The organism is Streptomyces sp. NPDC029836 (genome assembly GCF_055574495.1).
This window is the reverse complement of record NZ_JBVHZI010000006.1, coordinates 281,021-337,671: the sequence shown is the minus strand read 5'-3', so window position 1 is coordinate 337,671 and position 56,651 is coordinate 281,021. Positions and strand designations below refer to the sequence as shown.

The 56,651-nt window shown below is 71.9% G+C and carries 50 protein-coding genes, 1 pseudogene and 2 riboswitches (1 of these 53 cut by a window edge); of the genes and pseudogenes, 27 read left to right on the top strand and 24 right to left on the bottom strand.

The window, feature by feature from the left end; all coding sequences use genetic code 11:
* Positions 1-227: 227 nt before the first annotated feature.
* On the top strand, positions 228-446 hold the full coding sequence (locus ACZ4XJ_RS20225; protein ID WP_362876890.1) for a DUF6458 family protein: 219 nt from the start codon (positions 228-230) through the stop codon (positions 444-446).
* A 120-nt stretch (positions 447-566) separates the two neighbouring features.
* Here the strand turns inward: ACZ4XJ_RS20225 and ACZ4XJ_RS20220 are convergent, their stop codons facing one another.
* Positions 567-1,685 (bottom strand): glycosyltransferase, encoded by a 1,119-nt coding sequence (locus tag ACZ4XJ_RS20220; RefSeq protein ID WP_468496922.1) that lies wholly within the window; start codon positions 1,683-1,685, stop codon positions 567-569.
* Positions 1,682-2,221: a WcaF family extracellular polysaccharide biosynthesis acetyltransferase gene (locus ACZ4XJ_RS20215; RefSeq protein WP_362876888.1), complete on the bottom strand. Its 540-nt coding sequence runs from the start codon at positions 2,219-2,221 to the stop codon at positions 1,682-1,684. The genes ACZ4XJ_RS20220 and ACZ4XJ_RS20215 overlap by 4 nt, the downstream gene beginning before the upstream one ends.
* 107 nt (positions 2,222-2,328) lie before the next feature.
* On the opposite strand from ACZ4XJ_RS20215, the gene ACZ4XJ_RS20210 reads away from it, so the two are divergent.
* From ACZ4XJ_RS20210 to ACZ4XJ_RS20195, 4 genes are all read left to right on the top strand, one after another.
* A complete protein-coding gene (locus ACZ4XJ_RS20210) occupies positions 2,329-3,828 on the top strand; it encodes a hypothetical protein (RefSeq protein ID WP_468496921.1) in 1,500 nt (499 codons plus the stop codon).
* Between the two features lie 384 nt (positions 3,829-4,212).
* The gene (locus ACZ4XJ_RS20205) at positions 4,213-5,508 is read left to right on the top strand and encodes a transglycosylase family protein (protein WP_468496920.1); all 1,296 of its coding nucleotides are present in this window, start codon (positions 4,213-4,215) and stop codon (positions 5,506-5,508) included.
* Positions 5,509-5,559: 51 nt separating this feature from the next.
* Positions 5,560-7,008 carry a peptidoglycan DD-metalloendopeptidase family protein gene (locus ACZ4XJ_RS20200; RefSeq protein WP_468496919.1) on the top strand — a complete coding sequence of 483 codons (1,449 nt, stop codon included), beginning with the start codon at positions 5,560-5,562 and terminating at the stop codon, positions 7,006-7,008.
* A gap of 58 nt (positions 7,009-7,066) precedes the next feature.
* Entirely contained in the window at positions 7,067-8,533 is a 1,467-nt protein-coding gene (locus ACZ4XJ_RS20195) for a CHAP domain-containing protein (RefSeq protein ID WP_468496918.1), read from the top strand.
* A 74-nt stretch (positions 8,534-8,607) separates the two neighbouring features.
* Here the strand turns inward: ACZ4XJ_RS20195 and ACZ4XJ_RS20190 are convergent, their stop codons facing one another.
* The 3 genes from ACZ4XJ_RS20190 to ACZ4XJ_RS20180 are packed head-to-tail and all read right to left on the bottom strand — an operon-like array spanning position 8,608 to position 12,787.
* On the bottom strand, positions 8,608-9,849 hold the full coding sequence (locus ACZ4XJ_RS20190; protein ID WP_468496917.1) for an MATE family efflux transporter: 1,242 nt from the start codon (positions 9,847-9,849) through the stop codon (positions 8,608-8,610).
* Entirely contained in the window at positions 9,846-11,585 is a 1,740-nt protein-coding gene (locus ACZ4XJ_RS20185) for a lipopolysaccharide biosynthesis protein (RefSeq protein ID WP_362880221.1), read from the bottom strand. The genes ACZ4XJ_RS20190 and ACZ4XJ_RS20185 overlap by 4 nt, the downstream gene beginning before the upstream one ends.
* Positions 11,582-12,787 carry a glycosyltransferase gene (locus tag ACZ4XJ_RS20180; protein ID WP_468496977.1) on the bottom strand — a complete coding sequence of 402 codons (1,206 nt, stop codon included), beginning with the start codon at positions 12,785-12,787 and terminating at the stop codon, positions 11,582-11,584. The genes ACZ4XJ_RS20185 and ACZ4XJ_RS20180 overlap by 4 nt, the downstream gene beginning before the upstream one ends.
* A gap of 172 nt (positions 12,788-12,959) precedes the next feature.
* Between ACZ4XJ_RS20180 and ACZ4XJ_RS20175 the strand changes: the two genes are divergently transcribed.
* On the top strand, positions 12,960-13,448 hold the full coding sequence (locus tag ACZ4XJ_RS20175) for an FAD synthase family protein (RefSeq protein ID WP_362880222.1): 489 nt from the start codon (positions 12,960-12,962) through the stop codon (positions 13,446-13,448).
* Here ACZ4XJ_RS20175 and ACZ4XJ_RS20170 read toward each other — a convergent pair.
* Positions 13,429-14,151 carry a CDP-alcohol phosphatidyltransferase family protein gene (locus ACZ4XJ_RS20170; protein WP_362880224.1) on the bottom strand — a complete coding sequence of 241 codons (723 nt, stop codon included), beginning with the start codon at positions 14,149-14,151 and terminating at the stop codon, positions 13,429-13,431. The genes ACZ4XJ_RS20175 and ACZ4XJ_RS20170 overlap by 20 nt on opposite strands.
* A 64-nt stretch (positions 14,152-14,215) precedes the next feature.
* On the bottom strand, positions 14,216-15,415 hold the full coding sequence (locus ACZ4XJ_RS20165) for an MFS transporter (protein ID WP_468496916.1): 1,200 nt from the start codon (positions 15,413-15,415) through the stop codon (positions 14,216-14,218).
* 97 nt (positions 15,416-15,512) lie between these two features.
* Here ACZ4XJ_RS20165 and ACZ4XJ_RS20160 point away from each other — a divergent pair, with 97 nt between their 5' ends.
* Positions 15,513-16,094, top strand: a complete 582-nt coding sequence (locus ACZ4XJ_RS20160; protein ID WP_362880227.1) for a MarR family winged helix-turn-helix transcriptional regulator — start codon at positions 15,513-15,515, stop codon at positions 16,092-16,094.
* Positions 16,095-16,130: 36 nt separating this feature from the next.
* Here the strand turns inward: ACZ4XJ_RS20160 and glgX are convergent, their stop codons facing one another.
* Positions 16,131-18,389: a glycogen debranching protein GlgX gene (glgX, locus tag ACZ4XJ_RS20155; protein ID WP_468496915.1), complete on the bottom strand. Its 2,259-nt coding sequence runs from the start codon at positions 18,387-18,389 to the stop codon at positions 16,131-16,133.
* A 215-nt stretch (positions 18,390-18,604) separates the two neighbouring features.
* Here glgX and ACZ4XJ_RS20150 point away from each other — a divergent pair, with 215 nt between their 5' ends.
* The 6 genes from ACZ4XJ_RS20150 (at position 18,605) to ACZ4XJ_RS20125 (ending at position 26,434) form a co-directional block, all read left to right on the top strand.
* On the top strand, positions 18,605-19,807 hold the full coding sequence (locus tag ACZ4XJ_RS20150; protein WP_468496914.1) for a L,D-transpeptidase: 1,203 nt from the start codon (positions 18,605-18,607) through the stop codon (positions 19,805-19,807).
* Positions 19,808-20,048: 241 nt separating this feature from the next.
* Positions 20,049-22,523 (top strand): SpaA isopeptide-forming pilin-related protein, encoded by a 2,475-nt coding sequence (locus tag ACZ4XJ_RS20145; RefSeq protein WP_468496913.1) that lies wholly within the window; start codon positions 20,049-20,051, stop codon positions 22,521-22,523.
* A 138-nt stretch (positions 22,524-22,661) separates the two neighbouring features.
* Positions 22,662-23,369: a L,D-transpeptidase family protein gene (locus tag ACZ4XJ_RS20140; protein ID WP_468496912.1), complete on the top strand. Its 708-nt coding sequence runs from the start codon at positions 22,662-22,664 to the stop codon at positions 23,367-23,369.
* Positions 23,370-23,490: 121 nt separating this feature from the next.
* Positions 23,491-24,732 (top strand): L,D-transpeptidase, encoded by a 1,242-nt coding sequence (locus tag ACZ4XJ_RS20135; RefSeq protein ID WP_362880233.1) that lies wholly within the window; start codon positions 23,491-23,493, stop codon positions 24,730-24,732.
* Positions 24,733-24,874: 142 nt separating this feature from the next.
* Positions 24,875-25,642: an enoyl-CoA hydratase/isomerase family protein gene (locus tag ACZ4XJ_RS20130; protein WP_383986955.1), complete on the top strand. Its 768-nt coding sequence runs from the start codon at positions 24,875-24,877 to the stop codon at positions 25,640-25,642.
* 180 nt (positions 25,643-25,822) lie between these two features.
* Complete coding sequence (locus tag ACZ4XJ_RS20125; RefSeq protein ID WP_362880237.1) at positions 25,823-26,434, top strand: ATP-binding protein; 612 nt, start codon at positions 25,823-25,825, stop codon at positions 26,432-26,434.
* A gap of 23 nt (positions 26,435-26,457) precedes the next feature.
* Here the strand turns inward: ACZ4XJ_RS20125 and ACZ4XJ_RS20120 are convergent.
* Positions 26,458-26,918: pseudogene (locus ACZ4XJ_RS20120) on the bottom strand (ABC transporter substrate-binding protein); the annotation flags it as partial.
* Positions 26,919-27,356: 438 nt separating this feature from the next.
* Here ACZ4XJ_RS20120 and ACZ4XJ_RS20115 point away from each other — a divergent pair.
* Both ACZ4XJ_RS20115 and ACZ4XJ_RS20110 read left to right on the top strand, forming a co-directional pair.
* Positions 27,357-28,151, top strand: coding sequence for a polysaccharide deacetylase family protein (locus tag ACZ4XJ_RS20115; protein WP_362880320.1), 795 nt, complete (start codon positions 27,357-27,359; stop codon positions 28,149-28,151).
* Positions 28,148-29,338 carry a YncE family protein gene (locus ACZ4XJ_RS20110; RefSeq protein WP_468496911.1) on the top strand — a complete coding sequence of 397 codons (1,191 nt, stop codon included), beginning with the start codon at positions 28,148-28,150 and terminating at the stop codon, positions 29,336-29,338. The genes ACZ4XJ_RS20115 and ACZ4XJ_RS20110 overlap by 4 nt, the downstream gene beginning before the upstream one ends.
* A gap of 129 nt (positions 29,339-29,467) precedes the next feature.
* Here ACZ4XJ_RS20110 and ACZ4XJ_RS20105 read toward each other — a convergent pair whose 3' ends face one another.
* Together ACZ4XJ_RS20105 and ACZ4XJ_RS20100 are read right to left on the bottom strand one after the other, a co-directional pair.
* Positions 29,468-30,709, bottom strand: coding sequence for a cytochrome P450 (locus ACZ4XJ_RS20105; RefSeq protein WP_468496910.1), 1,242 nt, complete (start codon positions 30,707-30,709; stop codon positions 29,468-29,470).
* A complete protein-coding gene (locus ACZ4XJ_RS20100) occupies positions 30,690-31,511 on the bottom strand; it encodes a tRNA-dependent cyclodipeptide synthase (protein WP_468496909.1) in 822 nt (273 codons plus the stop codon). The genes ACZ4XJ_RS20105 and ACZ4XJ_RS20100 overlap by 20 nt, the downstream gene beginning before the upstream one ends.
* Positions 31,512-31,765: 254 nt before the next feature.
* Here ACZ4XJ_RS20100 and ACZ4XJ_RS20095 point away from each other — a divergent pair, with 254 nt between their 5' ends.
* Positions 31,766-31,978, top strand: a complete 213-nt coding sequence (locus ACZ4XJ_RS20095; RefSeq protein WP_468496976.1) for an EF-hand domain-containing protein — start codon at positions 31,766-31,768, stop codon at positions 31,976-31,978.
* Between the two features lie 80 nt (positions 31,979-32,058).
* Here the strand turns inward: ACZ4XJ_RS20095 and ACZ4XJ_RS20090 are convergent, their stop codons facing one another.
* The 12 genes from ACZ4XJ_RS20090 to gcvT form a co-directional block, all read right to left on the bottom strand.
* Complete coding sequence (locus ACZ4XJ_RS20090; protein ID WP_362880246.1) at positions 32,059-32,631, bottom strand: PadR family transcriptional regulator; 573 nt, start codon at positions 32,629-32,631, stop codon at positions 32,059-32,061.
* A gap of 29 nt (positions 32,632-32,660) precedes the next feature.
* Complete coding sequence (locus ACZ4XJ_RS20085; protein WP_362880248.1) at positions 32,661-33,488, bottom strand: energy-coupling factor ABC transporter ATP-binding protein; 828 nt, start codon at positions 33,486-33,488, stop codon at positions 32,661-32,663.
* A complete protein-coding gene (gene cbiQ, locus ACZ4XJ_RS20080; RefSeq protein ID WP_468496908.1) occupies positions 33,479-34,228 on the bottom strand; it encodes a cobalt ECF transporter T component CbiQ in 750 nt (249 codons plus the stop codon). The genes ACZ4XJ_RS20085 and cbiQ overlap by 10 nt, the downstream gene beginning before the upstream one ends.
* A 4-nt stretch (positions 34,229-34,232) precedes the next feature.
* Complete coding sequence (locus ACZ4XJ_RS20075) at positions 34,233-34,619, bottom strand: energy-coupling factor ABC transporter substrate-binding protein (protein ID WP_362880251.1); 387 nt, start codon at positions 34,617-34,619, stop codon at positions 34,233-34,235.
* Positions 34,616-35,314, bottom strand: a complete 699-nt coding sequence (locus ACZ4XJ_RS20070) for an energy-coupling factor ABC transporter permease (RefSeq protein WP_362880253.1) — start codon at positions 35,312-35,314, stop codon at positions 34,616-34,618. The genes ACZ4XJ_RS20075 and ACZ4XJ_RS20070 overlap by 4 nt, the downstream gene beginning before the upstream one ends.
* 29 nt (positions 35,315-35,343) lie before the next feature.
* Positions 35,344-35,539, bottom strand: a riboswitch (cobalamin riboswitch).
* A gap of 176 nt (positions 35,540-35,715) precedes the next feature.
* Positions 35,716-36,243: an AMIN-like domain-containing (lipo)protein gene (locus ACZ4XJ_RS20065; protein ID WP_468496907.1), complete on the bottom strand. Its 528-nt coding sequence runs from the start codon at positions 36,241-36,243 to the stop codon at positions 35,716-35,718.
* Positions 36,244-36,386: 143 nt separating this feature from the next.
* Positions 36,387-36,800, bottom strand: a complete 414-nt coding sequence (locus ACZ4XJ_RS20060; protein ID WP_362880256.1) for an SsgA family sporulation/cell division regulator — start codon at positions 36,798-36,800, stop codon at positions 36,387-36,389.
* A gap of 523 nt (positions 36,801-37,323) precedes the next feature.
* Positions 37,324-38,706, bottom strand: a complete 1,383-nt coding sequence (locus tag ACZ4XJ_RS20055) for an L-serine ammonia-lyase (RefSeq protein ID WP_362880258.1) — start codon at positions 38,704-38,706, stop codon at positions 37,324-37,326.
* A 158-nt stretch (positions 38,707-38,864) separates the two neighbouring features.
* Entirely contained in the window at positions 38,865-40,511 is a 1,647-nt protein-coding gene (locus ACZ4XJ_RS20050; protein WP_468496906.1) for an APC family permease, read from the bottom strand.
* Positions 40,512-40,688: 177 nt separating this feature from the next.
* Positions 40,689-41,945, bottom strand: a complete 1,257-nt coding sequence (gene glyA, locus ACZ4XJ_RS20045; protein WP_468496905.1) for a serine hydroxymethyltransferase — start codon at positions 41,943-41,945, stop codon at positions 40,689-40,691.
* Positions 41,946-41,960: 15 nt separating this feature from the next.
* Positions 41,961-42,344: a glycine cleavage system protein GcvH gene (gene gcvH / locus ACZ4XJ_RS20040; RefSeq protein ID WP_362880262.1), complete on the bottom strand. Its 384-nt coding sequence runs from the start codon at positions 42,342-42,344 to the stop codon at positions 41,961-41,963.
* A gap of 122 nt (positions 42,345-42,466) precedes the next feature.
* On the bottom strand, positions 42,467-43,582 hold the full coding sequence (gcvT, locus tag ACZ4XJ_RS20035; RefSeq protein WP_362880264.1) for a glycine cleavage system aminomethyltransferase GcvT: 1,116 nt from the start codon (positions 43,580-43,582) through the stop codon (positions 42,467-42,469).
* 185 nt (positions 43,583-43,767) lie between these two features.
* Positions 43,768-43,872, bottom strand: a riboswitch (glycine riboswitch).
* Positions 43,873-44,060: 188 nt separating this feature from the next.
* Between gcvT and ACZ4XJ_RS20030 the strand changes: the two genes are divergently transcribed.
* The 11 genes from ACZ4XJ_RS20030 to ACZ4XJ_RS19980 all read left to right on the top strand — a co-directional run bounded on the left by ACZ4XJ_RS20030 (position 44,061) and on the right by ACZ4XJ_RS19980 (position 56,034).
* Positions 44,061-44,735, top strand: coding sequence for an AAA family ATPase (locus tag ACZ4XJ_RS20030; protein WP_362880265.1), 675 nt, complete (start codon positions 44,061-44,063; stop codon positions 44,733-44,735).
* A gap of 68 nt (positions 44,736-44,803) precedes the next feature.
* A complete protein-coding gene (locus ACZ4XJ_RS20025; RefSeq protein ID WP_362880267.1) occupies positions 44,804-45,538 on the top strand; it encodes an enhanced serine sensitivity protein SseB in 735 nt (244 codons plus the stop codon).
* A gap of 56 nt (positions 45,539-45,594) precedes the next feature.
* Entirely contained in the window at positions 45,595-46,335 is a 741-nt protein-coding gene (locus tag ACZ4XJ_RS20020; RefSeq protein ID WP_362880269.1) for an enhanced serine sensitivity protein SseB C-terminal domain-containing protein, read from the top strand.
* 566 nt (positions 46,336-46,901) lie between these two features.
* The gene (locus ACZ4XJ_RS20015; protein ID WP_362880271.1) at positions 46,902-47,894 is read left to right on the top strand and encodes an ABC transporter permease; all 993 of its coding nucleotides are present in this window, start codon (positions 46,902-46,904) and stop codon (positions 47,892-47,894) included.
* A 40-nt stretch (positions 47,895-47,934) separates the two neighbouring features.
* The gene (locus tag ACZ4XJ_RS20010) at positions 47,935-49,698 is read left to right on the top strand and encodes an ABC transporter substrate-binding protein (protein WP_468496904.1); all 1,764 of its coding nucleotides are present in this window, start codon (positions 47,935-47,937) and stop codon (positions 49,696-49,698) included.
* Positions 49,699-49,843: 145 nt separating this feature from the next.
* Complete coding sequence (locus tag ACZ4XJ_RS20005; RefSeq protein ID WP_362880273.1) at positions 49,844-50,845, top strand: ABC transporter permease; 1,002 nt, start codon at positions 49,844-49,846, stop codon at positions 50,843-50,845.
* Between the two features lie 98 nt (positions 50,846-50,943).
* Positions 50,944-51,951 (top strand): ABC transporter ATP-binding protein, encoded by a 1,008-nt coding sequence (locus ACZ4XJ_RS20000; protein WP_468496975.1) that lies wholly within the window; start codon positions 50,944-50,946, stop codon positions 51,949-51,951.
* Positions 51,952-51,959: 8 nt separating this feature from the next.
* Positions 51,960-53,072 (top strand): ABC transporter ATP-binding protein, encoded by a 1,113-nt coding sequence (locus ACZ4XJ_RS19995; RefSeq protein WP_468496974.1) that lies wholly within the window; start codon positions 51,960-51,962, stop codon positions 53,070-53,072.
* A gap of 85 nt (positions 53,073-53,157) precedes the next feature.
* Positions 53,158-53,814 carry a trimeric intracellular cation channel family protein gene (locus ACZ4XJ_RS19990; RefSeq protein WP_362880275.1) on the top strand — a complete coding sequence of 219 codons (657 nt, stop codon included), beginning with the start codon at positions 53,158-53,160 and terminating at the stop codon, positions 53,812-53,814.
* A gap of 112 nt (positions 53,815-53,926) precedes the next feature.
* The gene (locus ACZ4XJ_RS19985) at positions 53,927-54,778 is read left to right on the top strand and encodes a thioesterase family protein (RefSeq protein ID WP_281208048.1); all 852 of its coding nucleotides are present in this window, start codon (positions 53,927-53,929) and stop codon (positions 54,776-54,778) included.
* Between the two features lie 92 nt (positions 54,779-54,870).
* Complete coding sequence (locus ACZ4XJ_RS19980) at positions 54,871-56,034, top strand: cysteine desulfurase family protein (protein WP_468496903.1); 1,164 nt, start codon at positions 54,871-54,873, stop codon at positions 56,032-56,034.
* Between the two features lie 59 nt (positions 56,035-56,093).
* Here ACZ4XJ_RS19980 and ACZ4XJ_RS19975 read toward each other — a convergent pair whose 3' ends face one another.
* On the bottom strand, positions 56,094-56,651 hold the 3' portion of the coding sequence (locus ACZ4XJ_RS19975) for an N-acetylmuramoyl-L-alanine amidase (protein ID WP_468496902.1). 114 nt of this gene lie beyond the right edge of the window; the window shows 558 of its 672 coding nt (coding positions 115-672); the start codon falls outside the window, past its right edge — the gene reads right to left on this strand; its stop codon occupies positions 56,094-56,096.

Genomic DNA, 56,651 nt, shown 5'->3' with positions numbered 1-56,651 from the left:
CCACGGAAGTACGTCCAGTACGAGCCGCGGCCCGCCGCCTTGCGACGCACCGCACCGAACACCGCGACCCGGCAAACCTTTCCGGCCACAGCACCAGTCCGTACGGTCCTGGCCTCCCGCACCACCACGAAACGCCGTCGCAGCCACAACACCCGGGCAGCGACGGCGTTTTCGTGCCCGCGTTCGGGGTACCCGCGCGGTCACACGACACAGCGGAGGCGAATCCTATGCGGGGCATCGGCGGTTGCATCGCCCTGATCGTGGTGGGGGCCATCCTCACCTTCGCGAGCGACTGGGAGCTGGAGAGCGTCAACCTCGACCTCGTCGGCCTCATCATGATGGCGGCCGGCTGCGTCGGCCTCGCCGTCTACGCGAGCGTCCTCAAGCGCCGCCGCGCCATGGCGGCCTTCCCGGTGGTCGACAACCACCACCGGGACCCCCTCTAGACCGCCCCCCGGCGCCCCCACGGCGCCCACCGACCCACGCCCCCGACCGGCCGCGATGCGGCCGTCCCGGGGGCCCCTTCGAGCCGCGCGGCCCCCACCGTACCGAGGGGGCCCCGGGGCTCAGGGGTGGAGTGCGCCCTCGTACACCGGCAGGAGGGTGTTCAGGACCGCGTCCATCGAGAAGGAGGCGGCGGCGAGTTCGCGGGACGCGAGGGAGGCCTTGCGGTTGGTCTCCGGGTCCAGGAGGTTCAGGACCGCGCGGGCCACGCCCTCCGGCCCCGGGTCCACGGCGCGGCCCGCGTCGGCCGCCGCGACGTCGCGGGCCAGACCGTTGGAGTGGGTCACCACCGGGGGCACGCCCACCGCGAGGGCCTCCAGCACCGACATCGGGAACGGCTCGTCCACCGACGGCAGGACGTACACGTGCGCCCGGCGCAGCTCGGCGAGCACCTCGGCGCTCGACAGCGCCCCCGGCACGGTGAACCGCTCGCCCAGGCCGAGCGCCTCGATCCGGGCGCGGACGGCCGCGAGTTCGCCCTCGTCGGGGCCCGCCACCACGAACCGCGCGTCCGGGTGGACGGCCAGCACCGCCGGGGCGGCGTCCACGAAGTCCACCGGCCGCTTGCGGGCCTGGAGCCGTGCCGAGTACAGGATCCGCGGCGGGCCCTGCGGGGCGGGCCGCTCCGCCTGCGCCGGGGTGCCGTTGACCAGCCGTACGGCCCGCTCCAGCGGCGATCCGACCACCGCGTCCAGGCCCTCCCGTTCGTGCGGGGTCAGGTACAGCACCGCGTCGGCGCCGCGCAGCAGGCGGCGTACCGCCACCGCGTCCAGCACCTTCGCCAGCGCCTTACCGCTCGGGTCGACCATGCCGTGGGTCTGGAGCACCAGCGGCTTGCCGGCGCGCAGTGCGGCCAGCGCGACCGGCAGGGTCACCAGGTCCCGCGCCAGGTGCACGTGCACCACGTCGGCCTCCCGGACCAGCCGGCCCGCCGACGCCAGCAGGGCCGGCGAGGTCATCCCGCTGAAGCCGAGGGGGAGGATCCGTCGGGCCGGGAACAGTTTGGCCGGAACGCCCTCCACGTCGGTGGGCCACGGCTCGGGGAAACCCTCGCCGAGCGCGAGCAGCCGGGCCTCGTGGCCCCGGGCCCGCAGCCCCTTGGCGAGGTTCAGCGCGACCCGGACCGGCCCGCCGAAGGCGTGCGAGGGAGAGTGCAGGGTGACGGCGTGCAGAACTCTCACTTCGGCTCCTCGACCGGACGGCGCCGGCCGTCCTGGGTCTGCAGGGTCAGTTCCGGCAGGTCCTCGTGCACGACGGCGCCCGCGCCCGCGACCGCGCAGCGGCCCACGGTCACCCCGGCCAGCACGGTCGCCCGTACGGCCACCCACGCGCCGTCCTCGACGGTGATCGGGGCGTTGCGGTAGCGGAAGTCGGCGGCCCGGTGGTCGTGCGAGCCGGTGCACAGCATCGACTCCTGCGACAGGCACACGTTCGCCCCGATGGTCACCGGCTCCAGGTTCAGCAACCAGGCGCCCTCACCGATCCAGGTGTGGTCCCCGACGGTCAGCTTCCACGGCCACAGCACCCGCACCTTGTGCCGGATCAGAACGCCCTCGCCGATCTTCGCCCCGAAGGCCCGCAGCAGGGCCACGCGCCACCGCGCCGGACAGCACCAGGCCATGAACACCGTGTTCATCACGGCGAACCAGAGCGCCTGCGTCAGCAGCCCGCGCCCCTTGTCGTACCCGGCCAGCGTGAAGGCAGGAAGATCACGCAACAGTCGCCCCTCATCGTCCACCCCGACGCGCCTCCCCGGGCGCAGCCCGCTCAGACTAGACTGCGCGCGGATCACGCACAGGGGTGGGGGCAAGAGTGGCTACGGACATGCGCAAGCCCACCGTCACACCCGCACGGCCCCCCGTCGAGGACGAGGCGAAGTGGGGCAGGGTCACCACCCCGCGCACGCTGCTGTCCCGCGCGCTGTCCGTCCCGCTCGCCCTCGGCTTCACCGTCTTCCTGCCGTTCTTCGTCGCCGTCCAGTCCGGCGCCGGCGCCCGCGACGCGGCCTTCTGGCTCCAACTGTTGCTCACCATGTACGCCGGCGCCCGACTCTCGGCGATGGTCCTCACCAGTCGTCGCAAGCTCCTCCAGGGCTCCTTCTGGCTCTTCGTCTACATGGCCATGGGCGTGGCCCCCCTCGCCCAGGCCGTACTCGGCCAGGTACCGACCCCGGTCGTCGGACCGCGCTCGGACCTCACCGTCGCCGTCGGCCTCGTCCTGCTCGGCTGCACCGCCTTCGACGTCGGCGTGCTGCTGGCCCGCCACCGGCCCACCGGCCGCGCGGGCGGCTCCCAGAAGGAACCGCGGCCGGTCATGGCGCACCGCCGCCGGCTCCAGCTGCTGACCGTCCTCGCCTTCCTGTGCAGCGCCGCCTTCATCATGAAGCTGGGCGGCCCGAGCGTGTTCTTCTCCAGCCGGCAGGAGATCATCGCCGGCATCGAGGAGGCGGGCGTATCCAACGGCGACGGCCAGGCCGGCCAGGCCCTGCTGCGCGGCTTCGGCACCGTGCCGGCGCTGCTCGCGCTGCTGCTGTACACGCGCTGGCTCATCACCTCGAAGTTCGCCCGCCGCAAGGTGTCGGTCATCGTGACCTGGGCCGCGCTCGCCGGGCTGAACCTGATCGTCAACAACCCGATCTCCAACCCGCGGTACTGGTTCCTCACCGTCATGTTCGCGTTGCTGTTCACCGTCTTCCCGGTGAGCGCCGCGATGTACCGGGTGGCCCTGTCGATGGCCGTGGTGATCGCCCTCCTGGTGTTCCCGTTCGCGGACCGCTTCCGCTACGACGAGAAGAACTACAAGCCGGTCGAGACGACGTCGTTCCTGGAGCCGATGGCGCTCAAGGACTACGACCAGATCGGCATGTTCGCCAACACCATCACCTACTCCAACTCCGGGCCCGGCCACTTCTACGGCCGCCAGCTCGCCGGATCGATCTTCTTCGCCGTGCCGCGCTCGATGTGGCCGGGCAAGCCGCGCGACACGGGCGTGATGGTCGGTACCTGGATGGGCACCGTCAACACCAACCTCTCCTCCCCGATCTGGGCGGAGCTGTGGATCGACTTCGGCCCGCTCGGCATGGGCGCCGGACTGCTCGGCATGGGGTACGCAGCCGCCCGCGTGGACCGCCGCTACGCCAAGCGCGCCACCCGCCGCTCACCCCCGGGCAGCCTGATCTCCGTCGTCGTCCCGCTCGTCGCCGGTTACTCCTTCATCCTGCTGCGCGGCCCGCTGCTCCAGGCCTCGGGCCGGGTCGCCATCGCCGCGCTGTGCCTCGCGCTGGTGGCGACGTACCGTCAGGACGGGGCCACCACCCTGCGCTGACGCGCGCGGGGTTGCCGCCGGGGCATCCCTCCGCAGGGCCCGCCTGCCGGCTCCGCACGGCCGGCTCCGCTCGCCTTGGACGTCCCCTCCGCTCACCCCGCTCCGCTCGCCCGTCGCCCGCGAGCGGAGCTTCGGCATGTCCGGGAGCCGACGTCGGTGACGCCTCCCCGATGGCTGGTTCCAGCCCCGGCGGACGCTTCAGGCCGGGGCCGCTTTCGGCCGGCCGGAACCCCTGGATCGGCCTCCGACCAGCGGACATGATCGTGTCAACGGCCCGCAGGGGCCGGGGAAACACCGGGTGGTGCGGCCGAAAACGCGCACCCCCGGGCACCGCTCCACTGCGCGTCCGCAGCACATCCACGTCATCATCCCGGGGGATCCGCCATGCCTGCTCGCCGTCGAACCACCGCGCTCGCCTCGCTCACCGCCACCGTCGCCATCGGCGCGTCCGTCGCACTCCCGCTGGGCACCACCTCGGCCTCGGCGGCCAGCGTGGCGACCTGGGACAAGGTCGCCCAGTGCGAGAGCTCGGGCAACTGGAGCATCAACAACGGCAACGGGTACTACGGCGGCCTCCAGTTCTCCGCGTCGACCTGGCGGGCCTTCGGCGGCACGGCGTACGCCGCGTACGCACACCAGGCCACCAAGAAGCAGCAGATCCTGATAGCCGAGAAGGTCCTGGCCGTTCAGGGGCCGGGCGCCTGGCCGAGCTGCGGCCGCAGCAGGGGACTCGGCACCGACCACGCGAACCCGTACCCCGACGCCCCCACCCCGCCGGCCCCCGCGCAGTCCTGGAAGGCGCAGGTGCTGGTCGACTCCGGCAACGGCCTGCACCACGCGACGCGCTTCGCCGACGGCACCTGGACCCGCTTCGGCAACGTCGAGGGCGAGGCGGCCGCGGTACCCGGCGGCGTCCGCGCCGTCGCGGAAGCCGGCATCAACGGCGACACGCACGTCCTGGCCGTCAGCAACGAGGGCAGGCTCCACCACACCGTCCGCAACGCGAACGGTTCGTGGGGCACCTTCGGTGATGTCCACGCGGCGGCCGGTGAGTTGGCGAACGTGACGCAGGTGGCGGCGGCTTCGGTGGGTGGGGAGCTTCAGGTGGCGGTGGTGGCGGACGGGAGGGTGTACCACACGGTGCGCCGGGCGGACGGCAACTGGACTCCGCTGGCGGCGGTGGGTAACCCGGCGGGTGACAAGCCGGTGACGAAGGTGGCGATGGCCCGTACGGGCTCGGACGTGCAGCTCGTGGCGGTGGCCGACGGGGTCCTGCACCACACGGCGCGGTTGGCGAACGGAACGTGGCTGGGTTGGGGTGACGTGTCCGCGGAGGGTGCTCCGGCCGCCATCGCGGACGTCGCGATCGCCGGTACGGGCAATGACCTCCAGGTGGTTCTGACGGTCGAGAACGGTGCGAAGCAGTACCACGGTGTTCGCTTCTTCAGTGGTGAGTGGGTGTTCAACTCGCTGTCCCCGGTGGTGTCCGGTGTGACCGTGACGGACGTGTCCGCGGCCGCCGTCAACGACGAGCTCCAGGTGGCGTTCGTGGCCGCGGACGGGCGGGTCCTGCACACGGTCCGTCAGGTCAGCGGCAACTGGACCGGCGTCGGCTCCGTCGACCTGACCGGTGTTCCCGCCGCCCGCGACGGCGTCGCCCTCACCGGCACCTTCAACTGACCCGCGCCGACCCGCGCCGCGCCCCCCACCCCGAACTTTCGAGGAATCCTCATGTCTCTCGCCTTCTCCCGCCGCGTCCTGACCTCCGCCACCGGCCTGGCCCTGGCCGCCTCCGGTCTGGTCGCCTTCGCGGCCACGCCCTCGCACGCGGCGGGCCCCGCCTACCAGATGCCCTTCAGCTGCCAGCAGTCCTGGCTGGGCAAGACGTACGGCGGCCACAGCCCCTCCACCCTCTCCATCGACTGGACGCGGGGCTCCTCGACGGAGAACCAGCCGGTCCTCGCCAGCGCCGACGGCACCGTCAGCGTCGTGAAGTCCCTCACCACCAGCTACGGCAAGTACGTGGTCATCGACCACGGCGGCGGCTCCAAGACGCTGTACGCCCACCTGAACGACCACGACGTCACCGTCGGACAGCGCGTCACCCGAGGCCAGAAGATCGGCATCGTCGGCAACACCGGCAACTCCACCGGGGCCCACCTGCACTACGAGCAGCAGTACCAGGGGACGGTCAAGCAATCCGTCTTCAACGGCGTCCCGTTCAGCATGGGTTCGACGCTCAGCAGCAAGAACTGCGGCGAAGTGGAGACGCCACCCGCGCCGACCCGCCAGTGGCGGGCCCAGTTCGCGGTGGAGGCGGGCGGGGGGCTGTTCCACGGCGTCCGCAACCCGAACGGGACCTGGTCGAAATTCGGGAACGTCCAGAACGAGGGCGGCGACGTCCCCTCGGGCGTGCGGACCACCGCCGAGGCCGGCATCGACGGGGACACCCATCTGGTCGCCGTCAGCAACGAGGGCAAGCTCTACCACACCGTCCGCTTCGCCGACGGTTCGTGGGGAGGCTTCGGTGACGTGAACGCGGCGGCCGGTCAGTTGGCGAACGTGACGCAGGTGGCGGCCGCTTCGGTGGGTGCGGAGCTGCAGGTGGCGGTGGTGGCGGACGGGAAGGTGCACCACACGGTGCGCCGGGCGGACGGCAACTGGACTCCGCTGGCGGCGGTGGGTAACCCGGCGGGTGACAAGCCGGTGACGAAGGTGGCGATGGCCCGTACGGGCTCGGACGTGCAGCTCGTGGCGGTGGCCGACGGGGTCCTGCACCACACGGCGCGGTTGGCGAACGGAACGTGGCTGGGTTGGGGTGACGTGTCCGCGGAGGGTGCTCCGGCCGCCATCGCGGACGTCGCGATCGCCGGTACGGGCAATGACCTCCAGCTCATTCTGACGGCCGAGAACGGTGCGAAGCAGTACCACGGTGCTCGCTTCTTCAGCGGTGAGTGGGTGTTCAACTCCCTCTCCTCGGTGGTGTCCGGAGTGACGGTCACCGATGTCGCGGCGGCCGCCGTCAACGACGAGCTCCAGGTGGCGTTCGTGGCCGCGGACGGGCGGGTCCTGCACACGGTCCGTCAGGTCAGCGGCAACTGGACCGGCGTCGGCTCCGTCGACCTGACCGGCGTCACGGGCACCCGTACCGGCGTCTCGATCACCGGCACCTACAACTGACCCGGCACGGGCCGCTCCTCCCCCTCACCCGACTTCTTCCGCAAAGGACCTCTCCCTCATGTTCAAGGCCAAGCAGTCCGCCCGTAGCCGCTCCCTCCTCCTCGCCGCCGTCGTGCTCGCCCCGATGCTGGGGATGGCCTCGGCCCAGTCGGCGGCGGCCAACGCCCCCAGCGTCGCGGACATCGCACGCAACCAGGTCGGCAACAACTGCACGCCGTACTACGGATGTGTGTACCCGTCCGCCTGGTGCGCCGAGTTCTCCCGCTGGGTCTGGAAGCAGGCCGGCGCGAACACCAGCGGCCTCAACGCGGCCGCCGCGTCCTTCCACAGCTACGGCCAGAAGAACGGAACCCTGCACACCAGCGGACCGCGGATAGGCGACGCGGTCCTGTGGGACGACGACGGTTCGGTCTCCGGCGAGGCGAACCACGTCAGCCTGGTCGTCGGAGTCTCCTCCGACGGCTCGCAGATCCAGACCGTCGGCGGCAACGAGAGCGGCAAGGTCTCGTACAAGAACTGGTTCAACTGGCGGACCTACAACAACCCGGGCGCGGGCAAGGCCCTCGCCTTCGTCTCACCGGTGGGCGTACCCGGAACCCCGCCGCCGGTGGTGACGCCGCCCGCGCCGTCCGGACAGTGGCGGGCCCAGGTCGCCGTGGAGGCGGGCGGGTCGCTCCACCACGGCGTCCGCAACCCGAACGGAACCTGGTCGAGCTTCGGCAACGTCGACAACGAGGCGGGCGAGATCCCCTCGGGCGTCCGGACCACGGCCGAGGCCGGCATCAACGGCGACACGCACGTCCTCGCCGTCAGCAACGAGGGCAAGCTCCACCACACCGTCCGCTTCGCGAACGGCCAGTGGGCCGGGTTCGGCGATGTCCACGCGGCGGCCGGTCAGTTGGCGAACGTGACGCAGGTGGCGGCGGCTTCGGTGGGTGCGGAGCTTCAGGTGGCGGTGGTGGCGGACGGGAGGGTGTACCACACGGTGCGCCGGGCGGACGGCAACTGGACTCCGCTGGCGGTGGTGGGTAACCCGGCGGGTGACAAGCCGGTGACGAAGGTGGCGATGGCCCGTACGGGCTCGGACGTGCAGCTCGTGGCGGTGGCCGACGGGGTCCTGCACCACACGGCGCGGTTGGCGAACGGTACGTGGCTGGGTTGGGGTGACGTGTCCGCGGAGGGTGCTCCGGCCGCCATCGCGGACGTCGCGATCGCCGGTACGGGCAATGACCTCCAGGTGGTTCTGACGGTCGAGAACGGTGCGAAGCAGTACCACGGTGCTCGCTTCTTCAGTGGTGAGTGGGTGTTCAACTCCCTGTCCTCGGTGGTGTCCGGAGTGACGGTCACCGATGTCGCGGCGGCTGCCGTCAACGACGAGCTCCAGGTGGCGTTCGTGGCCGCGGACGGGCGGGTCCTGCACACGGTCCGTCAGGTCAGCGGCAACTGGACCGGTGTCGGCTCCGTCGACCTGACCGGCGTCACGGGCACCCGTACCGGCGTCTCGATCACCGGCACCTACAACTGATCGCAAGCAGCACACGGCCGCGGGCCCGGGACGGTCATCGTCCCGGGCCCGCGGCCGTGTCCCTGCGCCACCGCTCAGGCGGTGGTCCGTCCCGCGGTGTCCGGGGCGGCGGGCGCCGGGTCGGCGGCCGGAACCTCCAGACGGACGACGCGCAGCCAGCCGGCCGCCGCCTTCGCGGCGGAGCCCAGGGCCAGGCCCCAGGCGGCCCCCGCGACGCCCCACAGGGCGTACCCGCCGAGCAGCAGGGCCACCGACAGCAGGGAGAAGACCACTTGCAGGGACAAGGTGGCCTTCGGGTTGAGGACGCGCAGGGTCAGCAGCGCGCAGGTGCCGAGCCCCATGACGGCGTACTGCGCTCCCGTCGCCGGCAGCAGCGCGGACGCGGTGGCCCAGGTGTCGCCGAGCAGGTGACGGCCCAGTCGGTCGGGCAGCGCGTACAGGAGGGCCGCCCAGCCGGCGCCGAGCACCGCGAGGGCGGCGCCCATCAGGGCCGTCAGGCGGACGACGCCCCGTTTGCCGCGGGCGCGGCCGACGACGGGCGGGCCGAAGGCGCTCGCCGAGTTGAACAGCACGTTCAGCGGCCCGAAGAGGGTGGTGGCACCGCGCAACGCGCCCACGGCCAGCGGGGTCGCGAAGACGCCGAGCCCGAGGACGGCCAGCTGGCTGGAGCCGTTGCCCACGGCGAACTCCACCACGAACCGCTGCCCCAAATGCCCGCGCCGCAGGTAGGGGCGCAGTTCGGCGCGCACGCCACGGACGAAGGGCCGCAGCAGCCACAGGCCGAGCGCCAGCGCGGGGAGCGCGGAGAGCCCCCACACGAACACCAGCCGTCCGGCGGAGGCGCCCGACGGCTGCACGGCCAGCGCGGCGACGACGCAGACCAGCCGCAGCGTGTCGGCGGCCAGCGCCCGCTGGGGCACCCGCAGCGCGGAGAAGCAGTAGCGCAGTCCGTCCTGGACGAGGACCAGGGGCAGTACGGCGCCCAGCGCGAGGAAGGCCGTCCCGACCTCGCCGGGCAGGGCCAGGCCCACGGCGGCGAGCAGCAGGCCGGCCGCCACCGAGGCGGCGGCCGTGAACAGGACGGAGGAACGGCAGACGGCGCCGAGGCGCTCGCCCTTCTCCAGGACGACGGTCTGTCCGACGTAGGCCATGTTCAGCCCGAGGAGCACGCTGAAGGCCACGTACACCATCGAGAAGTCCGCGAAGCCGGACGCCGAGGACAGTCGGGCGGCCAGCACCAGCACCAGGATGTTCGTGGCGCTGGACGCTGCCTGGTCCAGGACCGAGGAGACCGCGGCGAGGCCCCGCCGGCTCACCGCCGGCCCGTGCGCACCGTGCGCAGGGCGACGGTGTCGGTGCCGTCACCCGGGATGTGCTGCTCGGGTTCGGCAGGCTCACGGGTGAGGGGCTGCGGCGCGGACTTCGCCGGCGCGGGCGGCGCGACGGCCGGGGCGGGCGCGGCCTTGCCCTTGCCGCGTCCGCGCTTCTCGGTCGGCAGCGGGGTGTGCAGGACGGCGCCCAGCACCGTTCCGCCGGCGCCGCTGATGAGCTCGCGGATCCGGGACAGGTCGGTGCGGTGCACGGCGCGCGGGTCGCAGACCACCAGCACGCCGTCGACGCGGTCGACGAGCGCGAGGGCGTCGGCGTACGAGAGCACGGGCGGGGCGAGCACCACGACGGTGGAGTTGGGGGAGTCGGCCTCGGAGATCAATCGGGTGGCGCGCGGGGAGGTCAGCGCGCGGGGCACGTTGCGCACCCGCTCGCCCGGGATCAGGTCGAAGGCGCCCGATTCCCCGGCGTCCACGACGAGCTGACGTCCGTCGGGCCAGTCGGAGTCGCCGTGCCCGCCCGCGGCGGGGCCGCCCGGCATCTGGCTCCAGCGGGGCCGCCCGCCGGCGTCGGTGGGCAACTGGCTGGCCAGCACCGGGGTGCGCAGGTCGGCCTCGATGAGCAGGACGTCCTTGCCGGTCTCGGCGAAGGAGGCGGCCAGGTTCACGGCCACCGCCGCGGCGGTCTCGCTGCTGCCGCGCGGAGCGACGACGAGGAGCCGGCGCCGGTCGGCGAAACGGGAGTCGTAGGCGAGCCGGAAGGCCACCGAGCGGTACTCCTCGGCGAGCCGGGGGTCGGCCTCGCCGGCCGCGAGGAGCGGCCCGCCGCCGGACTTGTCCCGGGGGAGGGAGCCCAGTACGGGCGCACGCAGGGCCCGCGAGACGTCACCCTCGGAACGCGGCGCCGGGTCGAAGACGAGCCGGACCCAGGCGGCGAGCAGGCCGAGCGCCAGGCCCACGGCCGCGCCCAACGCCAGCGACATGAGGATGCCGGGACCGTCGGGGGAGGTGGGCACCGTCGCGGCACTGGTGACCCGACCCGGGGTCATGTCCAGGGCTTCCAGCTTGGTGATCTTGCCGTTGTAGCCGCCGACCTCGCTCTGCAGGTCGGTCTTGGAGGAGGTCGCGGCGTCGCGCGTGGTGCCCGCGGGCATCCGGGCGATCTCCTTGGAGAGCTCGTCGAGCTGCTTGGCGACCGGGTCGCGCTGCTCCTTGTAGCCCTTGACCATCTTGTCGCGGGTGGCGTCGAGGGCTTCCTGCCGCTTGAGCAGGTACGCCTGGGTCATCGCGTTGGCGCGCCGGGCGGCCTCCTTGGGGGAGGACGCGGTGTAGGTGAAGCGGAGCACCATGGTCTGCGGCGGGTTGGTCACCTGGAGGCCGCTGCGCAGGGACGCGAAGTCCTGGTCGGCGATCTTGAGGCTCTTCTTCGCCGCCTCGGCGATGGAACTGGAGAGCGCGACCTGCCGCTCGGAGCCGATGTTGATCGCCTTGTCGGGCGCCAGGCTCGGGTTGAACGGGTCGTCGGTGGGCGCCCGCAGCACCACGTCGGCGGTCGCCACGTAGGTGTCCGCCGTGGATATGCCGAGGTAGACGCCGCCCAGCAGGCCGATGCCCACGCCCGCGCCGATGAGCTTGCGGTAGCGCAGGAGCTGCTTGAACTGGTCCCTGAGGAGATCGGGTTCGTCCTCGGCCGGGGCCGCTGCTGGGCGGTTCGTCTCGATCACGGCTGGGTGCCCCCAAGTGCTTCGTCTATCAGTGCGTCGATGCGGGCGAGGCCCGCTTCCCGGCTCAGGTGGGCCGCCACGTGGACGGGCCCGGCAGCGCCCAGCGCGTCCGCGCCCCCGGGGTCCTCCGCCAGAGCCCGTACGGCCTTCAGCAGCGCGTCGGGGTCCTCGGGCGGTACGAGCACCCCGGCGCCCGAACGTGCCACCTCCTGGGCGGTTCCGCCCTCCGCCGCGACGGACGCGACGACGGGTCGGCCGGCCTGGAAGTAGGAGGTGAGTTTGGACGGAACGCTCATGTCCAGCACGGCCGCGTGCTGCGTGACCGCGAGCACGTCCGCCGCCGCGAGGATATCGGGGAACTCGCCGTCAGCGGCAGGGGGGATGATGTCGAGATTCGGCACGTCCGCCGCGAGGGCGGCCAGCGCCGCCCGCTGACTGCCGTCACCCATCAGGACGAAGCGGACGGACGGATCGCGTCGGGCGGCGCCGACGAGGACCTCCAGCCCCTGCTTGAGGCCCATGTTCCCGGAGTGCAGGACCACCGTCTGACCAGGGGCCCAGCCCAGGTGCCGGCGGGTCTCCCCGCGCGGCTTGGTGGGCAGCGGCACGTGCGACCAGTTGGGCACGAGACGGATCCGCTTCGGGTCCACGCCCATGCCGACGACCCGGTCCACGAAGGTCTCGTGGATCACACCGACCAGGGTGGCCCGCTTCAGGGCGTACGCCTCGGCGCGCCCCGCGATCGCCGCGGCCTTGTCGCCACCGCTGATCCCGCTCTGCGCCGCCGCGGCCCCCATCAGGTCCTGGACGACGGGGACGTACGGAACCTTCCAGCGCGCCGCCAGCCGCGCGGCGAGCACGCCACCGGCCAGGCTCGGCATCTGCGCGAGGACCGCGTCCGGCTTCGGCATCCGGGGCGGGGCCACGGCGCCGTGGAGCAGAATCGATCCTTCGAAAAGCGCGCGCTTCACGGCGGTCTGCCGCTGGGGAACGGTGTGCGCACGCCGGTGCACGGTGACACCCGCGCGCTCCTCCGTGCGCCGGAGCGCCCCCTTGTACGCCGGCTCGACCGACCACGCCGGATAGTGCGGCATGCCCGCCAGGACGTGGGTCTCGTGGCCGATACTGGCCCAGTGCTCCGCGATCTGGGTGGCGTACGGGCCTATACCCGCATGCTCGGGGGCGTAGTTGGTGGAAACCAGCAGCAGGCGCCGGTGACCGGAATTGGACACTGAACGTCCCCTTCTCCCCTGGATGATGCGCACGTCACCCTATTCGTTCACCGACAGGGTGCGGAACGTGCACGCTATTGTCTGCTAATCCGCCACACCCGGGGGTGTGGCCGCTGGGGGGTAATTGATGATGGAGCACGATATGTCCGAGTCCGGTCCGTCCGCGCGCAGACCGTACCGGGTCGGGTACGCGCCCGGTGCCTACGACCTGTTCCACATCGGGCATCTGAACATCCTTCGGCACGCCCGGAGTCAGTGCGACTACCTGGTGGCCGGCGTGGTCTCCGACGAGATGGCCGAGCGGGCCAAGGGTCGCCGGCCGATGATTCCGCTGGTCGAACGGCTGGAGATCGTCCGCAGCGTCAAGTACGTCGACGCGGCCTTCGTCGAGACCGTCCCCGACAAGGTGGAGACGTGGAAGCAGGTCCGCTTCGACGTGATCTTCAAGGGGGACGACTGGCGGGGCACGCCCAAGGGCGACCGGCTGGAGAAGGACTTCGCCGCCCACGGTGTCGACGTCATCTACTTCCCCTACACCGTCCACACGTCCAGCACCCAGCTGCGCCGGGCCCTGGACGCGCTCGCCCAGCCCCTCGCGGGGCCGGAGGCGCTCATCGCCGAACGGCGCTGAGCTCCCGGAACCACTTCGTCAGGAACGCCAGCAGGAACAGCACGGCGACCGCGCCGAGCCCCGCGTACGCCCAGCGGAACAGCTCCCCGCCGCCGAGCAGCAGGAACACCAGGCAGAACACCCCGTAGTCCACGGGCAGCAACGCCACCGCGCGCAGGGTCGACGGTGCGGCGGCGGGGCTGCCCGGCGCCGGCTTGGGCTTGAGCTTCTCGGTCAGCAGCCCGCCGAAGAAGGTGACGACCGCCGCGAACTGGAAGACCAGCGGCACCAGCAGCCAGCCCTGCGAGTCGGTCCCGTACGCCTCGGGGAAGCGGTGGAAGGCGATCAGCACGCAGGTGTGCAGCGCGGTCAGCTTCGCGCAGTCCACGACGTGGTCGAGCCATTCGCCGGCCGCGCTGCCGCCCCCGCGCAGGCGGGCCAGCTGCCCGTCGGCGGAGTCGAAGGCGAAGCCGACCGCGAGGGCGGCCCACACCGCGACGCCCAGCCCCCAGGAGGGCGCGACCAGCGCGACGGCCGCCACGGCCGCGAAGCTGAAGACGGCGCTGATCAGCGTCACCTGGTTGGGAGTGAGGCCCAGCGCGTACGACCCGGCGGCCAGGTACCGCCCGGCGGGCCGGTTCACGAACCGGGAGTAGAGCGACACCCCCTTCGCCGACTTCTGCGCCCCGCGCAGCTCCCGCAGCGCGGTCCCGACTCTCGCCATGCGTACCCCTGACCCCTTCGATGACACACGTGCGCGAGGCACGCGTGTTCGTATGAAGGCCACATCATCGCAGGGCGAGCGAGGGCTTCCGTGCCGGATCCGCCCTCACGTCCGGAAGCAGTAGTACGGACAGGTTCGCGGCGGCCACGAGCACCGCCGCGGCCAGCAGCGGCGCCGTCGTTCCGGTGGCGGCGGCGAGCGGCGCCGCCACCGCGAGCCCGAGCGGCCGGGCCGCGAAGGAGATCAACGAGTCGAAGGAGCCGACCCGCCCCAGCGCCTCGGCCGGCACCCGTCGCTGGATCTCCGTCTCCCACAGCGGGCTGAGCAGTCCGACCCCGCCCATGCCGACGAAGTACGCGGCCGCGCACGCCGCCACGGGCAGCCGGAACGCGAACGCGGCCAGGGCCGGCGCGAGGGCGGCGGAGGCGACGGCGACCCACACCAGGGGCCGGCGCACGGGCAGTCGGCCTGCCGCCCAGGCCCCCGCGAGCAGTCCCGCGGTGCCGGCCTGGGCGACGAGCACCCAGGAGCCCTCGCCGCCCAGGGACTCCACGGCGATCAGCGGGCCGAGGGTCAGCAGGACGCCGGCCGTCAGGTGCCAGACCCCGTGCGCCATGACGTTGGCCAGGAACCACGGGTGCCGACGGGTCTGCGCCCAACCGGCGCGCAGCTCGGCCGTGAACCCGCCCCGGGCGCCGCCGCCTTCCCGGGCCGGGGTCCGCAGCCCGCCCAGCGTGAGGGCGGAGGCCACGAACAGGGCGCCGGTCACCAGTGAGGACCAGCCGGCCCCGGCGGCCAGCATCAGCGCGCCCGCGGCGGCCGGCCCGGCGATGGCGGCCAAGCCCTGGGCCACCATCAGCCGGGAGTTGGCCCGCAGCCGGCCGGGCCCGGCGACGACGGCCGCCACCAGGGTGCGCGCCGAGGGGGTGCCGAAGGCGACGGCGGCGCCGGTCACCGCCGCCAGTGCGGCCAGCTCGGGGACCCGTACGGGACCGGACAGCAGGAGCGCCCCGGTCGCCAGTTGGGCGGCGGCCCGCACCAGATCGGCGGCGAGCACCACCCGGCGGGCGGCGAACCGGTCGGCGACCACCCCCGCGACGGGCAGCAGCAGGAGCATCGGCAGCATCTCGGCGGCGAGCACCAGCCCGAGGTCGCCGGCCGAACCGGTGCGCATCACCGCGAGGGTGAGGGTGGTGGGGATCAGCGCCGTCGCGAAGGCGGCGCAGGTGCGGCCGGCGAGCAGCCGCAGTAGGGTCGGGGTCATACCGCGCAGATTATTTCGCCGGCGAAGGATTCGCCAGCGAAATGTTTCCGGCCGGGGGTGGGGACGGAGCCGTCACGGACCGGGTCATAATGCGGACATGGGCACAGAGACGGGCGCGACCCCGGCACCGCACGGGACCACGGAACCCGCCCCCCGCCCCGGCTCCGACCGGCCGGAGCCGGTGGTCCGCGCGGAGGACTCGGTCGACCGCCACATCGCGCGCTGGAGCGGCAAGGTCCCCTTCGACGTGCCCACCGAGGCCGTCATCACCCGCATCCAACTCCTCGCCAAGCACGTCGCGCACGGCAAGGAACGGGCCCTCGCCGAGACCGGGCTCCAGGCCTTCGAGTTCGAGACGATGCACCGGCTCGCCTCCCGCGGCGCCCCCTGGCGGGCCCCCTCCTCCGAACTCGCCGCCGAACTGCTCCTCTCGCCCGCCGGCATGACCGGACGGCTGGACACCCTGGAGCGGTCGGGCCTGGTCCGCCGGCTGCGCGCCGCCGCGGACCGCCGCCGGGTCGACGTGGAGCTGACCGGGGAGGGACACCGCCGCTGGACCGACGCCATGCGCTGGCGCGGCATCGCCGAGGCGCGGATGATCGAGCCCCTCGACGACGCCGACCGCGCCGCGCTCGCCGTCCTCCTCAAGCGGATGCTGATCCAGGTCGAGACGCGCTGACCCCCGGGGCCGGGATCCCGTCCCGGCCCCGCCCCCTCACGTCAGCACGCGCAGCAGCATCACCGACCGACCCGGCACCGTCAGGATCTGCCCGCCCCGGTGCCGGGTCGCGGGCGGGGCGTCCTGCGACTCCCGCCCGGTGTCCAGCACCAGCTCGTACTCCTCCGCCCAGGGCGCTCCCGGCAACAGCCACTCCACCGGCCGGTCCCCGGCGTGCAGCAGGGCCAGGAAACTGTCGTCCGTCACCTGACGACCCCGCTCGTCGCGACCCGGAATGTCGCGCCCCGACAGGTACAACCCCACCGCGGCGGCCGGCGCGTACCAGTCCCGCTCCGTCATCTCCGCGCCGCCCGGGGTGAACCAGGCCAGGTCCCGCAGCCCGTCGGCGCCCTGCGCCCGACCGGAGAAGAAGGCCCGGCGCCGCAGCACCGGATGGGCCTGGCGCAGCGAGATCAGCCGCCGGGTCAGCGCGAACAGCTCGTTCCAGGCGGGGTCCTCCAACAGCGACCAGTCCACCCAGCCCGTCTCGTTGTCCTGGCAGTACGCGTTGTTGTTGCCGCCCTGGGTCCGGCCGAACTCGTCGCCCGCGACCAGCATCGGCACCCCGGTCGACAGCAGCAGCGTGGTGAGCAGGTTGCGCAGCTGACGGCGGCGCAGCGCGCCGATCCGCTCGTCGTCGCTCTCGCCCTCCGCCCCGCAGTTCCACGACCGGTTGTCGTTGGTGCCGTCGCGGCCGTCCTCCCCGTTCGCCTCGTTGTGCTTGCGCTCGTAGGTCACCAGGTCCCGCAGGGTGAACCCGTCGTGGGCCGTCACGAAGTTCACCGAGGCGTACGGCCGCCGGCCGCCCCACGCGTACAGGTCGCTGGAGCCCGACAGCCGGTACCCGAGGTCCCGTACGTCGGGCAGCGCACCCCGCCAGAAGTCCCGGACGGCGTCCCGGTAGCGGTCGTTCCACTCGGTCCACAGCGGCGGGAACGCCCCCACCTGGTAGCCGCCCGAGCCCACGTCCCACGGCTCCGCGATCAGCTTGACCCGCCGCAGCACCGGGTCCTGGGCGATCACCGCCAGGAACGGCGACAGCATGTCCACGTCGTGCATGGACCGGGCCAGGGCCGCCGCCAGGTCGAAGCGGAAGCCGTCCACCCCCATCTCCGTGACCCAGTAGCGCAGCGAGTCGGTGATCAGCCGCAACACGTGCGGACGCCCCGCGTGCAGGGTGTTGCCGCAGCCCGTGTAGTCGGAGTACCGGCGCTGGTCGGACTGGAGCCGGTAGTAGCCCCGGTTGTCGATCCCGCGCAGGGACAGCGTCGGGCCCAGCTCGCCGGCCTCCGCCGTGTGGTTGTAGACCACGTCGAGGATGACCTCGATCCCGGCCGCGTGCAGGGCGCGCACCATCCGCTTGAACTCGCCGACCTGCTGCCCGGTCGTCCCGCTGGACGAGTAGCCGGCGTGCGGGGCGAAGTAGCCGACCGAGTTGTAGCCCCAGTAGTTGCGCAGGCCCCGGCGCAGCAGGTGGTCCTCGTGGGCGAACTGGTGCACGGGCAACAGTTCGACCGCCGTCACCCCGAGCTTCGAGAGGTGCTCGACCGCCGCCGGATGCGCGAGGCCCGCGTAGGTGCCGCGCAGTTCCTCGGGAACACCCGGATGGCGCATCGTGAAGCCGCGCACGTGCAGTTCGTAGATCACCGAATCGGCCCAGGGGGTCTTCGGCCGGACGTCGTCCGCCCAGTCGTCGTCGTCGTGGACGACCACGCCCTTCGGGACGAACGGCGCCGAGTCCCGGTCGTCGCGCACGGTGTCCGCGATGTACTGCTGCGGCCAGTCCCGGACGTGCCCGTACACCTCCGGCGGGAGCGTGAAGTCCCCGTCCACGGCCCGCGCGTACGGGTCCAGGAGCAGCTTGGCCGGGTTGTGCCGGGCGCCCGTCCACGGGTCCCAGCGGCCGTGCACCCGGAACCCGTACCGCTGCCCCGGGCGCACGCCCGGCAGGAACCCGTGCCAGATCTCGTGCGTGAGTTCGGTCAGGGCGCAGCGGGTCTCGACGCCGGCCTCGTCGAACAGACAGACGTCCACCGCCTCCGCCCCCTGCGCCCACAGGGCGAAGTTCGTGCCCCCGACCCCGTCGGGGCCGGTGCGGTAACGGGCCCCCAGGGGGTGCGAGGAGCCCGGCCACACCGGTGGCCCCGGGCGCGCGGAAGCCCGCAACACCCTCGTGTGGACCCGCTCCCGGGTGTTCACCGCGTTCGCGGTGCCCTCGACGGCATCCACCGCCTCTTGTTCGGCTGCGCTAGACAATGCCCGCCTCCACGGCTCCTGGGTACCGAAGGGGGCAGGGGATCGTGGCCCCGGCGTCCCGGCCTGGGCCCGCCCCCGTCTGGTGCCTTCACACTGTTCTGCCCGGACTGTTCTGCCCGGAACGTGCCCCGCCCTCACGTTTCCCCCGGAGGGGGCCGATCGTTGGACCCTTCGTGATTCTTCTGACGAGGCGGGCAGGGGCGGGGTGGGCCGCCTTGGCGGCATGTGCGGCCCTGTTGGGCGGGCTGACGGGGTGCACCGAGGACGGCAGGCCCCCGGTGGAGGTGCAACTGCCCGGCAGGCCCGAACCGCCGGCCGAGGCCATCCGGATCACCCCCGACGACAACGCGAAGGGGGTCCCGGCCGAGGGTCCGCTGCGGGTGACCGTCCCCGAGGGCCGCCTGGAACGTGTCGTGGTCACCAAGGTCGAGGACGCCCAGCAGGAGAAGGTGCCGGGCAGCATCGCCGCCGACGGCCTCAGCTGGAGCCCCGACCCGAAGGCCGGACGGCTCTCGCTCGCCGCCAAGTACACCGTGGACGCGGTCGCCCTCGACGGCCACAACCGCCGCCAGGCCCGGCACACCACCTTCACCACCTACGTCCCCGAGGAGCGGTTCATCGGCTACTTCAAGCCCGAGAACCGCTCCACGGTCGGCACCGGCATGATCGTCTCGTTCAAGTTCAGCCGGGCCATCAAGGAACGCACGGACGTGGAACGGGCCATCACCGTCACCTCGAACCCGCCCGTCGAGGTCGCCGGGCACTGGTTCGGCGACGAACGCCTCGACTTCCGGCCCAAGGAGTACTGGAAGCCCGGCACCGAGGTCACCATCACCATGGACCTGCGCGACGTCGAGGGCGCCCCCGGCTCGTACGGCATTCAGGAGAAGACCGTCCGCTTCACGGTCGGCCGCTCCCAGACCACCCTGGTGGACGCCGAGGCGCACACCATGCAGGTCCGCCGGGAGGGGCAGCTGCTGTCCACGATCCCGATCACCGCCGGGGCCCCCGAGAACACCACCTACAACGGCAAGATGGTGGTGATGGAGATGTTCGACGTCACCCGCATGAACGGCGCCACCGTCGGCTTCACCAGCGAGGACGGCAAGGGGGAGTACGACATCCCGGACGTCCCGCACGCCATGCGGCTCACCAACTCGGGCACGTTCCTGCACGGGAACTACTGGGCCAGCCCCGACACCTTCGGCTCCACCAACGTCAGCCACGGCTGCGTGGGCCTGCGCGACGACAAGGGCGGCGGCTCCGACACCCCGGCCGGCTGGTTCTTCGACCGCACCCTGGTCGGGGACGTGGTGGAGGTCGTGAACTCGCGGGACAAGACGGTGTCTCCGAGCAACGGCCTGGGTGGCTGGAACATGTCCTGGGCGGACTGGGTCGCCGGGTCCTCCCTCACCTGACCGACCGGCTGACCGCCCCTCCGACCGACCGCCCGTCCGACCGTCCGCCGGACCCCGGCCCGCACCGAGCCCCGCCCGTCCGGTCGCCGCCCGGGTCGGTCGCGGGCCGGTCACCCGTCCGGCCGCAGCATCCGAGTGATTGTCGGACCGGAATGCCGTAGTCGCCGGTGTCGTCCGTCCGCCGCGCCGAAGCCCGCCCGCAGCCTGTCAGGGCCCACAGCGCGGATACGGACGGAGCGTCATGTCAGCAAGGAACTGGACCCTCGGGGTGGCGATCGGGGCCGTACTGGCCACCGCCGCTCCCACGGCACTCGCCGCGGGTCCCGGCGCACTCCCCCCGGCGGCCGGCACACTGCGCGCCCCCCTGCCCGGCGGGCTCGGTCCCTGCGTACCGGGTGACTGCCCGAGCCCGTTCCCGCAGATCGGCAGCGACGGCAGCATCAAGGGCCGCGACAACGCCGTCAACATCTTCGCCGGAGGCCAGTTCCGCGTCCGCGGGTCGGCCTCGGAGGCCGAGGGCCGGCTCGTCGTCCTCGGCGGCTTCGACCAGGACAAGCGGGCCGGCGGGGACAGCCGCTACAACGTCGGCATCGTCGGCGCCGGCTCGCTCGTCCCGCCGAGCGACGGGGCCGACTTCCTGACCACCGGCGCCGACGTAGCCGTCGCCGCCGGGGAGACCCTGATCGCCGACCGCGGCGTCGTGCGGTACGCGGGCGTCCTCACCGGGCCGGGCACCGTCACCGGTACCACCACCCGCGACCCCGCCGCCGTCGCCCCGTACGCGGGCCTGCGCGACCGCCTCACCGCCGCGGCCCAGTGCTACGCCCGGGTCGACGGCAGCCCGCGCCCCGCCACCGGCACCGCCGTCAACAGCGGCTTCGAGACCCTGTTCACCGGTGACAACCGTTCGCCGCTCCAGGTCTTCAACGTGGACGCCGACCTGGTCAGCGGCACGGGCGGCGCCCAGGGCATCCGCTTCACCGGCATCCCCGCCGGCGCGACCATCCTGGTCAACGTCCTCGGCACCGGCACACGCACCATCAACACCTTCAGCGGGACCCTCGTCGATTCCGGGTCCCCGAACCTGAACCCCTACCGCGAGCGGCTGCTGTGGAACTTCCCGGACGCCACGACGGTGAACCTGACCGGCAGCGGCCAGTTCCAGGGCAGCTTCCTGATGGGCAACCAGGCCTCCGAGACCACCGTCACCCTGCCCGGCATCAACGGCCGCTTCTTCACCACGGGCTCCGTCACCCACGGCAGCGAGACCGTCGGGGGCGGCGGCCAGGAGTTCCACGCCTACCCCTTCACCGGCAACCTGCCCGACTGCGGCACGCCCCCGGCGACCGGCGCGGTCGCCGTCACCAAGGTGGACGAGGCGGGCGGCACGCTGGCGGGCGCCACGTTCGAGCTGTGGCGCGAGACCAACGACCGCCCCGGCCTCCAACCGACCGGGAACACCCCGGACACCCGGGTGTCCGACTGCACGACCCCCGCGAACGGCGCATGCTCCCGGGCGAACCTGATGCCGGGGACGTACTACTGGCGGGAGACGGCCGCGCCGGCCGGCTTCGACCTGCCCGCGAACCCGGTCTTCCCGCTGGTCCTGACGGCGGACGACGCCACGAACGGGCGCACGCCCCGCGCCCGCGCCGTCAACGCCCGCACCGCGGTCCCGGTGACCGGCTCCGTCTCCGTCCTCAAGCGGGACGAGGAGGGCGAACCGCTGGCCGGGGCCGCCTTCCAGCTGTGGCGCGAGACCAACGGCACCCCGGGCCTGCAGACCGCCGGCCCCGGCGCCGACACCAGGATCCACGACTGCGTCACGCCGGCCAACGGCGTCTGCTCCCGTGAGGACGCCGAACTCGGCACCTACTACTGGCGCGAGACCGCCGCCCCGGCCGGGTATGTGCTGCCCGCCGACAACGTCTTCACGCTGACGCTGACCCGGGAGAACGCCTCGGCCGGCGTCCGGTACCAGGTCGACAACGAGCGCGACGCCACGCCGGACGACGCCAGGGTGGTCCTGCGGAAGTCCGACAAGGACACCGGGGCCGCCCTGCCGGGCGCCAGGTTCGAGCTGTGGCGCGAGACCAACGACCGGCCCGGCCTGCAGACCGGCGGCCAGAACCCGGACGAGCGCCTCGACGACGTCTGCGTCACCGACGCGGAGGGCACCTGCACGGTCGAACTGCCCGTCGGCGAGACGTACTACTGGCGCGAGACCGCCGTCCCGCCCGGCTACGAACTCTCCCCGGACCCGGTCACGGCCTTCGACCTGGACGAGGGCGACGTCGCCGAGGGCATCGTCCTCAACGTGACGAACAGCAAGAAGGAACAGGCCCGCGGCTCGATCCGGGTCCTGAAGAAGGACGCCAAGACGAAGCGGCCGCTGCGCGGAGCGGTGTTCGAGGTCTGGAAGGAGACCAACAACACCGCGGGCCTGCAGACCCGCGGCATCAACCCCGACCAGAAGTCCGGGCCGGGCTGCGCCACCGACCGCAACGGCGTCTGCGACTTCGACCGGCTCTCCGAGGGTTGGTACTACCTGGTCGAGACGGACGTCCCCGAGGGCTACGTGCTGCCCCGCGACCGGGTCACCGGTCCGCTGAAGCTGGACGCGACGACCCCGGGCGCGCGGCTCGTGGTCCCGCTCCAGAACGAGCGCGACGACCACGGCAAGGGCAAGCCCGGCAAGGGCGGCCGGCCCGAGTAGCACGACCGGCGGCACCCCGCCCCGGTGCGCCGCCGGAGTGATCTCCTCACTCCGGCGGCGCACCCGCGCGCGCGTACCGTCGCCGGCGCCGGTTGGGTGGGGGGTGGTGGCCCGGCCGGCGGGCCGGAGGAGGCCCGGATGGCTACACGTCAGGCGGCGGTCACGGCTGCCGGAACCGCCCTCCTGTGGGCGGCCCTCGCCCTCGTCGCGGCCCCCGCCGCCGCGGCCGCGCCGGAGCCCGAGCCGGAGCGGGCCTGCACGGTGGGCACCGGCCCCTACCAGCGGGAGCTGGAGACCCAGCTGCGCCTGCCGGTCGACGGGACGCAGTCCCCGGCCGACTGCCTCGCCGTCCGCGCCTTCCAGCGCGAGCACGCCGTCACCCCCGCCGACGGCTACGCGGGCCTGGCCACGTACCGCACGGCCGTCGCCGTCGCCGCCCGCGCGAACCCGAACGCCGCCGGGGCGTGCCCCGTCCGCGGGTACCGGGTGACCTGCGTCGACCTCGCGCGCCAGCTGCTGTGGGTGCAGAGCGGGCGCCGCGTCGTGTTCGCGCCCGTGCCCATCCGTACCGGCCGCGACGACCAGGAGACCCGGCCCGGCATGCACGAGGTCTACTGGCGCAGCAAGGACCACAGATCGACCCTGTACGACGACGCCCCCATGCCGTACGCCCAGTTCTTCGACAAGGGCCAGGCCCTGCACGGCCGCCCCGGCCCGCTCTTCGAGCACGGCGGCTCGGCGGGCTGCGTGAACCTCACGGTGGCGGACGCGAAGCGGCTGTGGGACCTGCTCCAGGAGGGCGACGCCGTGTACGTATGGGGCGTCAAACCCGGTACCGAGGACTGACGTCAAGGGGCGCGCGACACCCCGGACGCTTGGGACGGAACGGTGACAAGACCGTGCCTTTTCGTGTTGTTCCCCTGTGATTACCTGTCGACATGCGCGCGACTGTCCGCGCGCGGGGGACATGGGGAGTACACGAGTGAACCTGCAGCCGATACGCGGCCGCGTCCGCACCGGCCTGCCGGCCCTCCTGCTGGGAGCGGCGCTGCTGTTGACCAGCGCGTGCGGCGGCGGGGGCAACAGCGGGGGCAGCGACGGGAAGAACGGCGGGTCCGGGGGCGCCGGTACGGCCGGCACCGAGGCGTCCAAGGCCGTGGTCGGCGTCAAGCCGGACGACGGGGCCAAGGAGGTCGCCACGAGCGGCGTCCTGAAGATCACCAGCACGGGCGGCAAGCTCACCACGGTGACCGTCGCCGACACCAAGGGCAACGCGGTCGAGGGCAAGCTCGCCGCCGACGGCGCGAGCTGGGAGCCCAACCGCCACCTGGCCTCGGCCACCGAGTACAAGGTGCACGCGGTCGCGAAGGACGAGGCGGGGCGCGAGTCCGCCAAGGACACCAGCTTCTCCACCCTGACCCCCGTCAACACGTTCGTCGGCCACTACACGCCCGAGGACGGTTCGACCGTCGGCGTGGGCATGCCGGTGTCGATCAACTTCACCCGTGGGATCACCAACCCCGAGGCCGTCGAGAAGGCCATCACGGTCACCGCCGAACCGTCCGTCCCGGTCGAGGGCCACTGGTTCGGAAACGACCGCCTCGACTTCCGCCCGGAGAAGTACTGGGCCGCCGGCACCAAGGTCACCGTGAAGCTCGCCCTCGACGGGGTCGAGGGCCGTCCGGGGGTCTACGGCAAGCAGACCCGTACGGTCACCTTCACCGTCGGCCGCTCGCAGGTCACGACGGTCGACGCGGAGGCCAAGCAGATGGAGGTCGTCCGCGACGGCCAGGTGCTCAAGAACATCCCGATCACCGCGGGCGCCCCGGCGACGACCACCTACAACGGGCAGATGGTCATCAGCGAGAAGTACAAGGTGACCCGGATGAACGGCGCCACCGTCGGCTTCGGCGGCGAGTACGACATCTCCGACGTCCCGCACGCGATGCGGCTGTCGCAGTCGGGCACCTTCGTCCACGGCAACTACTGGGCCTCCTCCGCCACCTTCGGCTCGGAGAACGTCAGCCACGGCTGCGTCGGCCTGCGCGACGTGCGCGGCGCCGGTGACGACGGCACCCCGGCCGCCTGGTTCTTCAACGAGTCGCTGATCGGCGACGTGGTCGTCGTGAAGAACTCCAAGGACAAGCAGATCGCCCCGGACAACGGTCTGAACGGCTGGAACATGGCCTGGGCGGAGTGGATCAAGTAGGTCGCCGGCGCGCGTGGTCGAACCGCGCGGGCGAGGCCGACGCGAAGTGGCCCGGTGCTGTGACCCACGGCACCGGGCCACTTCGCGTGCTGTGACCTTCCGGGGGGCGACCCCCGGACCCCCGGCCTCTAACCTGGGCCGTATGACCATCTCTCTCGAAGTCTCCGAAGGCGTCGGCACCATCCTGCTGGACCGGCCGCCCATGAACGCCCTGGACATCGCCACCCAGGACCGGCTCCGCGAGCTCGCGGTGGAGGCCGGTGACCGCGCCGACGTGCGCGCGGTCGTCCTCTACGGCGGGGAGAAGGTGTTCGCGGCCGGCGCGGACATCAAGGAGATGCAGGTCATGGACCACGCGGCCATGGTCGCCCGGTCCCGCGGCCTCCAGGACGCCTTCACCGCCGTCGCCCGGATCCCCAAGCCCGTCGTCGCGGCCGTGACCGGCTACGCGCTCGGCGGCGGCTGCGAACTCGCGCTGTGCGCCGACTACCGGATCGCCGCCGACAACGCCAAGCTCGGCCAGCCGGAGATCCTGCTCGGCCTGATCCCGGGCGCGGGCGGCACCCAGCGGCTGTCCCGGCTGATCGGCCCGTCCAAGGCCAAGGACCTGATCTTCACCGGTCGGATGGTGAAGGCCGAAGAGGCCCTCGCCCTCGGCCTGGTGGACCGGATCGTGCCCGCCGCCGAGGTGTACGAGCAGGCGCACGCGTGGGCCGCCAAGCTGGCGCAGGGCCCGGCGCTCGCGTTGCGCGCGGCGAAGGAGTGCGTGGACGCGGGCTTGGAGGCCGACATCGACACCGGCCTGACCATCGAACGCAACTGGTTCGCGGGGCTGTTCGCCACCGAGGACCGCGAGCGCGGGATGCGCAGCTTCGTCGAGGAGGGCCCGGGCAAGGCCAAGTTCCTCTGAGTGCGGGCGGGTCGACGCGGCCGGGTGACACGGGCCGCATCGGCCCGCGCGGCGACCTCCTCCCTGGGGGTGGATTAGCCAGGCCTTAAGGGAGCCTTAAGGGGAAACGGTGATCAACACGGTGTGATCGCTTTCGCACGGGCTGTCACCGCAGGTCAAGTGGGTCCCGCAGGGCTCCGGTTGCCCTGCGCATATGCCGATGGATCCCTGCGGAATCCTGGATTCCGGGGGGTGTTTTCCCATGGAACGGCCCGGACGGGCGCACCGGCCGTCCATGATGGGTGCATGGCGGGCCTGGAGGGTGTGGAGCAGCCGCGGCAGCGCAGTACCAGCGCTTCGGCCGTACGGCTCGTGACGGCGCTTGAGGACGAACAGGGTCTCAAGGCGCTGGAGTTGTACGGGAATCCGGCCGAGGGGGAGGTGACCCTGCCCTCCATGCCGGAATCGGCGAGCACGGCCCGCCGGCTCACCCAGAGCGTGGTGATCCGCTTCTGGGGCCTCTCGCCGCAGATCGCCGAGCACACCGTCCTGCTGGTCTCGGAACTCGTCGGCAACGCCGTGCGCCACACGGGAGCCCGGTCCTTCGGGTTGAAGATGGTCCGCCGGCGCGGCTGGATCCGCGTCGAGGTGCGCGACCCCTCGCGCGGACTGCCCTGTCTGATGCCGGTGCACGAGTTGGACACCACGGGGCGCGGGCTGTTCCTCGTCGACAAGCTGTCCGACCGCTGGGGCGCGGACCTGCTGCCGCGCGGCAAGATCACCTGGTTCGAGATGCGCGTCGCCGACCGCTGAAACCGCGGTCGGCGCCCGCCGCTTCAGCCGGTGTGCAGGGTGCGGAAGCGGTCCGGCCGCGCCGGGTCCCGGTCGGTGACCTGGATCGGCGACCAGGCCCACTGTCGTACGCCGATGCCCGGCACGCGGGAGAACCGGATCAACCCGCGGCTGCCCTCGACCGCGACGTGCGGCCACGCCCCGGTGACGGCCGCCCGGTCGGTGCCGTGGGAGCGCAGCACCTCGGCGAGGACGGTGACGGTGTCCCAGCCCTCGAAGGCGACGAACGAGGGCGCCTCGCCCAGTTGCTCGCGCAGCTCCTTGCCGACGCGTTCGCCGAGCGGGTCGAGGCGCTCGGGCAGGTAGCGCAGGAACGGGATGCCCGCGCCGTCGCGCCGTGGTCGACCAACGCGTCACACAGGGCCGCCGGGGTGAGCGCGTTCGCGTCGAGTTCGACGACGGAGCCGCCGTGCGGGGCGAGGTGCTCGCGCAGGATCCGGCGCCCCCGCCCGGGGCAACCGGTTATCCCCGCCGGGGGCCCGGGCGCCGCCGGGCCCGCAGGGCCCGGAACGCCAGAAACCCCCTGGCGCCGGTGTGGGGCGGTGCGGGGGTTTCATGGGGGCGCCGAGGATCGAAGGGGGTGTGATCCTCGGCGGGCGACTTCGCTCGGGTCAAAGGGGAAGCCGTGATGGCGACTATGGCAGAAGAGGGGCCGAACGCCAAAAGTCCCAAGTGGGGCATAAGTGTGCATATCCTAAGAGTTTCCACCTAAATCCTAGGTGAGATGGGCCACTCACCTCGTAATCTATGAATAAGTATCGACTGCTCTGAGTGAATCGTTGATCACATAGTGGACGGATGGGTCGGACGGCTCGGCCCGCGAAGGTCCCGAATTGGGTCAATCATTACCTTTCCTGTCATCCACCCCTTAAATGGGCAGGTGTTGTCATCATCAGGCCGCCGGGCGGCCCTGCGCGCGGGCGTCGCCACGCTGGCCGGTCTCGCCGCCGGTTGCGGGACGGAGCGGACCGCCGACCGGGGGCCCGCCCCCGCCGCCCCGCCGAAGGCCTCCGGTGCGGCCCCGGTCAAGCCCGCACCGGCCGCCCCCGCGCCCGCCCCCCGCCGGTTCGCCGGGCAGCCCGTCGAGATCGGCCACGGCCCGCGCGACCGCCCCCGGATCGCCCTCACCTTCCACGGCAACGGGGACCCCGCCATCGCCCGCTCCGTCCTCGCCGAGGCCGAGCGGGGCGGGGCCCGGGTCACCGTCCTGGCGATCGGCAGCTGGCTCGACGAGCACCCCGACATGGCCCGCCGGGTCCTGGACGGCGGCCACGAGCTCGGCAACCACACCCAGCGCCACCTCGCGATCAACGAGATGTCCGAGGCGGAGGCCTACGCGGAGATCACCGGCTGCGCCCAGCGCCTCAAGCGCCTCACCGGCTCCATCGGGACCTGGTTCCGCCCCTCGCAGACCCAGTACGCCACCGCGCTCGTACGCACCCTGGCCCAGCGGGCCGGCTACCCGCACGTCCTGTCGTACGACGTGGACTCCCTCGACTTCACCTCGCCCGGCGCCGCGGCCGTCATCCGCAACGTCACCGGGACGATCCTCGGCGGATCGGTGGTGAGCCTGCACTTCGGCTACGCGGACACGGTCGACGCGATGCCGCCCCTCCTCGAAGAACTCGCGCGCCGCAAGCTGCGCGCGGTGACCACCACGGAGCTGCTGACCCCATGACGACGAACCGCCTTCCACGCAAGGCCACCGCGCTCCTCGCCGGACTGGTCCTCGCCGCCCTGGCCGGCTGCGGAGGATCCGGCGGAAAGGGTGAGCCCGCCGCCCGCGGCTCCAACGGGCCCGTCCGCCCGGCCAAGGTCGTACCGGTCGCACCCCCGGGGCTGCCGGGGATGCCGCCGGTCCTCGACCCCGACGACGTGTACGCGGCCGACCGGCCCAACAACCTCTCCCCGGTGGTCAAGGACTTCCCGTCCCGCGTCTACGTGCCGAACACCAACTCCAACACGGTGTCCGTCATCGACCCGGCCACCTACAAGGTCATCGACACCATCCCGGTCGGCGTCCAGCCCCAGCACGTGGTCCCGTCCTGGGACATGAAGACGCTGTGGGTCAACAACAACCGCGGCCACACGCTCACCCCGATCAACCCGGCCACGGGCGAGTCGGGCAAGGACGTCGAGGTGCACGACCCGTACAACCTGTACTTCACGCCGAACGGCAAGTACGCCATCGTGATGGCCTCCATGGACCGCGAGTTGGTGTTCCGCGATCCGCACTCCATGGACCGCGTGAAAACCGTCCCGGTGACCTGTTTCGGCGTCAATCACGCGGACTTCTCCGCCGACGGCCGGTACTTCATCGTGAGCTGCGAGTTCTCCGGCGAACTGCTCAAGGTCGACACCGAGAAGATGGAGGTCATCGGCCAGCAGAAACTCCCCTTCGAGGGCGCGATGCCGCAGGACGTCAAGGTGTCCCCGGACGGGAAGACGTTCTACGTCGCCGACATGATGGCGCACGGCATGTGGGTGCTCAGCGGCGACAAGTTCGACACCCCGAAGCTGCTGCCCACCGGAAAGGGCTGCCACGGCCTGTACATCAGCCGTGACTCCAAGGAGATGTACGTCCCCAACCGGGGCGAGGGCACCATCTCCGTCTTCGACTTCAAGCAGAACCGACTCACCAAGAAGTGGGAACTGCCCGACGGCGGCAGCCCCGACATGGGCGGTGTCTCCGCCGACGGCAAGGTGCTGTGGCTCTCGGGCCGCTACGACTCCGAGGTCTACGCGATCGACACCGCGTCCGGCAAGGAACTCGCCCGCATCCCGGTCGGTGACGGCCCGCACGGACTCGCCGTGTACCCGCAGCCCGGGCGCTACTCGCTGGGGCACACCGGGATCTTCCGCTAGTCGAAGGAGCGGCCGGCCGGCCCCCCCGACGTACGGACATGACAGTGTCCCGGGAGCTCGCACAGCTCCCGGGACACCGGGTCAACGGGGGGCGCCCCGCCGGACGCCCCCCGGTTCATGGGCCCGTGGTCACCAGGCCACGGGCAGCCGCTCGGGCAGCCGCTTGATGAACCCCGTCCGCCAGACGAGGTTCTCCGCCGGCACCGCGAGCCGCAGCTGCGGCAGCCGCTCGACCAGCACCTCCAGCGCGATCTCGGCGTGCGCCCGGCCCAGCGCCGAAGCCGGGCAGAAGTGCCGGCCGGCGCCGAAGGCGAGGTGCGCGTTCGCGCCCTCCCGCCCCAGGTCCAGCTCGTCCGGGTTCTCGAACGCCTCCGGGTCGAAGTTGGCGCCCTCCAGCAGGACCAGGACCAGCTCGCCCTCCTTCACCAGGACGTCGCCGACCCGGACGTCCGCCAACGCGATGCGCGGCAGCCCGTCCCCGACGGACAGGTTCCAGCGCAGCAGCTCGTCGACCGCCCCGCCCATCCGCTCCGGATGGGCGCGCAGGTACCCGATCAGCTCCGGCCTCTGGAGCAGCGCCAGGATCGCGAGGACCAGGAACGCCGACGTGGACACCGCGCCCGCGCCGAACAGGGACACGGCGACCGTCGCGAACATCTCGTCCGTCAGGTGTGCCGACTCGGGGTCGGCCTCCTTCAGGTCCGCGAACCGGCCGAGGAGCCCCGTACGCTCCTCGGACGGCAGCGCGAGCTGCGCCCGCAACTGTCCGGCGAAGTAGTCGACGTCCTTGTACCAGTTGAGCGCGGAGTCGGCGAACGGCTCGCGGGCGGTCATGAACGCGACGTCCAGCCCCGACATCAACCGGCGCCGGTCCTCGTACGGAACCCCCAGCACCCGGCAGTGCAGCGCCGCCGAGAAGGGGTCGGCGAACCCCGCCCGGAGATCGGCCGGAGCGCCCTCGGCGACGAGCCGGTCGAGGAGCTCGCCGGCTTGGGCGCGCAGGTGATCCTGGAGCCCCTGCTGCCGCGGGTTGAGCGCCTTCATGACCGCGTTGCGCAGGCCGGCGCTGTTGATGTTGCCCATGTTGTTGACGACCTCGGGCGGGATCGTCAGGGCGTACTGGCGGGGCACCCCGGCGTTCGCGGTGTCCTTGAGGCTGAAGCGCTCGTCCTCCAGGACCTGTTTGGCCAACGCGTAGCTGCTCACCAGCCAGGCGGGGTCCCCGGTCAGGGTGCGGACCTTGGCGACCGGCGCCTTCTCGCGGAGCCAGGAGCACTCCTCGGGCAGTACGTCACCGCGCCGCGAGAGCGGGAAGTCGAGGAGCGGCTCCCGCTCCCGGCCGTCCGCGCTCTCAAGCTGCTCGACGCTCATCGACGGTCCTCTCGGTGGTCGCGTGGTCCACGGTGCTCTGAGGTGCCGTGCCCCGCGGTGCGGTGGTGGTCGGGGCCGCGGTGTTCGCCGGCCCGGTGTCGGTGGCGTCGACGGCCTCGGGGCGCACGACGGCGTACGCCTGGTTGCGGGTGGCGCGCAGGCCCCCGCCCCGGGCGAAGAGGAGGTCCGTCATCGGCATCTTGACGTGGTAGGCCGCCACGGAGGACGGCACGTCGAGAATGCTCGGGGTATCCACGAAGAAGGGCAGCTCCGCCGCCATGTAATCGAAACAGACCTGCAACTGCGCGTCGGTGATGGATTCACCTTCCGGCAACTTGGATCCGACGAAATGGAGAGCCATTTCCTCACAACCCTTGCGGAATGCGTCATCCGTCTCCAAGAAATGGAGCACGCGCCGGTGCAGAAGTTGGTACACGGGGTTCGACTCGAACTCCGAAAGCGCCCTCACGCGGATCTCGGCCTGTTGAGGTCCTGATTCCTCCACGCCTTTGAGAATCCTCCTCCGGACCGCCTTGATCTCTTTCGCCGCGCGCTTCTCCGCATGCTCCGGGGTGTAGCCGAAGGCGGCGAACATCCGGTCGACGTGGAGGTCCGCGTAGACGAAGTCGACCTGCGCGAAGCGGGTCGTGGCCCATCGGGCGAGACTGGACACGCGCTCGGCACTGAAGTAGCTGTTGCCAGGACTCACTCCGATGAGCACATGGTCGCCGTCTTCCCAGATATGGCGGCAGGTGCGGGTGAAGGGCAGAACTTCGAATGATGCGTCAGCTGTGATCGTCACCTGTGTGATCGCCCTTGTTGCCGCTTGTCCCTGGGAGCCCTGCGCTCCCGGTGTGGCGGCAATGTCTGAACGTTATGCCGTGATCCCGGAGCGTGACAAGTGGCGGCCGGATTTCTTGGCCGGAATTATCGCTTCCGCGTTACGGAAGAGTAATTGAATTTGTTTCTGCCGACCGAACGGGACCCGCGGGACGCGGCCCGCCCGGCGGCCGCTACCCTGAGCCGGTCAACAAGCACCAAGAAGGGGTGGACCCAGTGGCGGACATCGAGAGCGCACGGGCGACGTTCGGCAGGTTCGACGCGGACGGCGACGGCTTCGTCACGGCCGACGAGTACAGCGCGGCCATGAAGGCCATGGGCGACGCGTTCGTCACCGGCGCCGTCGCGGACGCCGTCGTCGCCTCCAAGGACGCGAACGGCGACAAGCTGCTCAGCTTCGACGAGTTCTGGGCCTCCGTCAACAAGTAGGCCCGCGCGAGGCGAGCCGGCCCGCGAGCCGAGCCGGTCAACGCCCGCCCACCGCCCCCGCCCGCCCCGGCGGGGGCGCGTCAGGCCGTGTCCCGGCCCTGCGGCGGGGCGTCCGGCCCCGTCATGCCGTCGACCTCGGCCAGCGCCTCCTCCAGCCAGCGCAGCCAGAACGTCTCCAGGGCGATGCCCCCGTGCAGCACGAGCCGGCGCAGCCGGTCCTCGACGGCGTCGCGGCCCGGCGGGAAGTCCTTCGCCTCGATGGCCTCGTACGTCTCCAACTGCCCCTGGTGCAGCTCCAGATGCCGCCGCAGCTCGGGCAGCAAACCCTGCGGCCCCACGACGCCCGCGGCCCGGATGCGCAGCAGCAGCGGATCCCGCATCGGCTTGGGGTCCTGGCTCTCGCCGACCCACCGGGCCAGCTCCGCGCCACCGGCCGGAAGTACCTCGTACTCCTTCTTGCGGCCCCGCAGCGGCACCTCGCCGGGCAGCGCCCGGATCAGCCCCGCCTCCTCCAGCCGACCCAGCTCCCGGTAGATCTGCTGGTGCGTCGCGGACCAGAAGTACCCGATCGACCGGTCGAACCGCCGGGTCAGCTCCAGCCCCGACGAGGGCCTTTCGAGCAGGGCGGTGAGGATGGCGTGCGGGAGCGACATGCCGCCATCCTAGGGAGGCCCGGCGCGGCTCAGCGCCAGGCGGCCAGGGCCTCGGGGACGCGCGGGCCCGGGGAGTCCTCGTCCAGCAGGCCCCGGGAGCGCAGGAAGGCCGTCACGGCCGGCGACCAGGCCTGGCGCAGGCCCGCCGAGGCCAGCAGCTCCGGGTCCGACAGCAGGGCCGTCGCCGGCCCGGTGCGGATGCCCGCCGGGGTCAGGACGGCCGCGTCGTCGGCCCAACGGACCGCGAGGTCCACGTCGTGGGTGGCCATCACCACCGTCGTGCCCGCCCGCCGCAGCCCCGCCAGGACGTCCAGCAGCCGTTCCTGGCCGTCCGGGTCCAGGCCGGCCGTCGGCTCGTCCAGGATCAGCACGCGCGGCGCCATCGCGACCGCGCCCGCGATGGCCGCGCGCTTGCGCTGCCCGTACGAGAGCAGGTGCGTGGGACGGTCCCGCAGCGCGGTGATGTCCAGGGCGGCCAGCGCCGAGTCGACCCGCTCGCGGACCTCCGGGGCGGCCAGCCCCAGGTTCATCGGACCGAAGGACACGTCCTGTTCGACGGAGGCCGCGAACAACTGGTCGTCCGGGTCCTGGACCACCAACTGCACCGACGTCCGCAGCCGGGTCAGACCGGTCCGGTCGTAAGCCACCACCGCCCCGTCCAGCCGCAGTTCGCCCGAGCCGGGCCGCAGGCCGCCGCTGAGCAGCCGCATCAGCGTGGTCTTGCCGCTGCCGTTGCGGCCCAGCAGGACCAGCGCACGGCCCGGCGCGATGGCGAAGTCCACGCCGGCGAGGACGGCGGGACCGTCCTCGTAGGCGTAGCCCGCGCCGACCAGCTCCACCAACGGGGTCACGGACACAGCTCCTTCAGTACGAGGGTCAGGCCGACCAGGGAGGCCGGCAGGGCGGCGGACGCCGCCAGGAACCGCCGGGACAGGGTCGCCTCGGGGACGAGCACCCGCAGCGCGCCGTCGTAGCCGCGCCCGGCCAGCCCCTCCTGGAGCCGGCCGGCGCGGTCGAAGGCCCGTACGAACGAGGTCGCCGCGAGCGCGGCCAGCGAACGCCACACCGCGGCCCGGTTCGTGTGCCCGAGGCGGGCCGCCTGGGCCCGGCGGACCTGGGCCATGGAGTCGAGCAGCAGGAACCCGATCCGGTACATGACCAGGGCCACGTCCACGACCGGGGCCGGCACCCCGGCGCGCACCAGCCGGGGCAGCACGTCGGAGACCGGGGTGGTGAAGGCGAACAGCAGCACCCCGAGCGAGGCCGCCGAGGTGCGCAGGAGCAGCTCGGCGGCGTGCCGGGGCCCGTCGGGGGCGAGCGAGACGAATCCCGACGGGCCGCCCAGGGACACCAGCAGCGGCAGCGCGCCCGTGCAGCAGAAGCCGAGCGGGACCCGGAAGGCCCGCCACAGCTGTCGGCCGGCCACCCCGGCGGGGCCGAGCAGCACCGCCAGGGTCGCCGCGGCGACCAGCGGCCCGCCGGGCCAGGGCGGCAGGCACACGGCGGTGACCGTCAGCCCCAGCCCCAGCAGGGCCTTCTCCAGGGGATGGCGGCGGCGCCAGCGACTGCCGTGCGCCGCCACGTCGATCGGCAGCACCGCGCTAGCGCTCCGCGCCGGCCGCGCCGGCCGTACCCGGGTCGGCGCCGGTCCCGGCGCCCGTCCCGCTCCCGCCGTCCGCCCCGGCCGCGAGCGCCGCGCCCTGGCGGCGCCCCTTGCGCACGCCGAAGTAGTACGCGAGCACGCCCGCGCCCAGCGCCGCCTGGAGGGCGAACAGGGCCGACTCGATCTCGCCCGAGGGGGGTTCGTACAGGGGGGAGAACCAGGGTTCGTAGTCCGGCTTCAGCTCGGTGATGGCCGCCTCCGCCTGCGCGTCGGCGCCGGCGAACGGCTCCTCCTTGCCGTCCCCGAGTCCCAGCGCGAGCGGGAGCACGGCCAGCGCCGCCACCAGGAGCAGCAGCAGGGTGTTGATCTTCGCGTTCCTGGTCATCGGGCCGCCGCCTCCTGCTTCGTCGTGGTACCGGTCAGCCGGGCGACGCCCAGGCGCACCAGGTCGGACCTGCTCGACTGCATCAGCAACCGCACCACGAGCACCGTCAGCAGCCCCTCGCTGATCGCGAGCGGGATCTGGGTGAGGGCGAAGATGCCCGCGAACTTCTCCAGCGCCCCGACGAACCCGCTGGCCGGGTCCGGGAACGCCATGGCCAGCTGGACGGAGGTCACGCAGTAGGTGACGAGGTCGGCGAAGAAGGCGCCGAAGAAGACGGTCACCATCAGCGGCACGTCGAACTTCTTCAGCAGCCGGTAGACCCCGTAGCCCGCCCAGGGGCCGGCGATGGCCATCGAGAAGACGTTGGCGCCGAGCGTGGTGAGCCCGCCGTGCGCCAGCAACAGGGCCTGGAACAGCAAGGTGATCGTGCCGAGGACCGCCATGATCGGTGGCCGGAACAGGATGGCTCCCAGTCCGGTGCCGGTGGGGTGCGAGCAACTCCCCGTCACCGAAGGGATCTTCAGGGCGGAAAGGACGAAGGTGAATGCTCCGGACGCCCCGAGCAACAGGGTGCTCTCGGGATTGGCCTTCACCTCGCGGGTGAGGGCGCGGACGCCGTGGACGACGAAGGGAGCGGATGCGGCGCCCCAGGCGACCGCGTGCAAAGGGGGCAGGAACCCCTCGGCTATATGCATGAGTAGAGAGACCTCTCCAGCACCTCGTGGATGGACGACGCGCCTCGGCCGGTCTCCTGGCTCACGGGTACTGATGCCCTGACTCCGCCTTCCCGGGGCCGTGCGGTCTCCCGCGCGGAACCCAGTGGCTTCCCGCAGGAATGGAGCCGGACTTCCCGATCACAGTGGCGAGGGCCGCACCGGTTTTCCACCGGTTTCCCGAACACCAAGGCCCGCTGACAGTAGTCGGCCGCGCGGACCGGTAACAACCCGGCCCCGCCGGCGGGGGTGACCCGGGCGGGTGCGGCCCGATGGCGGCCGGGGCGGGGGCGTCCTACCCGGCCGGCCTCGACCCGTGACGGCGAAGGGGGCCCGGGGTGTGCGACACCCCGGGCCCCCGACCGCGCGTCGGACCCGTCAGGTCAGCACGTGTTGGGGTGCGAGACGTCCACCACGACCCGTTCCGGGTTGTGCAGGACGGTGACGCCGTAGGTCGGCTTGGTGTCGAAGGCGGCGCCGAAGGTCACGTACCCCTCGTAGTCGCCCGTCATGGCGAGACCCTTGAGCTTGGACAGGTAGATCTTCTGGAGCCGGGGGCCCTGGTACACGTTCTGGCCCGCGTCGTCGTGCCCCGCGGCCGGGTTCAGGCGGATCTCCAGGAAGTACTTCCCGGCCAGCGGCACGGGCTTGCCCGAGCCGTCGTAGACCAGCTTGGGAACGGGGCTGACGTTGACCGTCGGGACGTAGCCCTGGAGGTCGATCACGATCCGGTCGAAGGTGCAGTGCCCGCCCCAGCGGGCGTTCACGACGAGCGGAGTCTGGGTGTTGGTGGTGGAAGCGGCGGCGGAGGCGGCGGTGGCCGGACCGGCGAGCGCGAGTCCGGCGGTGAGCAGCGCGCCCGTGGCCAGGGCCGCGATCCGCCGACGACGAGGACGAAGCAGGTGACGCATGACGTTCCCCCGATTCTTCAGAGACGGGGACAGGGTTGTCATCGGGTAGGACACCCGAGGGGCGCCCACGGTTGCACGCCGGCGCCGCCCCGTTTCCGCCCGCTGCGGAGGCCCGCGGCCGGCGCGGCGCGCCCGGCGGCCGGTCAGTGCGCCAGCAGGGCGCTCACCTCGGCGTCGAGGTCGTAGTGGCGGCGCTCCTGCCCGCGCGGGACCAGGGCGGTCATCCGGCGGCACAGCTCGCGGACGTCCTTGGCGCGGGCGGAGACCACGCAGTTCTGCAGGCCGTTGCTGAAGGCGAGGAGGACCCGCGGCTCCGAACCCTGTCGGCGGGGCCACACCTGTATGTCCCCCTCGCCCGTCGCGGTGGCCTCCCCGTCGAGCAACAGCTCCCGGGAGAACACCCAGCGCGCCAGGTGGACCCCCGCGCCGCGGAAGTCCACGGCCAGCTCGTACGGCCGGTCCGTGCGGTAGACGAAGACCCCCTGCAGGGGGACGGACGCGGGCGCCGCCTCCAGTCGGAGCGGCAGGACGCGGTGCTCGGTGACGGAGGTGTGCAACGGATGAGCCTTCCTCTCGAACGGGGTCTTCCGGGGCCCTTCCGGCACGCCGGCCGACCCCCTCGGCCCGGCCGGGCGCCGAAGGTCCCGAGCCGGACGGGCCCCTGGACCCGTCTTCGCCGCCCGCGGGCAGCCGCATGCCGACCAGGGCGGACGCCCCGGCGCCGAGCGCGCCGACCAGCAGCAGGGCCGCGTCCGGGTTGACGTACGGGGGCTCGCGGCGGTGACCGGTCCGACCAGCCCGACCGTGGTCGGGGCGGTCGGTTCGTGCCCATCGAATGACCGCGAGGCATGCGGGCTTGGAGCCCAGTGCGATGTTTCCACGCTTCCCCCCTCGCCGGTACGCGAGATCGTAGCCGCCCCCTGCGACGCCCCTGCCCCGCCCCTGGTTCCGTACGCGGAAGAGCCCGCCCTCCGGCGGGGAGGGCGGGCTCTCGGGGCGCGGCGGCGGGCGGCGCGGTCGCCGGGCGGTGGTTCCGCCCGTCACCATCGCCGCCGGCCGGTCAGGTCCGGTCGGCGCCGGTCAGCACTCGATGACGTTGACCGCGAGGCCGCCGCGGGCGGTTTCCTTGTACTTGACCTTCATGTCCGCGCCGGTCTCCTTCATGGTCTTGATGACCTTGTCGAGGGAGACCTTGTGGCTGCCGTCGCCGCGCATGGCCATCTTCGCGGCGGTGACGGCCTTCACGGCCGCCATGCCGTTGCGCTCGATGCAGGGGATCTGGACCAGGCCGCCGACCGGGTCGCAGGTCAGCCCCAGGTTGTGCTCCATGCCGATCTCGGCGGCGTTCTCCACCTGCTCCGGGGTGCCGCCCAGGACCTCGGCGAGGGCGCCGGCCGCCATCGAGCAGGCCGAGCCGACCTCGCCCTGGCAGCCGACCTCGGCGCCGGAGATCGAGGCGTTCTCCTTGAACAGCATGCCGATCGCGCCCGCCGCGAGGAGGAAGCGGACCACGCCGTCCTCGTCCGCGCCCGGCACGAAGTTCATGTAGTAGTGCAGGACCGCGGGCAGCACCCCGGCCGCGCCGTTGGTCGGGGCGGTCACCACGCGCCCGCCCGCCGCGTTCTCCTCGTTGACCGCCATCGCGTAGATGGTGGTCCACTCGCTGCGGTGCATCATCGGGTCGCCCTCGGTGCGCAGCTGGCGCGCCGTGGAGGCGGCCCGGCGCTTGACCCGCAGGCCGCCCGGCAGGATGCCCTCGCGGGACATGCCGCGCGCGACGCAGGCCTGCATGACCCGCCAGATCTCCAGGAGGCCCTCGCGGATCTCCTCCTCGGTGCGCCAGGCCTTCTCGTTCTCCATCATCAGGGAGGAGATCGACAGGCCGGTCTCGTTGGCGAGGCGCAGCATCTCGTCGCCGGAGCGGAAGGGGTACTTCAGCTCGGTGTCGTCGAGCTTGATCCGGTCCTCGCCGACCGCGTCCTCGTCGACGACGAAGCCGCCGCCGACCGAGTAGTACGTCTTCTCCAGGAGCGGGTTGCCGGCCTCGTCGTAGGCGAAGAGCGTCATGCCGTTCGCGTGGTACGGCAGCGAGCGGCGGCGGTGCAGGATCAGCTGGTTGGGCTCGTCGAAGGCGATCTCGTGGCCATCGCCTATCTCCGCCCCCAACAGCCGCAGCCGGCCGCTCTGCCGGATGCGCTCGACCTCGGCGTCGGCGCTCTCGACGTTCACCGTGCGGGGGGAGTGCCCCTCCAGGCCCAGCAGCACCGCCTTGGGCGTGCCGTGGCCGTGGCCGGTGGCGCCGAGGGACCCGAAGAGCTCCGCGCGGACGGAGGCGGTCTGGGCGAGGACGCCGTCCTTCTTCAGCCGCATGACGAACATGCGCGCCGCGCGCATCGGGCCGACCGTGTGGGAGGAGGACGGGCCGATGCCGATGGAGAAGAGGTCGAAGACGGAGATGGCCACTGGCGGACTCCCTTGTCTGCTCGTGGGGTGGGAGGGGGCAGGAGGTGGAGCGGTGTGCTGATCGAGCGGTGGGGTGATCAAAGGGCGGATCTGCGGATTTTGTCCGGTGGTCGAGCGTAACGCGTGCAGGTGAACGACTCTGCTGCCGGACGTGGCGCTCAGGCGTGGGCCGGCTCGCGTTCCGGTTCCGCCGCCGGGGCGACGGAGCCGTCCAGTACCGGGTCCGGGCCCGGCAGGCCCGCCCGGTGGGCCTTGACGCCCGCGTCCACGGCCCAGAAGTACGTGACGAGCGCCATGGCGGCGACGAGGGCGATGTCCAGCCCGCCCGGGAGGGTGCCCCGGCCGCCGAAGTCGGTGGAGCCCAGCCAGGACAGCAGGGACAGGGCTCCGAGGAAGAAGACGATCCACCAGGCCGGGGCGAACTGGCGGGAGAGGTTCCGCTCGCCCTTGCGGGAGAGCACGAGGGCGGCGATCGGGGCGGCCAGCAGGGTCAGCGCGGTGACGATGCCGGTGTTGGGCCACTTCGACCAGTAGAGGGCGCAGGCGGCGAAGACGAAGGTGAGCGGGCACATGACCTTCGCGGCGGGCAGCCGGAAGGGGCGGGGCAGACCGGGCTTGGTGCGGCGGAAGACGCCGACCGCGACGGGACCGATCAGGTACGAGATCACCATCGCGGCCGAGATGACCGGCGCCAGGGTCTTCCAGCTGTGGCCGACGGTCACCAGCAGCAGGACGGAGAACCCCAGGTTCAGCCACATCGCCGGGCGGGCGGTCCCGTACACGGGGTGCGTCTCCTTGAGTCGCCGGGGGAAGAAGCCGGTCTCGGAGAGGTTCTGGACCATGTAGGCGGCCGAGGCCACGTTGGCGATGTTGGAACCGGCGGGGGAGACGAAGGCGCCGAACTGGAGCATCACCACCACCCAGTGGATCATCAGCAGCTTGGCGAGGTCGGCGAACGGCGAGTTGAAGTTCACCCCGGACCAGCCGCCGGACTGCGCCAGGTGCTCCGGCGGTACGGCGCCCAGGAAGGCCACCTGGAGGGCGAGGTAGATGACCAGGCCCAGGGACAGCGCGCCGACCAGGGCGACCGGAATGGCCCGGCCCGGGTTCTTGGCGGCCCCGCCGAGGTTCACGACCGCCTGGAAGCCGTTGAAGGCGAAGACGACGCCCGAGGTGGTCACCGCCGTCAGGACGGCGGTCCAGCCGTTGGGCGCGAAGCCGCCGTGCGCGGAGAAGTTCTCGGTGTGGAAGCCGGAGGCGATCAGCGCGGCGACGGCGAGCACCGGGATGGCGAACTTGACCAGGGTCAGCGCCGCGTTGATCTTCGCCAGCAGCTGGACCGACCAGTAGCAGGACAGCCACAGCACGACGGTGAGCACCAGCGCGACGGCCGTGCCGAAGCCGGTCAGTTGGTGGGACCCGGCGTCCACCAGGTCCCGTGCCCAGCCGAAGCTCCAGGAGGACATGTACTGGGTCGCCGCGATCGACTCGATGGGGATCAGGGAGGCGACCGCGATCCACACCGCCCAGCCGGTGATGAAGCCGAGGACCGGGCCGTGCGAGATGGCCCCGTACCGGGCCATGCCGCCGGGGATCGGGTAGGCGGCGCCCACCTCGGCGTAGGACATGGCGATCATGCCGATGAACACGGCCCCGATCACCCAGGCGACGAGCGCCGCGGGGCCCGCGACCTGCGCTGCCGTGCCGGCACCGAAGAGCCAGCCCGATCCGAAGATCGAGCCGATGCCGATCATGATCAGCGCGAAGAGACTGAGTCCCTTCCGGTTCGCTGCGCTCATGTCCATGGGGAGGGTGTCCGTCCTGACGGGAATGCCGTGGCGTGCTGTCTTTATCGCGAGCCTATTTGCCACTTTTTGAACGTTTAAGAGGCGATGGGCGGCATCCGCCAAGGACATTGGTCATGAAAAGGGCCCGGCCTGTGGACAACACGGCCGGGCCCCCTCCTTCGGCTACAGCGACGGCTACAGCGACGGGTACAGCGGGAACTTCGCGGCGAGCGCCGAGACGCGCGCCTTCAGGTCCGCCGCGTCGTACTCCGGCTTCAGTGCCTGCGCGATGATCTCGGCGACCTCGGTGAAGGCCTCGGCGTCGAAACCGCGGGTGGCGAGCGCCGGCGTACCGATCCGCAGGCCCGAGGTCACCATCGGCGGCCGCGGGTCGTTCGGGATGGCGTTCCGGTTGACCGTGATGCCGACCTCGTGGAGGCGGTCCTCGGCCTGCCGGCCGTCGAGCTCCGAGTTGCGCAGGTCCACCAGGACCAGGTGCACGTCGGTGCCGCCGGTGAGGACGTCCACGCCCACGGCCTTGACGTCGTCCTGGACCAGACGGGCGGCCAGGATGCGCGCGCCCTCCAGGGTGCGCACCTGGCGCTCCTTGAAGTCCTCCGAGGCCGCGATCTTGAAGGAGACGGCCTTGGCCGCGATCACGTGCTCCAGCGGGCCGCCCTGCTGGCCCGGGAAGACCGCGGAGTTGATCTTCTTGGCCAGCTCCTGCGTCGACAGGATGACGCCGCCGCGCGGACCGCCGAGGGTCTTGTGCGTGGTGGTGGTGACGACGTGGGCGTGCGGCACCGGGTTCGGGTGCAGGCCCGCGGCGACCAGACCGGCGAAGTGCGCCATGTCGACCATCAGGTACGCGCCGACCTCGTCCGCGATGCGGCGGAAGGCGGCGAAGTCCAGCTGGCGCGGGTAGGCGGACCAGCCGGCGACGATCAGCTGCGGCTTGGACTCCTTGGCGAGGCGCTCGACCTCGGCCATGTCGACCTCGCCGGTCTCGTCGACGTGGTACGGGACCACGTTGTAGAGCTTGCCGGAGAAGTTGATCTTCATGCCGTGGGTCAGGTGACCGCCGTGGGCCAGGTTCAGACCCATGATCGTGTCGCCCGGCTTCAGCAGCGCGAACATCGCGGCGGCGTTCGCCTGCGCACCGGAGTGCGGCTGCACGTTCGCGGCCTCGGCGCCGAAGAGCGCCTTGATCCGGTCGATCGCGATCTGCTCGACGACGTCGACGTGCTCGCAACCGCCGTAGTAGCGGCGGCCGGGGTAGCCCTCGGCGTACTTGTTGGTCAGGACCGAGCCCTGGGCCTCCATGACGGCGACGGGAGCGAAGTTCTCCGACGCGATCATTTCCAGGGTGGACTGCTGGCGTACGAGCTCGGCGTCGACGGCGGCGGCGACGTCGGGGTCGAGCTCGTGGAGGGGCGTGTTCAGTACGGACATCGAAATCCCCTGGTGTCAGTTGTCGGAGTGGGTGAGCGCGGCGTACTCCTCGGCCGAGAGCACGTCCTTGGGCTCGTCCGAGAGGCGCACCTTGAACAGCCAGCCACCCTCGAACGGGGCCGTGTTCACGAGGGCCGGGTCGTCCACGACGTCCTGGTTGGCCTCGACGACCTCGCCGGAGACGGGGGAGTACAGGTCGCTGACCGACTTGGTCGACTCCAGCTCGCCGCAGGTCTCGCCCTCGGTGACGGTGTCGCCGACCTCGGGGAGCTGGGCGTAGACGACGTCACCGAGCGCGTTGGCCGCGAACTCCGTGATGCCGACCGTCGCGACGCCGTCCACGGCGTCCGACAGCCACTCGTGCTCCTTGGTGTAACGCAGCTGCTGGGGGTTGCTCATGACCTGATTCTCCTGGATGCGGGGGAGTGGATACGAACAGCGGTCTTGGATGCTGGGACGCCACGGGACGACCCCGTACGGGTGCCCGTACGGCCGTCCGTGCCGCGTTGCCGTGTGCGGAACTACTTCTGCCGCTTGTAGAACGGCAGGGCCACGACCTCGTACGGCTCATGCGTACCGCGAATGTCGACGCCGACGCCGGACGTGCCGGGTGCGGCGTGCTCCGCGTCGACGTACGCCATCGCGATCGGCTTGCCCAGCGTCGGGGACGGGGCGCCCGAGGTGACCTCGCCGATGACCTGCCCGTCGGCGACGACGGGGAAGCCGGCGCGCGGGACGCGGCGGCCCTCGGCGATCAGGCCGACCAGCTTGCGCGGCGCCTTCGTGGCGGCCTTCTCGGCGGCGGCCTCCAGCGCGGCGCGGCCGACGAAGTCACCCTCCTTCTCGAACTTCACGACCCGGCCCAGACCCGCGTCGAACGGGGTGAGGGAGGTGGTCAGCTCGTGCCCGTACAGCGGCATGCCCGCTTCCAGGCGCAGGGTGTCGCGGCAGGACAGGCCGGCCGGGACCAGGCCGACGCCCGCGCCCGCCTCGGTCAGCGCCTGCCACAGCGCCACCGCGTGCTCGGGGGAGACGAACAGCTCGAAGCCGTCCTCGCCCGTGTAGCCCGTACGCGCGATCAGCGCGGGCACGCCCGCGACGGTGCCCGGCAGGCCCGCGTAGTACTTCAGCCCGTCCAGGTCGGCGTCCGTGAGGGACTTCAGGATGCCGGGGGACTCCGGACCCTGGACGGCGATCAGCGCGTACGCGTCACGGTCGTCGCGGACCTCGGTGTCGAAGCCGGCGGCGCGCTCGGTGATCGCGTCCAGCACGACCTGGGCGTTGGAGGCGTTGGCGACGACCATGTACTCGGTCTCGCCGAGGCGGTACACGATCAGGTCGTCGACGATGCCGCCGTCCTCCTGACAGATGTGCGTGTAGCGGGCGCGGCCGACACCGACGGTCGAGATGTTGCCGACCAGCGCGTAGTCCAGCGCCTTGACGGCCTCGGGGCCGGTCAGGGTGATCTCGCCCATGTGCGACAGGTCGAACAGGCCGGCGCGGGTGCGCACGGCGTTGTGCTCGTCGCGCTCACTGGCGTACCGCAGCGGCATGTCCCAGCCCGCGAAATCGGTCATGGTCGCACCGAGCGAGCGGTGCAGCGCGTCGAGCGCGGTCAGGCGGGGGGCAGTGCTCATGGGTGTGGCTCCCGGGTCCCAGGGCATGACATGACGAGGACGATCCTCCCCATCTGTCATCGGAACCTGAGAGGTTCGCCGGGAGTTCCCGCGCGTACGGGTCAACTCCACGGTTTGCACCTTGGGTGGAGCACGCTCCGACGACCGTCGGGACGGTCGTGGCGCGGCTCGCTTTTCAGATCTGCCTCATCCACGCGGTACGGGGCCTGAGAGATTCAAGGGAGGTACTTGCTCCTTCGGCGCCCGGGCACGGCCTTGCGGCCCTGCCGGGACTCTCCCGCGCGGATTCAAGCGGCCGGTATGCAGTTGGTGTCCAGATGGCGCACATCATTGCACGGGACGTCCGGGACCGGGCGGCGGGGCCCGTGGGAAAGCCGAGAGCGGAACCGGGGGCGCCGGATTACCGTCTCTTTACACTCAGTGGGCATGGGGCTCGTGCGGCCCCGTTTCGGGGGGAGACGCTGTGCGGAGGTTCGGAGTGGTCACCACAACGGGACCCGTCGACGGAGGAACCGGGATCGACGCGGTCCCGGCCCAGCGGGCCGCGGGAGCGGCGCCGCGCGCCCTCGCGCAGGGCCTCGGCCCGGTCCGTGACCTGCGGGGATCCGCCGCGTGCGGCCCGCACCGGCTCGGCTTCGCGACGGGGGACATCGTCGTGGTGTCCGGCCTGCCCGGCGGCGGCAAGAGCACCCTGATCAAGCGCGCCACCGACGGCGGCGGCATCGACTCCCAGGACGCCCGCGAACGCTGGGAACGCCGGATGCCGGCCGCGCTGCCCTACGCCGCGTACCGGCCCCTCGTCCGCGTCGCCCACTACTGGGGCCTGTGGCGCAAGCTCAGCTCCGGTGAATCCGTAGTGGTCCACGACTGCGGCACCCAGAGCTGGGTGCGCGCTCTGCTCGCGACCGTCGCCCGCCGCCGCGACCGTTCGCTGCACCTGCTGCTGCTCGACACCACCGCCGAGGAGGCGCTGTCCGGCCAGGCGGCGCGGGGGCGCCGGGTGTCCGCGTACGCCTTCGCCTGCCACCGCGGCGCCGTCCGCCGGCTGCTCCGCGAGGCCGAGGCCGGCCGGCCGCCCGCGGGCTGCGCCTCGGCGACGCTGCTCGACCGCCGCTCGGCCGCCGCCGTGACCTCCATCGCCTTCCACGGCTGACTCCGACCGGCCCGCCCGCAGCCGATAGCCTCGGCAGCACATCGGCGCCACACGGAGGGCAGGGGTACATGCAGGGCAGCGGCTGGCCGGCGAACGAGTTGGAGCAGGTGCTCGGGGCGGCGCTCGGGCGGACGGACGCCGGGGAGCGGATCGTCGAGGTGCTCGGGCGCAGTCCGCTCTGGGTGCCGCTGCCCGAGGGCGGCGGCCCGGACCAGGGCAGCCTCAGCCTTCCCACGATGCTGATCGGCGGGGAGGCGTACGTCCCCGTCTACAGCTCGGAGGCCCAGTTCCGGTACTGCGCGGGACCCGGCATGGACTTCGTGATCGCCCCCGCCGTGGAGTTCGCCCGCGGCCTGCCCCCGCAGCTCGGCATCGCCGTGAACCCGGAGGGGGCCGTCGGGGTGCCGCTGCCGCCGGCCGCCGTCGCCGAACTGTGCCGGGCGGGCCGGGGGCCGCTCGACGGTCCGGCCACCGGGGGCCGGGTACGGCTCTTCGAGCCCGACTGGCAGGAGGACCCGGTCGACTTCCTGGCCGTCGCCGCCGAGGAGTTCCGCGGCACCGGCGTGGTCGCCGCCGCCCACCGCTGCCTGGCCAGCGTGGAGGGCGGGGCCCCCGAGCTGTACGTCGGTGTCCGGCTGGTGGGATGGGACCCCGAGTTCCGCGGCGCCCCGCTGGAGGCCCTCGGGCGGGCCCTGGCACGCGTACCGGTGCCCTGGACCGTGCAGTTGATCCTGCTCGACGCCGCCGAGGACCCGGTCACGGAGTGGATTCGTGAGCGCGTACGCCCCTTCTACCTTCCGTAGCGCCGCTTAAGCTGGGCGGTACGGGTGGACGACGGGCGGACGAAGAGGGGTACCGGGTGAGTGCGTCAGGCACGGCCGCGGCCGGGCAGGTCGAGCACATGCTGCGCCAGGTGACTCCCGGGCGCTATGAGAACTACGAGTCATTGCTGCACGGCCTCGCGGAGGGCCGGCTGTGGATGCTGCTGTGGCAGGGACAGCCGGGTTCGCCGGACGCCCAGTACGGCGGCATGGAGGTCGACGGGCTCGGCTACGCGCCCTGCGTGACCTCGCCGCAGGAACTGGCCGCCAGCGGCTGGAACCGCGGCTACGAGGTGGTCACCGGCCGGGACGTCGCCCGCGCCCTCTACCCGGACCGCTGGGGCCTGTGGGTCAACCCGCACGCCCAGGGCGGCGGCCTCGGCGTGCCGTGGGCCGACCTGCGTCGGATCGCCACCGGCCTGGACCGGATGCCGGCCGGCCCGTTGCGGCTCTCCGAGCCCTCCCTGGAGCTGCCGCAGTTCTACGGGCTGCTGACCCGCCACGCGCACCGCACGCCCGCCGTGCGCTCGCTGCGCCGCGCCTGGGTGCAACCTTCGCTGGGGTCGGCGTACCTCGCGGTGGGGCTCGACCTCTACGACGCCTCCGCGCCCGCGCTGGAATCCGTCCGCGAGATGATGCGGCAGTCCGTCGGGGCGGTGCCCGAGGGGGTGCCGGTCTGCACGGTCGCGCTGGCCGACGAGCACGACCCGGTGGCGATGTGGCTGCGCGCGCAGACCCGGCCGTTCTACGACCGGGAGGGTCAGGCGGCGGTCCACTAGCGGACGCCGGAGGCCGCCGGGACGCACCCGGAGGGCTTTCACCAGGTCACCTACAGGGAGAACGGGCAGCTGCCCGCCCTCTGGGACGGACCCCTTCGACGGACTTCGGGCCGCCGGGAACCACGGTTCCCGGCGGCCTTCGCGTTGTCCGGATTTCAACCCTGTTGGGCGCCCAATAGGCGCACTCCTCCAGTGAGTTGGGCGCGATGTCCGGTTAGGTACCGAACGGCCGGTCTTGCTCCGCTGAGGAGACAGTGGAGTCCGGATAACGGGAACCGACGCATCAGATCACGGTTGCGCATCCATTCATCTGCGGGTCTGGCGGCTGGTCGAGCGCCCGATGAAGACTCCCCACCCAAGAGCCGGTCAGTCCTCCAGGACCCGGTTCGGCACGTGGACTTCGCTTGTTGTTCCGCACGGCACTTTCCGCACTTCAGCTGCTCAGCACCCTGCACTCCGCACGCGTTCTGCGTGTACCACGCACTCCGAGCGCCACTCCGCACCAACGCCGCCACAGCGGCGGGCATGGGCCGGCTACCCGTCGGCCGAGAGGGGTCCCCACCACGATGACGGCACCACTGCATGACACGAGCGCGGAAACACCCGCACCCGTGTCCGTAGCCGACGTCCCTGCCAAAGCCATCGAAGGCCGTTCGCCCGGCCGCATCGCCTGGATGCGGCTCAAGCGTGACAAGGTCGCGCTGACCGGCGGCGTGGTCGTGATCCTGTTGATCCTGATCGCGGTGTTCGCCCCGCAGATCGTGAGCCTGTTGGGCCACCCGCCCAACGAGTTCCACGAGGACATGATCGACCCGGACCTGGGCACGCCGATCGGCTCCTTCGGCGGCATGAGCTCCGAGTTCCTGCTGGGCGTCGAACCGACCAACGGGCGCGACGTGTTCAGCCGGATCGTCTACGGCGCCCGCATCTCGCTGGTCGTCGCCTTCCTGGCGGCCTTCGTGTCGGTCGTCATCGGCAGCCTCCTCGGCGCGCTGGCGGGCTTCCTCGGCGGCTGGGTCGACGGCGTCATCAGCCGCCTGATGGACCTGCTGCTGGCCTTCCCGCAGCTGCTGTTCACCATCGCCCTGGTCTCGGTCGTCCCCAACTCCCTGCTGGGCTTCGAGGGTTCGGGCGTCCGGATGGGCGTACTGATCGTCGTCATCGGCTTCTTCGGCTGGCCGTACATCGGCCGCATCGTCCGCGGCCAGACGATCTCCCTGAGGGAGCGCGAGTACGTCGAGGCGGCCCGCAGCCTGGGCGCCGGTCGCGGCTACATCCTGATCAAGGAGCTGCTGCCGAACCTGGTCGCGCCGATCCTCGTCTACGCGACGCTGATCATCCCGACCAACATCCTGACGGAAGCGGCCCTCAGCTTCCTCGGCGCCGGCGTCAAGCCGCCCACCGCCTCCTGGGGAAAGATGCTGTCCGACGCCATCCCCATCTACCAGGACGACCCCATGTACATGGTGGTCCCGGGTATCACGATCTTCATCACCGTCCTGGCGTTCAACCTCTTCGGGGACGGGCTGCGTGACGCACTCGACCCCAAGGGCAGCTGAACCGCTTCTCGATTCACCCACCTTTGGAGGTTGGACCATAGTGATCCGCAGAAAGCAGGCACTCGCGATCACCGCCGTGATCGCCGCCCTGTCCCTGACCGCCGCGTGCGGTGGCGACGACGGCAAGGCCGAGGGCAAGGGCGGTGACGGCGGCGCCGCGTTCAACGCGGCCACCACCGGGCTCGTGAACCCCTCGGACGCCAAGGGCGGGGAGCTCAAGCTCTGGTCGCCGCAGGACGTCGACTACCTCGACCCGGCGCGTGCCTACTACGGCTTCGTGTGGAACATGCAGCGCCTGTACGTGCGCCAGCTGCTCGCGTACGACAGCAAGCCGGGCGAGGCGGGCACCAAGCTGGTCCCGGACCTCGCCGAGGCCCTGCCGGTGCTCAGCAACGACGGCAAGACCTACACCGTCAAGCTCAAGGACGGCGTCAAGTTCGAGGACGGCACGCCGGTCACCTCGAAGGACATCAAGTACGGCATCGAGCGCGTCTTCGCGCAGGACGTGCTGTCCGGTGGTCCGACGTACCTGATCGACATCCTCGACCAGGGCCAGAAGTACCCCGGCCCGTACAAGGACACCGACCCCAACAAGATGGGTCTGAAGTCCGTCGAGACGCCGGACGACAAGACGGTCGTCTTCAACCTGGCGAGCGCCAACTCCGACTTCAGCTACCTGCTGGCCATGCCGTCCTCCTCGCCGGTCCCGGCTGCCAAGGACACGGGCGCCACGTACACCAACAAGCCGCTGTCGACCGGCCCTTACAAGGTGGAGAGCTTCACCGCGGGCAAGGGCGCCACCTTCGTTCGCAACGAGCACTGGGACCCGAAGACCGACACGATCCGCAAGGGTCTGCCGGACAAGGTCTCCTTCACGGTGACGACCAACCCGGACGACATGGACCAGCGCCTGCTCTCCGGTGACATCGACCTCGCGGTCGACGGCACGGGCATGCAGCAGGCCGGCAAGAACAAGGTCCTGAAGGACCCCAACCTCAAGAAGAACGCGGACAACCCGTTCACGGGCTACATCCGCTACTTCGCCTTCCCGCAGACCGTCGCGCCGTTCGACAACATCGAGTGCCGCAAGGCCGTCATCTACGCCGCCGACCCGAAGTCGCTGCAGACCGCCCGCGGCGGCCCGACCAGCGGTGACCTCGGCGCCAACATGCTGCCGCCCGGCATCCCCGGCTCGGACAAGGCCTTCGACCCGTTCGGCCTGACGAAGGGCGAGCCCCAGGAGGCCAAGGCCAAGGAGGCCCTCGCGGCCTGTGGCAAGCCCGGTGGCTTCGAGACCACCATCGCCGTGCGCAACAACCGCGCCCCCGAGGTGAAGAGCGCGGAGTCCCTGCAGGCGGCCCTCGCCAAGGTCGGGATCAAGGCGACGATCGACCAGTACGACGGCAAGCTCTCCTCCTCCACGATCGGTTCGCCCGAGAACGTGAAGAAGAAGAACTACGGCATCATCGTGATGGGTTGGGGTGCCGACTACAACTCCGGCGCCGGCTTCCTCCAGCCGCTGGTCGACGGCTCGTTCATCCTGCCGAACGGCAACAACAACTACACCGAGCTGAACGACCCCGAGGTCAACGGTCTCTTCGACAAGGCCGCCTCCGCGGCCACGCCCGAGGCCGCCGCTCCGTTCTACACGGAGATCAACAAGAAGGTCATGGAGAAGGCGCTCTACCTGCCGATCAACTTCGACAAGGCCTTCGTCTACCACAACCCGCGTCTGACGAACGTCTACTTCAACGACTCCATGGGCAAGATCGACCTTGCCACGGTGGGCATCGCCGCCAAGTAGTCGCAGGCCAGGTTCAAAGCAACTCAGCACGCAAGTAAGTGCCTTCACCGCACATGCGCTAGTCCGAAGGGCAGGTGAAGGCCGCAGGCGGTGGCCGCCGTCCCCACGAGGGACGGCGGCCACCCGCCCCGGGCGGCCGACTGCAGTGCTCGTCTACCTCATACGGCGGCTGTTCAACGTCGCCGCCACGCTGCTGGTGGTCTCCGTGGTCACCTTCGGCATCTTCTTCGCGGTCCCGAAGCTGACCGGCAGCGATCCCGCGCTCATGTACGCCGGCCGCGAGACCAACGAGACCGCCCTGGCGGGCATCCGCGTGAAGATGGGCTTCGACAAGCCCATCTCCGAGCAGTACCTGCTCTTCCTCAAGGGCATCTTCGTCGGCCGCGACTACGACGGCGGCACGGATGTCACGCACTGCGCGGCGCCCTGCTTCGGGTACTCCTTCAAGACCGAGGCCCCCGTCTGGGAGACGATGATCGACCGCATGCCGGTCACCCTCTCGCTCGCCCTCGGGGCGGCCGTGATCTGGGTCATCGCCGGTGTGGCCACGGGCGTCGTCTCCGCGCTCAAGCGTCGTACCGCCATCGACCGGACCGTCATGGTCGGCGCCCTCGCCGGCGTCTCCCTGCCGATCTTCTTCACCGGCATGGTGGCCCCCGCGATCTTCGTCTACGGCCTCGGCTGGTTGGACGTCTCCAACTACCGACCACTCACCGAGGATCCACTGGCCTGGCTCAACAGCCTGATCCTGCCCTGGATCACCCTGGCCTTCCTCTTCGCCGCGACCTACGCCCGCATCACCCGGGCGACCATGCTCGAAGTGCTCGGCGAGGACTACATCCGCACCGCCCGCGCCAAGGGCCTCAAGGAGGGCGTGGTCATCCGCAAGCACGCCCTGCGCTCCACGCTCACCCCGATCGTCACCATGTTCGGCCTCGACCTCGGCGGACTCCTCGGCGGCGCGGTGCTCACCGAGACGACCTTCAACTTCCAGGGCCTGGGCACGGCCGCCGTGGCCGCCATCGGCGCCGGCGACCTCCCCGTGATCATGGGAGTGACCCTGCTCGCCGCGCTCTTCGTGGTGATGGCAAACCTGATCGTGGACCTGCTGTACGCCGTCATCGACCCGCGCGTGAGGCTGACGTGACCGAGACCCCCGCCTCCACCCCCACCGCCTCCGGCGGGCCCGCCTTCGTCCCCGAACAGGGCGGCCCGCGGGACGACGCGTACCTCTCCGTACGCGACCTGCGCGTGCACTTCCCGACCGACGACGGCCTCGTCAAGTCCGTCGACGGGCTCTCCTTCGACCTGGAACGCGGCAAGACCCTCGGCATCGTGGGCGAGTCCGGCTCCGGCAAGTCGGTGACCTCGCTGGCCATCATGGGCCTGCACCGCACCGGGAACGCCCGCAGCCGCCCGCACATCTCCGGCGAGGTCCGGCTCGACGGCGAGGACCTCGTCTCCGCCGCCGACGACCACGTGCGCAAGCTCCGCGGCCGCAAGATGGCGATGGTCTTCCAGGACCCGCTCTCGGCGATGCACCCGTACTACACGGTCGGCGCGCAGATCGTCGAGGCGTACCGCACCCACCACGACGTCGACAAGAAGACCGCCCGCAAGCGGGCCGTCGAGATGCTCGACCGGGTCGGCATCCCCGAGCCCCACCGGCGCGTGGACGGGTACCCGCACGAGTTCTCCGGCGGCATGCGCCAGCGCGCGATGATCGCCATGGCGCTCGTCAACAACCCCGAGCTGCTCATCGCGGACGAGCCGACCACCGCCCTGGACGTCACCGTCCAGGCGCAGATCCTGGACCTGATCCGAGACCTGCAGAAGGAGTTCGGCTCCGCGGTCATCATGATCACGCACGACCTGGGCGTGGTCGCCGAGATGGCCGACGAGATCCTCGTGATGTACGGCGGCCGGTGCGTCGAGCGCGGTACCGCCGAGAAGGTCTTCTACGAGCCCCGGCACCCCTACACCTGGGGCATGCTCGGCTCGATGCCGCGCATCGACCGCGACCAGACCGAGCGCCTCATCCCGGTCAAGGGTTCGCCCCCCAGCCTCATCAACATCCCGAGCGGCTGCGCCTTCAACCCGCGCTGCCCCTACGCCGACGTCCCCAAGGGCGGCATCACCCGCACCCAGCGGCCCGAGCTGGTCCAGGACGACAGCCGGCACTGGTCCGCCTGCCACATGTCGCAGGACGAGCGGACCCGGATCTGGACCGAAGAGATTGCGCCGAAGCTGTGACCGACGACATGAAGAAGGACGCCGCGCAGGGCACCGCGACGGACCCCGCCGGGCCCGGCGCCAAGGGGTCCGGGGCGGAGCCGCTGCTGCGGGTCACCGGGCTGGTCAAGCACTTCCCGATCAACAAGGGACTGCTGCGCCGGCAGGCCGGGGCGGTCAAGGCCGTGGACGGCATCGACTTCGACGTCCGCCGCGGTGAGACCCTCGGCGTCGTCGGCGAGTCCGGCTGCGGCAAGTCCACGATGGGCCGACTGATCACGCGCCTGCTGGAGCCGACCGGCGGCACCGTCGAGTTCGAGGGGCGCGACATCACGCACCTCGGGGTCGCCGGGATGCGTCCGCTGCGCCGCGACGTGCAGATGATCTTCCAGGACCCGTACGGTTCGCTGAACCCGCGGCACACCGTCGGCACCATCGTCGGCGCCCCCTTCAAGCTCCAGGGGGTCTCCCCGGAGGGCGGGCTCAAGGCCGAGGTGCAGCGGCTGCTGTCGCTCGTGGGCCTCAACCCCGAGCACGTCAACCGCTACCCGCACGAGTTCTCGGGCGGCCAGCGCCAGCGCATCGGCATCGCCCGGGCCCTGGCCCTGAACCCGAAGCTGGTCGTCGCCGACGAGCCGGTGTCCGCGCTGGACGTGTCGATCCAGGCCCAGGTGGTCAACCTGCTGGACGACCTCCAGGAGGAGCTCGGCCTCACGTACGTGATCATCGCGCACGACCTGTCGGTGATCCGGCACGTCTCGGACCGCATCGCGGTGATGTACCTCGGCAAGATCGTGGAGCTGACCGACCGCAAGTCGCTCTACGAGAACCCGATGCACCCGTACACCAAGGCGCTGCTGTCGGCCGTGCCGGTGCCGGACCCGCGGCGGCGCGGCGCCAAGAGCGGACGCATCCTGCTCAAGGGCGACGTGCCCTCGCCGATCTCCCCGCCGAGCGGCTGCCGCTTCCACACCCGGTGCTGGAAGGCCACGCAGATCTGCATGACGCAGGAGCCGCCGATGCTGTCCCTGGCCACCGGCCACCAGGTCGCCTGCCACCACCCCGAGAACGCCCCGGACCAGGCTCCGGGCGACAAGGCCCTGCCCGGCGCGGCGGACGCGGTGATATCGGTCGCGGAGTAGCGGACGAGACCGGCACCACCGATGGAGCGGGGCCCCCGGGACACGTCCCGGGGGCCCCGCTCCGTTTCCGGGCGACAATGACGGGGTGCTCCACGATCTCTTCCCGCCCGGCGTCCAGCACGCCCTGGACCTCGCGGGCATCTTCGTCTTCGCCACCGCGGGCGCGCTGCTCGCCGTACGCAAGAACTTCGACGTCTTCGGCATCGCCGTGCTCGCCCTGGTCACCGCCCTCGGCGGCGGCCTGCTGCGCGACCTGTGCATCGGCGCCGTCCCACCGGCCGCCTTCGGGGAGCTGAGCTTCTTCGTCACGCCGCTGATCGCGGCCGCGCTCGTCTACTTCCTGCACCCCGAGGTCCAGCGCATCAACCGGGCCATCAACGTGTTCGACGCCGCCGGCCTCGGCCTGTTCTGCGTGACGGGCACGACCAAGGCGTACGAGTACGGCCTCGGGCTGACCGCCTCCGCCGCGCTCGGCCTGGCCACGGCGGTCGGCGGCGGCGTGCTGCGCGACGTACTGGCCAACGAGGTGCCGTCGCTGCTGCGCGACCGGGAGATGTACGCCGTGCCGGCCGTGGTGGGTGCGGCCATGGTGGCCCTCTTCATCGCGTTCGACATGCTGAACGCCGTGACGACCGGCCTCGCGATCGTCACCACCTTCGTGCTGCGTCTGCTCGCCATGCGCTACCACTGGCGGGCGCCGCTGGCCTGGAACCGGCGTTCGTCGGTGGCCGAGGAGCCGTAGGCGGGGGCGGCGGGGCGGCCGGAACGGGCGCGGAAACAGCGGCGGGGCGGCCCGGACCTGGGCGCGGAAACAAAAGCTACCGCTTAGTAGCCCTCCGGTGTACCGTCGTTCCATGGCATACGCAGCGGCCCAGGCCTCCATCGGCGACAGCGAATTCGACCGCGACACCGGCATCTCCCCCCGCGCGGGAGAGCCCGGCGCGTACGACGCGGAACTCTCCGCCGGCTGGACGATCATCACCGCCGTCAACGGCGGCTACCTGCTGGCCCTGGTCGGCCGTGCCCTGTCGGCCGCCCTGCCGCACCCGGACCCCTTCACCGTCTCCGCGCACTACCTGACCTCCTCGGTGCCCGGCCCCGCCGTCATCCGCACCCAGGTCGTCCGCGTCGGCCGCACCCTGTCCACCGGCCAGGCCTCGCTGTTCCAGTTCGACGAGAACGGCGCCGAGGTCGAGCGCATCCGCGTCCTCGCCTCCTACGGCGACCTCGCCGCGCTGCCCGACGCCGTGCACACCGCCGCCGTACCGCCCGCCTTCCCCGCGTACGAGGACTGCCTCGGCGCCGAGGCGGGCCCCGCCCCCATCCCCGGCAGCTCCGCCATCGTCGACCGCCTCCGGCTGCGGCTGGACCCGGCGACCGCCGGCTGGGCCGTCGGCGCGCCCTCCGGCAAGGGCGAGATGCGGGCCTGGTTCGAGCTGGCCGACGGCCGCGACCCCGACCCGTTCTCGCTGCTCCTCGCGGTGGACGCGCTGCCGCCGACCGCCTTCGACCTCGGGCTGGTCGGCTGGGCCCCGACCGTCGAACTGACCACCCACATCCGCTGCCGCCCCGCCCCCGGTCCGCTGCGGGTCTCCATCACCACCCGCAACATGGCGGGCGGCTTCCTGGAGGAGGACGCCGAGGTCTGGGACTCGGCGGACCGGCTTGTGGCCCAGTCCCGCCAGCTCGCGCGGGCCCCGCGGTAGGGCTCCCGACGCCGCCGGCCGGCGGGGGCCGTACGGTGACCCGCCGCCCGCCGGGGAGCCGGCGCCCGGGGGACTCGTAGAATCGGGGGATCATGGCCTACCTCGACCACGCCGCCACCACCCCGATGCTGCCGGAGGCCGCTGCGGCGATGACCGCGCAGTTCGCCGCCACGGGTAACGCGTCCTCCCTCCACGCCGCCGGCCGCCGCGCCCGCCGCACCGTCGAGGAGGCCCGCGAGGCCCTCGCCGAAGCCCTCGGAGCCCGGCCGAGCGAGGTGGTGTTCACCTCGGGCGGCACCGAGGCCGACAACCTCGCGGTCAAGGGCCTGTACTGGGCCCGCCGCGACGCCGAACCCGCCCGGACCCGGGTCCTCGCCAGCCCCGTCGAGCACCACGCCGTCCTCGACGCCGTGCACTGGCTCGCCGAGCACGAGGGCGCGCGCGTCGAGTACCTGCCCGTCGACCGGTACGGCCGGGTGCGTCCCGAGGCGTTCCGGGAGGCCGTCGAACGCGACCCGCACGACGTGGCCCTGGCCACCGTCATGTGGGCCAACAACGAGATCGGCACCGTCATGCCGGTCCGCGAACTGGCGGGGATCGCCCGCGAGTACGGGATCCCCCTGCACTCGGACGCCGTCCAGGCCTTCGGGCAGCTCGACGTCCGCTTCGGCGACAGCGGCCTCGCCGCCATGACCGTCAGCGGGCACAAGATCGGCGGCCCGTACGGCATCGGCGCGCTGTTGCTCGGCCGCGACCAGAGCCCCGTCCCCGTGCTGCACGGCGGCGGGCAGGAACGGCACGTCCGCTCCGGCACCCTCGACGTACCGGCCGTCGCCGCCTTCGCGGTGGCCGCCGTACTCGCCGCCGAGCGGCGGGAGCGGTTCGCGGCGGAGGTCGGCGCCCTGCGCGACGAGCTGATCGCCGCCGTGCTGCGGGCCGTCCCCGACGCCGTCCTCGGCGGCGACCCCGACGACCGGCTCCCGGCCAACGCCCACTTCAGCTTCCCGGGCTGCGAGGGGGACTCCCTGTTGCTGCTCCTGGACGCGCAGGGCATCGAGTGCTCCACCGGCTCCGCCTGCACCGCCGGCGTCGCCCAGCCGAGCCACGTCCTGCTGGCCACCGGCACCGACCCGCAGCTGGCCCGCGGCACGCTGCGGTTCTCCTTCGGCCACACCTCCACGAAGGAGGACGTCGCCGCGGTCGCCGCCGCCATCGGCCCCGCCGTCACCCGAGCCCGCACGGCCGGCCTCAGCTGACCCCCCGCCCCTCGGCGCGGCCTCAGCCCGGTCCGCCTCATACGCGACCCGGTCGGGGGTCAGCCCTTGGGCGTGGCGGCCAGGGCTTCGGCGGTCATGCGGAGGTAGCGGTCCCAGTCCCAGTGGCGGCCCGGGTCCGTGTGGTCGGCACCCGGAACCTCGGAGTGGCCCACCAGGTGCTCCCGGTCGACGGGTATGTCGTAGCGCCGGCAGATGTCCGCCGCCAGCTTCGCCGAGGCCGCGTACATCGCGTCCGTGAAGTCCTGCGGCCGGTGCACGAAGCCCACGTGCTCGATGCCGACGCTGCGCTCGTTCATCGAGCGGTTGCCCGCGTGGTAGGCCACGTCCAGCTCGCGCACCATCTGCTCGATGTGGCCGTCCTGGCGCACGATGTAGTGCGCCGACGCCTTGTGCCACGGGTTCTTGAACGCGTCCACCGAGGAGGCGAAGCCTCCCTGTGTGACGTGCACGACGATCCGGTCCACCCGGTAGTCGTCCGGCCGGTCGGCCAGCCGCCAGTTCGCGGGCGACGCCGCCGTCCAGCTCGCGCCCACGTGGTCGAGCTCGCCCTCCTTGCGGGGCTTGGACACCCCCGGCATCAGCCACCAGGCCCGGCC

Excerpts from the sequence above, each read along its gene's own strand:
- ACZ4XJ_RS20225 (WP_362876890.1), top strand. The coding sequence starts at position 228 with ATGCGGGGCATCGGCGGTTGCATCGCCCTGATCGTGGTGGGGGCCATC.
- ACZ4XJ_RS20210 (WP_468496921.1), top strand. The coding sequence starts at position 2,329 with ATGCGCAAGCCCACCGTCACACCCGCACGGCCCCCCGTCGAGGACGAG.
- ACZ4XJ_RS20205 (WP_468496920.1), top strand. The coding sequence starts at position 4,213 with ATGCCTGCTCGCCGTCGAACCACCGCGCTCGCCTCGCTCACCGCCACC.
- ACZ4XJ_RS20200 (WP_468496919.1), top strand. The coding sequence starts at position 5,560 with ATGTCTCTCGCCTTCTCCCGCCGCGTCCTGACCTCCGCCACCGGCCTG.
- ACZ4XJ_RS20195 (WP_468496918.1), top strand. The coding sequence starts at position 7,067 with ATGTTCAAGGCCAAGCAGTCCGCCCGTAGCCGCTCCCTCCTCCTCGCC.
- ACZ4XJ_RS20175 (WP_362880222.1), top strand. The coding sequence starts at position 12,960 with ATGTCCGAGTCCGGTCCGTCCGCGCGCAGACCGTACCGGGTCGGGTAC.
- ACZ4XJ_RS20170 (WP_362880224.1), bottom strand. The coding sequence starts at position 14,151 with ATGGCGAGAGTCGGGACCGCGCTGCGGGAGCTGCGCGGGGCGCAGAAG.
- ACZ4XJ_RS20165 (WP_468496916.1), bottom strand. The coding sequence starts at position 15,415 with ATGACCCCGACCCTACTGCGGCTGCTCGCCGGCCGCACCTGCGCCGCC.
- ACZ4XJ_RS20160 (WP_362880227.1), top strand. The coding sequence starts at position 15,513 with ATGGGCACAGAGACGGGCGCGACCCCGGCACCGCACGGGACCACGGAA.
- ACZ4XJ_RS20145 (WP_468496913.1), top strand. The coding sequence starts at position 20,049 with ATGTCAGCAAGGAACTGGACCCTCGGGGTGGCGATCGGGGCCGTACTG.
- ACZ4XJ_RS20140 (WP_468496912.1), top strand. The coding sequence starts at position 22,662 with ATGGCTACACGTCAGGCGGCGGTCACGGCTGCCGGAACCGCCCTCCTG.
- ACZ4XJ_RS20135 (WP_362880233.1), top strand. The coding sequence starts at position 23,491 with ATGGGGAGTACACGAGTGAACCTGCAGCCGATACGCGGCCGCGTCCGC.
- ACZ4XJ_RS20130 (WP_383986955.1), top strand. The coding sequence starts at position 24,875 with ATGACCATCTCTCTCGAAGTCTCCGAAGGCGTCGGCACCATCCTGCTG.
- ACZ4XJ_RS20110 (WP_468496911.1), top strand. The coding sequence starts at position 28,148 with ATGACGACGAACCGCCTTCCACGCAAGGCCACCGCGCTCCTCGCCGGA.
- ACZ4XJ_RS20105 (WP_468496910.1), bottom strand. The coding sequence starts at position 30,709 with ATGAGCGTCGAGCAGCTTGAGAGCGCGGACGGCCGGGAGCGGGAGCCG.
- ACZ4XJ_RS20090 (WP_362880246.1), bottom strand. The coding sequence starts at position 32,631 with ATGTCGCTCCCGCACGCCATCCTCACCGCCCTGCTCGAAAGGCCCTCG.
- ACZ4XJ_RS20075 (WP_362880251.1), bottom strand. The coding sequence starts at position 34,619 with ATGACCAGGAACGCGAAGATCAACACCCTGCTGCTGCTCCTGGTGGCG.
- ACZ4XJ_RS20070 (WP_362880253.1), bottom strand. The coding sequence starts at position 35,314 with ATGCATATAGCCGAGGGGTTCCTGCCCCCTTTGCACGCGGTCGCCTGG.
- ACZ4XJ_RS20065 (WP_468496907.1), bottom strand. The coding sequence starts at position 36,243 with ATGCGTCACCTGCTTCGTCCTCGTCGTCGGCGGATCGCGGCCCTGGCC.
- ACZ4XJ_RS20050 (WP_468496906.1), bottom strand. The coding sequence starts at position 40,511 with ATGGACATGAGCGCAGCGAACCGGAAGGGACTCAGTCTCTTCGCGCTG.
- glyA (WP_468496905.1), bottom strand. The coding sequence starts at position 41,945 with ATGTCCGTACTGAACACGCCCCTCCACGAGCTCGACCCCGACGTCGCC.
- gcvH (WP_362880262.1), bottom strand. The coding sequence starts at position 42,344 with ATGAGCAACCCCCAGCAGCTGCGTTACACCAAGGAGCACGAGTGGCTG.
- gcvT (WP_362880264.1), bottom strand. The coding sequence starts at position 43,582 with ATGAGCACTGCCCCCCGCCTGACCGCGCTCGACGCGCTGCACCGCTCG.
- ACZ4XJ_RS20025 (WP_362880267.1), top strand. The coding sequence starts at position 44,804 with ATGCAGGGCAGCGGCTGGCCGGCGAACGAGTTGGAGCAGGTGCTCGGG.
- ACZ4XJ_RS20015 (WP_362880271.1), top strand. The coding sequence starts at position 46,902 with ATGACGGCACCACTGCATGACACGAGCGCGGAAACACCCGCACCCGTG.
- ACZ4XJ_RS19995 (WP_468496974.1), top strand. The coding sequence starts at position 51,960 with ATGAAGAAGGACGCCGCGCAGGGCACCGCGACGGACCCCGCCGGGCCC.
- ACZ4XJ_RS19985 (WP_281208048.1), top strand. The coding sequence starts at position 53,927 with ATGGCATACGCAGCGGCCCAGGCCTCCATCGGCGACAGCGAATTCGAC.
- ACZ4XJ_RS19980 (WP_468496903.1), top strand. The coding sequence starts at position 54,871 with ATGGCCTACCTCGACCACGCCGCCACCACCCCGATGCTGCCGGAGGCC.